The 57,671-nt window shown below is 45.0% G+C and carries 55 protein-coding genes, 1 tRNA gene, 1 other RNA gene, 1 pseudogene and 1 riboswitch (1 of these 59 running past the window's edge); of the genes and pseudogenes, 46 read left to right on the top strand and 12 right to left on the bottom strand.

All coding sequences use genetic code 11. From position 1 onward, the window contains the following. The 19 genes and pseudogenes from guaB to BLS69_RS31445 form a co-directional block, all read left to right on the top strand. Positions 1-1,445, top strand: the 3' portion of a protein-coding gene (guaB, locus tag BLS69_RS31525) for an IMP dehydrogenase (RefSeq protein ID WP_062838151.1). Its footprint begins 13 nt before the window's first position; only the last 1,445 of its 1,458 coding nucleotides appear in the window; its start codon lies beyond the left edge, outside the window; it ends in the stop codon at positions 1,443-1,445. Positions 1,446-1,862: 417 nt separating this feature from the next. Beyond that, positions 1,863-3,251, top strand: a complete 1,389-nt coding sequence (locus tag BLS69_RS31520; RefSeq protein ID WP_091039256.1) for a D-alanyl-D-alanine carboxypeptidase family protein — start codon at positions 1,863-1,865, stop codon at positions 3,249-3,251. Positions 3,252-3,469: 218 nt separating this feature from the next. After that, positions 3,470-4,060: a pyridoxal 5'-phosphate synthase glutaminase subunit PdxT gene (gene pdxT / locus BLS69_RS31515; RefSeq protein WP_091039250.1), complete on the top strand. Its 591-nt coding sequence runs from the start codon at positions 3,470-3,472 to the stop codon at positions 4,058-4,060. A 274-nt stretch (positions 4,061-4,334) separates the two neighbouring features. After that, entirely contained in the window at positions 4,335-5,618 is a 1,284-nt protein-coding gene (gene serS / locus BLS69_RS31510; RefSeq protein WP_091039248.1) for a serine--tRNA ligase, read from the top strand. A gap of 194 nt (positions 5,619-5,812) precedes the next feature. After that, positions 5,813-5,901 (top strand) — tRNA-Ser (locus BLS69_RS31505). Between the two features lie 134 nt (positions 5,902-6,035). Then, positions 6,036-7,088, top strand: coding sequence for a tyrosine-type recombinase/integrase (locus BLS69_RS31500; protein WP_091039246.1), 1,053 nt, complete (start codon positions 6,036-6,038; stop codon positions 7,086-7,088). A gap of 157 nt (positions 7,089-7,245) precedes the next feature. Continuing rightward, positions 7,246-7,386 carry a hypothetical protein gene (locus BLS69_RS32390; RefSeq protein ID WP_176873198.1) on the top strand — a complete coding sequence of 47 codons (141 nt, stop codon included), beginning with the start codon at positions 7,246-7,248 and terminating at the stop codon, positions 7,384-7,386. Positions 7,387-7,404: 18 nt separating this feature from the next. Then, complete coding sequence (locus tag BLS69_RS32385) at positions 7,405-7,548, top strand: hypothetical protein (RefSeq protein WP_176873195.1); 144 nt, start codon at positions 7,405-7,407, stop codon at positions 7,546-7,548. A 47-nt stretch (positions 7,549-7,595) separates the two neighbouring features. After that, positions 7,596-7,877, top strand: a complete 282-nt coding sequence (locus tag BLS69_RS31495) for a hypothetical protein (protein ID WP_091039244.1) — start codon at positions 7,596-7,598, stop codon at positions 7,875-7,877. Positions 7,878-8,202: 325 nt separating this feature from the next. Next, positions 8,203-8,391, top strand: coding sequence for a helix-turn-helix transcriptional regulator (locus BLS69_RS31490; protein WP_091039242.1), 189 nt, complete (start codon positions 8,203-8,205; stop codon positions 8,389-8,391). After that, positions 8,388-9,272: a hypothetical protein gene (locus BLS69_RS31485; protein WP_091039240.1), complete on the top strand. Its 885-nt coding sequence runs from the start codon at positions 8,388-8,390 to the stop codon at positions 9,270-9,272. Before BLS69_RS31490 ends, BLS69_RS31485 begins: the two co-directional genes overlap by 4 nt. A 984-nt stretch (positions 9,273-10,256) precedes the next feature. Beyond that, a complete protein-coding gene (locus tag BLS69_RS31480; protein ID WP_091039238.1) occupies positions 10,257-11,492 on the top strand; it encodes an ABC-three component system protein in 1,236 nt (411 codons plus the stop codon). Then, the gene (locus BLS69_RS31475; protein ID WP_091039236.1) at positions 11,485-11,988 is read left to right on the top strand and encodes an ABC-three component system middle component 4; all 504 of its coding nucleotides are present in this window, start codon (positions 11,485-11,487) and stop codon (positions 11,986-11,988) included. Before BLS69_RS31480 ends, BLS69_RS31475 begins: the two co-directional genes overlap by 8 nt. Positions 11,989-11,992: 4 nt before the next feature. Continuing rightward, positions 11,993-12,721, top strand: coding sequence for an AAA family ATPase (locus BLS69_RS31470; protein ID WP_091039233.1), 729 nt, complete (start codon positions 11,993-11,995; stop codon positions 12,719-12,721). Positions 12,722-12,765: 44 nt separating this feature from the next. Continuing rightward, positions 12,766-13,971: a hypothetical protein gene (locus BLS69_RS31465; RefSeq protein WP_143023649.1), complete on the top strand. Its 1,206-nt coding sequence runs from the start codon at positions 12,766-12,768 to the stop codon at positions 13,969-13,971. 471 nt (positions 13,972-14,442) lie between these two features. Then, positions 14,443-14,783: pseudogene (locus BLS69_RS31455) on the top strand (hypothetical protein). Between the two features lie 25 nt (positions 14,784-14,808). Continuing rightward, positions 14,809-14,985, top strand: a complete 177-nt coding sequence (locus tag BLS69_RS32380) for a hypothetical protein (protein ID WP_017691325.1) — start codon at positions 14,809-14,811, stop codon at positions 14,983-14,985. Positions 14,986-15,006: 21 nt separating this feature from the next. Then, a complete protein-coding gene (locus BLS69_RS31450; RefSeq protein ID WP_036607296.1) occupies positions 15,007-15,159 on the top strand; it encodes a small acid-soluble spore protein P in 153 nt (50 codons plus the stop codon). Between the two features lie 234 nt (positions 15,160-15,393). Continuing rightward, a complete protein-coding gene (locus BLS69_RS31445) occupies positions 15,394-16,488 on the top strand; it encodes a hypothetical protein (RefSeq protein WP_091039231.1) in 1,095 nt (364 codons plus the stop codon). Between the two features lie 264 nt (positions 16,489-16,752). Here the strand turns inward: BLS69_RS31445 and BLS69_RS31440 are convergent, their stop codons facing one another. Together BLS69_RS31440 and tadA are read right to left on the bottom strand one after the other, a co-directional pair. After that, positions 16,753-17,322, bottom strand: coding sequence for a GNAT family N-acetyltransferase (locus BLS69_RS31440; RefSeq protein WP_091039229.1), 570 nt, complete (start codon positions 17,320-17,322; stop codon positions 16,753-16,755). Positions 17,323-17,365: 43 nt separating this feature from the next. Next, on the bottom strand, positions 17,366-17,872 hold the full coding sequence (tadA, locus tag BLS69_RS31435; protein ID WP_091039227.1) for a tRNA adenosine(34) deaminase TadA: 507 nt from the start codon (positions 17,870-17,872) through the stop codon (positions 17,366-17,368). A 332-nt stretch (positions 17,873-18,204) separates the two neighbouring features. On the opposite strand from tadA, the gene BLS69_RS31430 reads away from it, so the two are divergent. After that, positions 18,205-20,544, top strand: a complete 2,340-nt coding sequence (locus BLS69_RS31430) for an ATP-binding protein (RefSeq protein WP_091039255.1) — start codon at positions 18,205-18,207, stop codon at positions 20,542-20,544. 18 nt (positions 20,545-20,562) lie between these two features. Continuing rightward, positions 20,563-21,264 carry a 23S rRNA pseudouridine(2604) synthase RluF gene (gene rluF / locus BLS69_RS31425; protein ID WP_091039225.1) on the top strand — a complete coding sequence of 234 codons (702 nt, stop codon included), beginning with the start codon at positions 20,563-20,565 and terminating at the stop codon, positions 21,262-21,264. Between the two features lie 213 nt (positions 21,265-21,477). On the opposite strand, the gene motB is transcribed toward rluF, so the two are convergent. Both motB and motA read right to left on the bottom strand, forming a co-directional pair. Next, on the bottom strand, positions 21,478-22,296 hold the full coding sequence (gene motB, locus BLS69_RS31420; RefSeq protein WP_091039223.1) for a flagellar motor protein MotB: 819 nt from the start codon (positions 22,294-22,296) through the stop codon (positions 21,478-21,480). Continuing rightward, complete coding sequence (gene motA / locus BLS69_RS31415) at positions 22,283-23,083, bottom strand: flagellar motor stator protein MotA (protein WP_017691317.1); 801 nt, start codon at positions 23,081-23,083, stop codon at positions 22,283-22,285. Before motA ends, motB begins: the two co-directional genes overlap by 14 nt. A 233-nt stretch (positions 23,084-23,316) precedes the next feature. Here motA and BLS69_RS31410 point away from each other — a divergent pair, with 233 nt between their 5' ends. The 3 genes from BLS69_RS31410 (at position 23,317) to rbsK (ending at position 25,185) form a co-directional block, all read left to right on the top strand. Then, positions 23,317-23,610 carry a hypothetical protein gene (locus tag BLS69_RS31410; protein WP_074092938.1) on the top strand — a complete coding sequence of 98 codons (294 nt, stop codon included), beginning with the start codon at positions 23,317-23,319 and terminating at the stop codon, positions 23,608-23,610. 250 nt (positions 23,611-23,860) lie between these two features. After that, a complete protein-coding gene (locus BLS69_RS31400; RefSeq protein ID WP_062838136.1) occupies positions 23,861-24,157 on the top strand; it encodes a 4a-hydroxytetrahydrobiopterin dehydratase in 297 nt (98 codons plus the stop codon). 44 nt (positions 24,158-24,201) lie between these two features. Next, positions 24,202-25,185 (top strand): ribokinase, encoded by a 984-nt coding sequence (rbsK, locus tag BLS69_RS31395; RefSeq protein ID WP_091039218.1) that lies wholly within the window; start codon positions 24,202-24,204, stop codon positions 25,183-25,185. 74 nt (positions 25,186-25,259) lie between these two features. On the opposite strand, the gene BLS69_RS31390 is transcribed toward rbsK, so the two are convergent. The 5 genes from BLS69_RS31390 to BLS69_RS31370 form a co-directional block, all read right to left on the bottom strand. Then, positions 25,260-25,616: a c-type cytochrome gene (locus BLS69_RS31390; RefSeq protein WP_036607288.1), complete on the bottom strand. Its 357-nt coding sequence runs from the start codon at positions 25,614-25,616 to the stop codon at positions 25,260-25,262. Between the two features lie 150 nt (positions 25,617-25,766). Then, the gene (locus BLS69_RS31385; protein WP_091039216.1) at positions 25,767-26,261 is read right to left on the bottom strand and encodes a GNAT family N-acetyltransferase; all 495 of its coding nucleotides are present in this window, start codon (positions 26,259-26,261) and stop codon (positions 25,767-25,769) included. A 355-nt stretch (positions 26,262-26,616) separates the two neighbouring features. Continuing rightward, the gene (locus BLS69_RS31380; protein WP_091039214.1) at positions 26,617-27,087 is read right to left on the bottom strand and encodes a C40 family peptidase; all 471 of its coding nucleotides are present in this window, start codon (positions 27,085-27,087) and stop codon (positions 26,617-26,619) included. Between the two features lie 3 nt (positions 27,088-27,090). Beyond that, a riboswitch (cyclic di-AMP (ydaO/yuaA leader) is annotated at positions 27,091-27,228 on the bottom strand. Between the two features lie 245 nt (positions 27,229-27,473). Then, entirely contained in the window at positions 27,474-28,325 is an 852-nt protein-coding gene (locus BLS69_RS31375; protein ID WP_143023648.1) for a hypothetical protein, read from the bottom strand. Between the two features lie 10 nt (positions 28,326-28,335). Further along, positions 28,336-30,327: a M1 family metallopeptidase gene (locus tag BLS69_RS31370; protein ID WP_091039211.1), complete on the bottom strand. Its 1,992-nt coding sequence runs from the start codon at positions 30,325-30,327 to the stop codon at positions 28,336-28,338. 101 nt (positions 30,328-30,428) lie between these two features. On the opposite strand from BLS69_RS31370, the gene BLS69_RS31365 reads away from it, so the two are divergent. Next, complete coding sequence (locus BLS69_RS31365; protein WP_091039209.1) at positions 30,429-30,932, top strand: YwhD family protein; 504 nt, start codon at positions 30,429-30,431, stop codon at positions 30,930-30,932. 198 nt (positions 30,933-31,130) lie between these two features. Here the strand turns inward: BLS69_RS31365 and BLS69_RS31360 are convergent, their stop codons facing one another. Then, on the bottom strand, positions 31,131-33,209 hold the full coding sequence (locus BLS69_RS31360) for a transglycosylase domain-containing protein (RefSeq protein WP_091039207.1): 2,079 nt from the start codon (positions 33,207-33,209) through the stop codon (positions 31,131-31,133). Positions 33,210-33,621: 412 nt separating this feature from the next. Between BLS69_RS31360 and speE the strand changes: the two genes are divergently transcribed. After that, entirely contained in the window at positions 33,622-34,449 is an 828-nt protein-coding gene (gene speE / locus BLS69_RS31355) for a polyamine aminopropyltransferase (protein ID WP_017691306.1), read from the top strand. 15 nt (positions 34,450-34,464) lie between these two features. After that, complete coding sequence (gene speB, locus BLS69_RS31350) at positions 34,465-35,334, top strand: agmatinase (RefSeq protein ID WP_017691305.1); 870 nt, start codon at positions 34,465-34,467, stop codon at positions 35,332-35,334. 429 nt (positions 35,335-35,763) lie between these two features. On the opposite strand, the gene BLS69_RS32830 is transcribed toward speB, so the two are convergent. Next, a complete protein-coding gene (locus tag BLS69_RS32830) occupies positions 35,764-35,895 on the bottom strand; it encodes a hypothetical protein (RefSeq protein WP_256332466.1) in 132 nt (43 codons plus the stop codon). Between the two features lie 628 nt (positions 35,896-36,523). Between BLS69_RS32830 and BLS69_RS31340 the strand changes: the two genes are divergently transcribed. The 5 genes from BLS69_RS31340 (at position 36,524) to argS (ending at position 42,046) form a co-directional block, all read left to right on the top strand. Further along, the gene (locus tag BLS69_RS31340) at positions 36,524-37,711 is read left to right on the top strand and encodes a WD40/YVTN/BNR-like repeat-containing protein (protein ID WP_091039205.1); all 1,188 of its coding nucleotides are present in this window, start codon (positions 36,524-36,526) and stop codon (positions 37,709-37,711) included. A 218-nt stretch (positions 37,712-37,929) separates the two neighbouring features. Next, complete coding sequence (locus BLS69_RS31335) at positions 37,930-39,411, top strand: alpha-N-arabinofuranosidase (protein WP_091039203.1); 1,482 nt, start codon at positions 37,930-37,932, stop codon at positions 39,409-39,411. Continuing rightward, positions 39,411-39,680, top strand: a complete 270-nt coding sequence (locus BLS69_RS31330; protein WP_256332465.1) for a DUF6171 family protein — start codon at positions 39,411-39,413, stop codon at positions 39,678-39,680. Before BLS69_RS31335 ends, BLS69_RS31330 begins: the two co-directional genes overlap by 1 nt. 264 nt (positions 39,681-39,944) lie before the next feature. Beyond that, a complete protein-coding gene (locus tag BLS69_RS31325) occupies positions 39,945-40,370 on the top strand; it encodes a YwiB family protein (RefSeq protein WP_017691299.1) in 426 nt (141 codons plus the stop codon). Further along, a complete protein-coding gene (gene argS, locus BLS69_RS31320) occupies positions 40,367-42,046 on the top strand; it encodes an arginine--tRNA ligase (protein ID WP_091039200.1) in 1,680 nt (559 codons plus the stop codon). Before BLS69_RS31325 ends, argS begins: the two co-directional genes overlap by 4 nt. A 285-nt stretch (positions 42,047-42,331) precedes the next feature. On the opposite strand, the gene BLS69_RS31315 is transcribed toward argS, so the two are convergent. Next, positions 42,332-43,486, bottom strand: coding sequence for a S8 family peptidase (locus BLS69_RS31315; RefSeq protein ID WP_091039198.1), 1,155 nt, complete (start codon positions 43,484-43,486; stop codon positions 42,332-42,334). Positions 43,487-43,948: 462 nt separating this feature from the next. Here BLS69_RS31315 and rpoE point away from each other — a divergent pair, with 462 nt between their 5' ends. From rpoE to BLS69_RS31240, 14 genes are all read left to right on the top strand, one after another. Then, positions 43,949-44,518 (top strand): DNA-directed RNA polymerase subunit delta, encoded by a 570-nt coding sequence (rpoE, locus tag BLS69_RS31305; RefSeq protein WP_091039194.1) that lies wholly within the window; start codon positions 43,949-43,951, stop codon positions 44,516-44,518. Between the two features lie 453 nt (positions 44,519-44,971). After that, on the top strand, positions 44,972-46,576 hold the full coding sequence (locus BLS69_RS31300; RefSeq protein ID WP_076217010.1) for a CTP synthase: 1,605 nt from the start codon (positions 44,972-44,974) through the stop codon (positions 46,574-46,576). Positions 46,577-46,806: 230 nt separating this feature from the next. After that, positions 46,807-47,193, top strand: coding sequence for a response regulator (locus BLS69_RS31295; RefSeq protein ID WP_017691292.1), 387 nt, complete (start codon positions 46,807-46,809; stop codon positions 47,191-47,193). A gap of 260 nt (positions 47,194-47,453) precedes the next feature. Next, the gene (gene fba, locus BLS69_RS31290) at positions 47,454-48,308 is read left to right on the top strand and encodes a class II fructose-1,6-bisphosphate aldolase (RefSeq protein ID WP_091039193.1); all 855 of its coding nucleotides are present in this window, start codon (positions 47,454-47,456) and stop codon (positions 48,306-48,308) included. Between the two features lie 147 nt (positions 48,309-48,455). Further along, positions 48,456-49,709, top strand: coding sequence for a UDP-N-acetylglucosamine 1-carboxyvinyltransferase (locus tag BLS69_RS31285; protein WP_091039191.1), 1,254 nt, complete (start codon positions 48,456-48,458; stop codon positions 49,707-49,709). A 465-nt stretch (positions 49,710-50,174) separates the two neighbouring features. After that, the gene (gene rho, locus BLS69_RS31280) at positions 50,175-51,500 is read left to right on the top strand and encodes a transcription termination factor Rho (RefSeq protein ID WP_036607258.1); all 1,326 of its coding nucleotides are present in this window, start codon (positions 50,175-50,177) and stop codon (positions 51,498-51,500) included. 97 nt (positions 51,501-51,597) lie between these two features. Beyond that, a complete protein-coding gene (locus BLS69_RS31275) occupies positions 51,598-52,872 on the top strand; it encodes a radical SAM family protein (RefSeq protein ID WP_091039190.1) in 1,275 nt (424 codons plus the stop codon). 102 nt (positions 52,873-52,974) lie between these two features. Next, on the top strand, positions 52,975-53,172 hold the full coding sequence (rpmE, locus tag BLS69_RS31270) for a 50S ribosomal protein L31 (RefSeq protein ID WP_036607255.1): 198 nt from the start codon (positions 52,975-52,977) through the stop codon (positions 53,170-53,172). Between the two features lie 159 nt (positions 53,173-53,331). After that, an RNA gene (ffs, locus tag BLS69_RS31265) (signal recognition particle sRNA large type) lies at positions 53,332-53,599 on the top strand. A 174-nt stretch (positions 53,600-53,773) separates the two neighbouring features. Next, positions 53,774-55,519 (top strand): DNA polymerase III subunit gamma/tau, encoded by a 1,746-nt coding sequence (gene dnaX / locus BLS69_RS31260; RefSeq protein WP_091039188.1) that lies wholly within the window; start codon positions 53,774-53,776, stop codon positions 55,517-55,519. A 41-nt stretch (positions 55,520-55,560) separates the two neighbouring features. Continuing rightward, positions 55,561-55,872 (top strand): YbaB/EbfC family nucleoid-associated protein, encoded by a 312-nt coding sequence (locus tag BLS69_RS31255; protein ID WP_036607248.1) that lies wholly within the window; start codon positions 55,561-55,563, stop codon positions 55,870-55,872. Between the two features lie 35 nt (positions 55,873-55,907). After that, entirely contained in the window at positions 55,908-56,507 is a 600-nt protein-coding gene (gene recR / locus BLS69_RS31250) for a recombination mediator RecR (protein WP_091039186.1), read from the top strand. 231 nt (positions 56,508-56,738) lie between these two features. After that, entirely contained in the window at positions 56,739-56,966 is a 228-nt protein-coding gene (locus tag BLS69_RS31245; protein ID WP_091039252.1) for a DUF2508 family protein, read from the top strand. A 32-nt stretch (positions 56,967-56,998) separates the two neighbouring features. Beyond that, positions 56,999-57,268 carry a pro-sigmaK processing inhibitor BofA family protein gene (locus tag BLS69_RS31240; RefSeq protein WP_074092952.1) on the top strand — a complete coding sequence of 90 codons (270 nt, stop codon included), beginning with the start codon at positions 56,999-57,001 and terminating at the stop codon, positions 57,266-57,268. Positions 57,269-57,671: the final 403 nt, after the last annotated feature.

Below are 57,671 nucleotides of genomic sequence, written 5' to 3'. Positions count from 1 at the left end.
AATTTGGTAAGGAAGGCCTCACCTTTGATGATGTATTGCTAGTGCCACGGAAATCCGAGACACTGCCTAAAGAAGTAGATGTATCTATTCGTTTGAGCGATAGTGTAAAACTAAACATTCCTTTGATCAGTGCGGGTATGGATACGGTAACTGAAGCGACATTGGCTATTGCCATTGCACGTGAAGGCGGTATCGGTATTATCCATAAAAATATGTCGGTTGAACAACAGGCAGAAGAAGTAGATCGTGTTAAGCGTTCGGAGAGTGGTGTTATTACAAACCCGTTCTCTCTGACGGCAGATCATCTGGTATCTGATGCGGAAGCAGTAATGGCGAAATATCGGATCTCCGGTGTACCTATTATTGAAGGAGATCAGAAGCTGGTTGGTATTTTGACTAACCGCGATTTGCGTTTTATCCATGATTACGGCATCAAAATTAGCGAAGTCATGACTCGTGAGAATCTGGTTACCGCTCCTGTAGGTACTACACTGCAAGAAGCTGAAGGTATTCTTCAGAAGCACAAGATTGAGAAACTTCCATTAGTTGATGAGACAAACACTTTGAAAGGTCTTATCACGATTAAAGATATTGAGAAAGCCATTCAATTCCCTCATGCAGCCAAAGACGCTCAAGGCCGTTTGTTGGTTGGTGCAGCGATTGGTATTTCCAAAGATACATTTGAACGTGCAGATGCTTTGGTACAAGCTGGTGTTGACCTGATTACGGTAGACTCGGCTCACGGGCACCATATCAATATCATTGAAGCAGTACGTCAGCTTCGTGAACGTTTCCCTAGCCTGACCATCGTTGCAGGTAACGTCGCTACTGGCGCAGCCACTCGTGACCTGATCGAAGCAGGGGCTTCGGTAGTCAAAGTGGGTATTGGTCCAGGTTCGATTTGTACAACACGTGTTATCGCTGGTATTGGTGTACCTCAAGTAACTGCAGTCTATGATTGTGCAACGGTGGCACGCGAATACGGAGTTCCGATTATCGCGGACGGCGGAATTAAATATTCTGGTGAAATTACGAAGGCACTGGCTGCAGGCGCACACGCGGTGATGCTGGGAAGTTTGTTTGCCGGCACAGCGGAAAGCCCGGGAGAAACTGAAATCTTCCAAGGACGTAGCTACAAAGTATACCGCGGTATGGGTTCAATGGCTGCAATGAAACAAGGTAGTAAAGATCGTTACTTCCAAGATGATGACAAGAAACTGGTTCCGGAAGGAATCGAAGGTCGTGTCGCTTACAAAGGACCATTGTCTGATACGATCCACCAACTGATTGGTGGTCTGCGTTCGGGTATGGGATACTGTGGTACAAGTAACTTGGAGCAACTTCGTAACGATACAGGCTTTATCCGAATTACAGGTGCGGGACTGCGCGAAAGTCATCCCCATGATGTACAGATTACCAAAGAAGCACCTAACTACTCGTTGTAATCTGAAGAGAGTTAATCATTTCCAGGACAGGCTCGGTGATTTTCACCGGGTCTGTCTTTTTTTGCAGATACCCCTGTGATAGAATAGAACAAGCGGTGACGATCCATGGGTGGATTAAGGCGTTGCGGCGGCTATTTGACGTGAATCTATGAATATGGTTTTGAAAAGCAAATGCAGTGCCAGAAAAGGCTGCCAGTTAAACAGAAGCGCGGACGTCCTTTTACATAAGCATTTGGATAATGCGGACTAAGTGACAATCGATAACGAACTTTGGGAGCAATAATATTGCTCGTTCGATACAGCGCATATAGTACACATCTCATACATCAACCACGTAGGTTAGGGAACAAGAAAATCGCAGTATAAGCTGCACTGAAGCAATTCACAATGCTTTGGATCGAAGGGAGTATTCATCAATTGAAAGCCAAACACATGAATAAAAAGAAACGCCAAATGCTCAAAAAGAGCGTAGCCTCGGTAATGCTAATTAACATGCTTTGTATGTCTGCAGTAATGCCGGTCATGACTGCTGCGGATAACTCTGGTCAGGTTCTGACTGCTGCGGCAACAACAACGAAGACGGAGAAAGCCGTGCAGGTGCCTGGGGTAGACTCACTTGGGCTTGAAGTTAGATCTGCAGTGCTTATGGAAGCCTCAACGGGACAGATTCTACTAAATGTTGATGCGGATAAAGCGATGCCACCTGCAAGTATGACCAAAATGATGACAGAGTACATTGTCGCCGAACAAGTCAAACAAGGTAAATTCGGTTGGGACGATATTGTAACTGTTAAAAAGAATGCTGCACAAAGTATCGGGTCGCGAATTTTCCTCGCGGAAGGTGACCAGCACACAGTTAAGGATCTCTATATTGCTATGGCTGTTGGCTCTGCCAATGATGCTACGGTTGCTTTGGCTGAACATGTTGCCGGTTCGGAAGAAGCTTTCGTGAAAATGATGAATGATGAAGCGAAGCGTATGGGAATGAAGGATACGTTCTTCATCAACTCTTCCGGTCTCGATCGAGCAGATATGCCTGCCGACTTCCGTCCAGCTGAAGACAAGGAAACAGTGATGTCCGCAATGGATGCTGCGATTCTTTGCAGATATATCATCATGGATCACCCAGACTACAAAGATTTTACAACCATTCAATCTTATAAGTTCCGTCCAAATGATAAAGCTCCAATTATCAATTACAACTGGATGCTGGAAGCGAATAAAAATATAACCAATTTCAAAAGCTATGCCTATGAAGGTCTGGACGGAATGAAAACAGGCCATACCACGAACGCAGGTAATAACTTTACAGGTACAGCTGAACGTAACGGTATGCGTCTCATCAGTGTTGTTATGGGCACAGATTCGGAATCTGCACGTTTCAGAGAAACCAAAAAGGTACTGGACTTTGGATTTAACAACTTTGAAGTAAAACAGGCTGTCGCAGGCAAGACCAAAGTGACGGGCTGGGAAGCGGTACCTTTGAAAAAAGGTAAAGAAACAACTGTTCCTGTCGTAACAGATAATGCCGTAAGTTTTGTTGTTCCTAAAGGTACTCAGAACCTGGATGTGACGTTCAAAGCCAACGTAACTGAGGCTGACAAGCTGGTAGCACCAATCAAGGCAGGTACAAAGGTTGGTACAGTAACGTACACGTATAAAGCAGATGGAATTGAGCCACAGGAAAAAACAGTGAACTTGATCACTGCGGAAGAGGCGGAAAAAGGCGGATGGTTCCGTTTGTTCTTCCGTGCCGTGAAGGATTTCTTCGTGGATCTCTTTGACGGGATCAAAAATCTGTTTTAACCCTTAGCAAACTTCATGAAAAGAGTATGATCATGATTTTGATGTATATGTGATCATATCATTGACAAAATACATGTTATTCCGACTGGATGGATTGTATATTTACAATTTTTCCGGTAAAATATCAAGTTAGAATTCACGTATGATAAAGTACAAAAGTACAATGTTCGTTTACCAATATGCAAGATCGTGGCTGGTAAGAGAAGGGGAATGAGCGTATGAAGATCGGCGTTTTAGCACTTCAAGGAGCTGTCACAGAGCATATTCGAAGTATTGAACGTGCTGGAGCAGAAGGTGTGGCTATCAAACAGGTTCAGCAATTGGAGGACTTGGATGGTCTTATCCTTCCTGGCGGGGAAAGCACAACGATCGGTAAACTGATGCGCAAGTATGGGTTTATGGATGCCATTCGCGCGTTTGCTGCTGAAGGCAAACCTGTGTTTGGTACCTGTGCTGGCTTGATCGTTATGGCTAAACACATTGCAGGGCAAGAGGAAGCTCATTTGGAGCTAATGGATATGACTGTATCCCGAAATGCATTTGGACGGCAGAGAGAAAGTTTTGAGACGGATTTGCCAGTCAAAGGCATTGAGGAAACGGTAAGGGCTGTGTTTATACGGGCGCCCTTGATCGAGAGTGTCGGAGACCAGGTCGAAGTTCTCTCCACATACAAGGATGAGATTGTTACCGCTCGTCAGGGGCATTTGCTGGCTTGCTCCTACCATCCGGAGTTGACGGATGACTATCGTCTGCATACTTATTTTGTAGACATGGCCAGATCCTACAAACACACGGTAGACTCTAAATAATGCATGATGTACAACCTATGATCTCCCGGTCATCGGATCACTTCCCCAGAAGCCGTGTAAGGCCGCTGGATGGCAGTTGCATCTGAACGGATGCCTGATGTTGCCTGTATCTGCTTCATAGCGGGAATCGCAGCGGAGGGTAACACCGGGGATATAGGTTGTTTTTTGGGTTACAGGTTCCGATAAGTATATAGTAAGGTATATACAGTAGAGTTTTGAGAATGGATTTTAACATAAGGCTTCACGTTGTGAGGTTATTTAGGAGGGGTATATCGTGCTTGATGTGAAAATATTGCGGAATGAGTATGCGCGTGTAGAAGAAGCATTGAATAAACGTGGCAAATCGCTGGATCTTATCGCTGGATTTACCGAGATGGATGCCAAGCGTCGGGAATTGCTTCAAGAGAGTGAAACACTGAAGAGCCGTCGGAATACGGTCTCTGCGGAAGTTGCTAGACTGAAGAAGAATCGTGAGAATGCTGATGATCTGATTGTGGAGATGCGCGAAGTCTCTGATCGAATCAAAGCCATGGACGAAGAAGTTCGGGAACTGGAAGTGAAGATCAATGATCTCACAATGGCGATTCCGAACATTCCTAACGAAAGTGTACCGATTGGAGCTTCTGAAGACGACAATGTTGAGATTCGTCGTTGGGAAGAGCCGAAGTCATTTACTTTTGCACCAAAAGCACACTGGGAAATTGCGCAGGATCTCGATATTCTTGATTTTGAAGCGGCTGCCAAAGTAACAGGTTCCCGTTTTACCTTTTATAAAGGTCTGGGTGCGCGTCTGGAACGTGCATTGATCAACTTCATGATGGATCTGCACAGCGATCAACATGGATATGAAGAGATTCTGCCTCCATACATCGTGAATCGGGACAGCTTGTTTGGAACAGGTCAACTGCCTAAGTTCGAAGAAGATCTGTTTAAGTTGAAAGATACTGAATATTATCTAATCCCTACTGCTGAAGTTCCGGTAACGAACTACCATCGCGAAGAGATTCTGAATGTAGATCAATTGCCTAAGCACTTTGTGGCATACAGCTCTTGTTTCCGCTCTGAAGCCGGTTCGGCTGGACGGGATACACGCGGCTTGATTCGTCAGCATCAATTCAACAAAGTAGAGCTGCTCAAGCTCTCTACTCCAGAGACTTCGTATGAAGAGTTGGAGCAAATGACTCAAAATGCGGAGCGTGTGCTTCAATTGTTGGGCTTACCGTATCGCGTTCTGACATTGTGCACGGCAGATATGGGCTTCACTTCAGCTAAAACGTATGATATTGAAGTATGGTTGCCTGAGAGTAATACCTATCGTGAGATTTCTTCTTGCTCCAACTGTGAGGACTTCCAGGCACGTCGTGCCAATATCCGTTTCCGCAGAGAGCCAAAAGCTAAACCGGAATTTGTGCACACATTGAACGGGTCAGGATTGGCCGTTGGACGGACGGTAGCCGCTATCCTGGAGAACTATCAACAGGAAGATGGTACGGTTGTTATTCCTGAAGCATTGCGTCCTTATATGGGCGGCGCCAGTGTGATTGCACATCGTTCTTAAGAGTTAGTTAACCATCCTCATCAAGAGGAATACAAATTCAATCCGTCATTTTGGAATGGCGGATTGGAGTGTTTTGTAAAGCCGAGGCAGTTGTCTGACACGGGATTATCAATTTTGATATAAAAAAGGTTGCATTATAATGTCGAGATGTGGTATGATACTTTTCGTGGCAAGTTTATAAAACTTAATTCCCTGGAGAGGTACCGAAGCGGTCATAACGGGGCGGTCTTGAAAACCGTTAGAGTGCAAGCTCACGTGGGTTCGAATCCCACCCTCTCCGCCATAACTTTTAAATTGCACACCGCATAAGGTTTTGCGGTGATTATGATTGAAACGCACTAGACTGTTGAACAGCGGTCTGGTGCGTTTTTTTGTGTTCGTGACCGTTAGTGACAAGTCTAACGGGAGGTAATCAATATGAGTTCAAGCAATGGAAAAACATCGCATAAGCGCGGGCAAAGGAAGAATAATTTAGACATTCCCCAGCGGTTATTAGACCGCCTTACCCCTTCGGTCTTGGAAACGCCCCGGTCCACGCTTCAAGAAGCCGAGAAATCTCGCCCTGAGACGTTGACACTGGACAAGCTATTCAACCGTTACTACGCCGCACGACAAGCGGCAGGGGCGGCAGAACGCACCTTAGAAGACTACAGAAAGCATATGAACTGGTTTCGGCGTTTCTTAGCCGACGAGTACAGCGGTCTTGATAACTTTGTACCTAACCGTGATGTCATCCGTGTATGGATTTCGTCTATGTTGACGGTACAGAAGTTGAAGCCCTCAACAATAAATATTAGATTGCGTACAGTTAAGGCAATGTTCAATTGGGCTATAAGTGAAAGAATCATAAAAGAAACTCCATTTGAAAATGTTGAGTTATTGAAGGTACCTGAGGAAGATTTCCAAGTAATTTCAAAGGCACAGGAAAGGAAGCTCTTCAATTGCTGTGAGTTAACTACCTTCTTGGGACTACGTGATGCATTATTGATGTCTTTTCTGCTTGATACTGGGGTACGTATTGGGGAGTGCATGAGAATTTTTGTAGAAGAAGTTGATTTACAGAATCGCTCTGCTTCCGTACGTGCAGAATCAGCTAAAACTAGAAAAGCGCGGACAGTTTACTTTGGAATAAGAACCCAAGAACTATTGGTTATTTACCTTGGTTGGCATGAGATGAACGGACAAGCTCCAAACTTATTTCTAAATGAATATGGTCAGCCATTAGATAAGAATTGGGCAACCAGATGTATTAGCTACATCGGGAAGAAGGCAAAGATTACGGGGGTTCGTATAAGCCCTCACACGTTCCGACATACATTTGCTACTCGTTATATAAAGGCAACAGGAGACCCCTTTTCACTACGACGATTGCTCGGACATTCATCAATGGAAATGGTCAACCGTTATGTTAATCAGGATGTTGCTGATGTTCGTGAGCAATACGAGAAGTTTATGAATAGAGAGGGCTAAAATGGTACAGAGAATATGGTTGATGAGGCGATGAGGTCCACATAGACAATAGGCTTTGATTAGTATACATTTTTGACGTATAGTAATTGTGGGAACCAATTTTAAATTATATTTGTCTTATAACTACCCCCAAATAAGTTTGATTGGGGGTGTTTTTGTGTTCATAAATAGTATTTTTGTCATTCAAGACTTGAATTTTGGAGAGGAAGCTAAAGAATTTTTGAAATCCTACTGGTTTGTAATCGGAATGCTGTTTGGTGCCGTACTATATCTAATTGAGCAAAAGTATAAGAAATAATGTTGAGGAGGTGTAGGCTTGAAGCAAGAGAACAAAGTCATTGGAATTGAGGAATATAGAAGAATGAAAATTTTAAGGAATTATCCTAAACCAAAACCTATTAAGAGACTTACGGAAGAACAAATGAAGTCTTCAAATGAGAAGAGAAGACGAGAAGATTAGTAAAGTTGGTGGAACAACGAATATAAGCATTATTAGGAGTGAGAGTTATGAGTTCAATAAAGCCGTTAGAGCAAATTATTGAGGATGAAAAAGCTTTGAGGTTACTGGAGACGGTTGGTGAGTTCTTTCAGTATGCTGAAAGTTATCGCACAATATTAGACAATCTAACAATCATGCTCAGAGATATAATTTTAGAGCCTTACAGATATGAGGGACCATTCAATGCTGGCATAGAGTTAGTTCGCGGTTTAGATAGGCTCGCACTAGGAAGGGATACAAAAGAAGAGTTCGTTGAGTTTGTTGAAAATTGGAAGAAAAAGCATAACTAATATTTATTTTTCCCGCCGCCGTGTTTTTTTTGAACTTTAGTAAGAAATAGAAAACTATACTTCTTCTTAAAATCTAATATTTGATTGTGGAGACGACTTTCCAAAACGGAGGTCGTCTTTTTTTGTTTTGGAGACTTTGGCAGTATCAGCATTCTACATGTTTGGTTCCCGCTTCCTTCTCCATCATGCATTATGAATTTAATTTTTATTTGAGTGTATGGGGATTTTTGAAGGGGTCCACTTAAATATATAGATGTGTCCGAATAAGGCATATTAGGACTGAATCAAAGCTCTAATTAGTAGATTCATTAAAGGAGAAGTGTAAATGAAAAGTTTAGTAAATTCAAATGTGGTGTGTGACAAGTACAGCATTTCTAAGCGTACGCTATGCAGATGGAAACTTGAGGGATTACCATCAGTCAAATTAACATACAATATGGTCAGGTATCAGCTTGATGAAGTGGCTAAATGGATTGAAGCAAATAAGGTCAAGACAGAAGTGGGAGCAGAATGAACGCAATTGATAATGAAATGGTAACCTACAGAGACGTAGATACTGGATACATGATAGCTGATAAAGTGAATTTGAACACACATACCATTATCAACAATGCTCAGCGGGAAGCGTATAAGGAAAAATTAGAATATCAACAAAGGCTTGAAAGATACAAATATAGGACAGATAATCCGTTTACAATGGTGAATATGGAGGGAGCGAGAGATTTGCTAGCAACGGAGAGGTTGAGTAATAAAGAGTTGGGTTATTTCTTGGTGCTCCAATCATATATAGGTTATGATAACATGCTGAAAATGTCGTTAGGTGCAAGAATACCTATGACAGAGAAGGAACTAGCGGAAGTACTAAGGATTAGAGATAAGAGAACATATTCCAACATACTCAGAAAGTTTATGGAACTAGACTTAATACAGAGTAAAAAAGTTTCTTTATTTAAGAAAGAATATGAAGCGCTTTACATCAGTAATGTATATTGTCTTAGAGGAACAAGCAAAGAGAACAAGCTAGTCAAGGTTTTCATTAAAGCTATGCAGGAACTTTACAGTCAGAAGGATATAAAGCCCGCTGATATTGGCTTCTTATATCGCATACTCCCATATATGCACTTTCAAAGTAATCATCTTGTAAGACATCCTTACGAAAAGGATTTTTCCAGTGCAGAGGCACTATCTCTAAGGGATGTAGTAGAAATTACCGGTATGGACGAAAAGAATGTCAAGGAACATCTTAGGATTAAACTGTCTGGGGTGCATGTTTTTGGCTCATTCAAGGCTGGCAAGAACAGTGTTTACAAAGTCAATCCATCATTATTCTATCGAGGTACTGCACCAGAACTAGTTAAATCAGACTTTACTTTGACGGAACAGAGCTGCAATTAATGGCTCTGTTTCTGTATTTTCATCTGTATACAAAATTTTAAAAAGGCAAATACAATCTCAACCGAGGGGTATTTTTGCAGAGATATTGAACAATTGAGGGGTATTTTTGCGAAATTCAAAGTGGTCCCAGCCTTAGAGCCATAAGGGTTTCAGCGATTTCCCGAAAGTAGTATCTCTCTTATCTTAGAAGATATAAGACCTTTAGGCAAAGGTGCTAGGTTGGTTATTACCCAAAACAATCTTTTTACCGCGAGGCGAAGCAAGCAATCGTCAATCTTATTCGATATGTCCTTCTTGACGATTCAAATTATAGGCATTAGCAAAGAATATATAGCTGAGATAATGATATAACCTATATATGATTGAAGTACCCGGCCATCTTAGTTGAATGTTTAGGGTACTTGCCGCCTGAATTGGAATGATATATATGGGGCATATATAGAATTTCATTTACATTGGCAGAGGAATGGACAATATGACTTATTAATATCAAAACTATACTCTGCTTGCCAATGGATAAAATATATCTTATGCAAGTCGTCGTCTAATCTAAGCGCTCACGTAATCACTCCTATGGGTGGCGGGCGCTAAGATTCAGATAGAAGGATGTTATGAGCTTGTCAAAATATTGCCAACCAAAATGTTGCTTAGCAGTATATTGCTTAGCAGAATGTTGCCGTTGGAACCGATGGATACATAATCATGACTTATACTTCATCCAACTAAAGTACGCTTGGTAAACCAGAAGAGTTTTTGTGTGTGACCCTGCGTAGTCTAATTTTCCTCGTTCTGATTCCGTTCCGGCGAATATCCCCCTCCCACACTTCAGATAAGGTATATTATCAGTAGTAATCGGCATGTTTCTTTCTGAAGATTGTAAATATTACGACAGGTTATGTGTGTTATAATATGGTATAAATGTATTAGTGGTAGCTTGGTTCATATAAAGCTAACAACAGTCAACAGTTACCTTCGGAGGGGTCTATGTTACCGATTAAATACGTACACCAGAATAATAATAAAAACGTGGTTGTGTTTGTGCATGGTTTTACTGGAGATAGTGACACCTGGAAAACTAACTCTTCATCGTTTCCAGAAATGTTGTTGGCCGACAAGGTTATACAAGAAAATTTTGATTTGATGTACTTTAATTATCATTCAGAGTTGGTCGACTTTTATGCCGCAAGAAGTTCTGCAAAGTCATTATTTAGAATGTTTAGTAAGGGTAAGAGCGCTACTGCTAAGAATATAAGCATAACTCAATTGGGCGACCATTTGAAATCTGTAGTAGAGTTTTACTGCTCCCCCTATCAAAATATTATTATTGTTGCACATAGTATGGGAGGGCTTGTATCAAAATCATTTTTGCTTAGTAATACACATGAATCACGTAAAGTAAAAATGTTTCTTTCATTAGCAGTTCCTCATAATGGAGTAGACTGGGCCACTTTCAGTCAATTATTGTTTAAAGAGCATAAACAGCTGATTGATTTGCAGCCCTTAAGTAGTACGCTAAATAGTATTAATCAACAATGGATTAAAAGTCAGTCTGAGTTACCTAAGACTATTTATTTCTACGGACAATTTGATGAAGTTGTGAAGCAAGAAAGTGCAATTGCATATGAAATTACTGAATCTAACAAAGTTGCCTGTAACGACGACCATTTTTCGATTTCGAAACCAGATTCGACAGACAGTCTGATATTTGTTGCAGTAAAAAGACAATTATTAGATTTTATTTCGAATGCGGAGAAGGAATCAAATATGTTAGTTAAGCCTTTTAAGGATGAGGGACAGCTTGATAATGAATTATTTGTTTTGAAATTAATGGTAGCGGATGTACATAAAACATTAATATACAATGCTAAATCTACATTTTTTAACGCTGAATACATGCGGAAACTTTTAGTACATCAATCAATTGGTTTAGAGGAACTTAGTGCATTGTACTCGCAAATTGAATATTTATATTCACTTGAGTTTGGGAAATTGCTTAGCGGAGATTTAAAGGACAGTAATGAGCTTGTTACCAATATTCATCAAAGTATCCTTGAGAAAGACAGAGAGTTCTTGAAAACTACATTACCGCTAATTAACGCTTATCATAAAACTGGCATGTTACACCAGTTGACAAATGACCTTGACAAAGATTTATGGTGGGCGCAAAACAATTCTATCAAAGATATTAAAGCTTTCAGGGAGGCAAAGGCAGATGAATAAACTCCCATTTATTATACCAGAGAGAGATTTGAACTTACGTGTTGCAGTCGTTGTAATGATTCTTGACCGTTTATCTTATACGAAGAGAAAAAAGCTTATTCTTAATTTGGATAAAATAGCTATTTACGAATTTTTAGTCACACAGCCGTTTGTCCTTCATGAGTTAGTTGAGAAAGATTCAAAGTTACCTCGTTTCCATCTACAAGAGAATGAAAAGGGTTCAGTTAGAACCAAGTATATAAACAAAAAGAGTTTAATAGACTATTCATCTATTAAAGAGTTACTTCAAATATTATTAGTTCATCAATTTGTGAAGATTGAAAGAGACAAGAATGAATTTTTTTATGTAATTACAGAAAAAGGTACAGAGTTCATTAGTGCAGTTGAATCAGATTACTTGTATAGAGTGAGAGAATTATGCGATGTTATAAGCAAACTTACATCCATTCCTTCTTCGAATTTAAAAAGATTAATTAATCCTATTCTAGGAGTGTAGATATATGAATACATACACTGATTCTCCTAAACTCGTTATAAATAAATTAATTTTGAAAGGTCATGAAAAAGATTATGTAGTTACTTTTTCGTTAGGTATCAATATTATTTATGGTGATTCTGATTCTGGTAAATCTAGTATATTAAATTTGATTGATTACTTGCTTGGGGCAAAGAAGATTTATATGTATGAGGAAATAGAAAAACATGGAAGATATGCATTGCTTGAAGTAGAACTAAACGGCAAGACTTACACTATAAAGAGAGACATATTTAAACCAGAGGATTTAATTGAAGTGTTCTCAACAGGCATTGAAAACATTAGCGATTTATTTCCGGCTCTATACAGTCCCAATTATAAGAAAGAGGGGCCAGCGGGATACTTCTCAGATTTTCTTCTTAATGCATTGAACATTCCTTTGGTAAAAATCAAGCAATCGCCCACGAAGGCAGATTCAGATTTAACTCGTTTAAGTTTCAGAGATATATTTAAGTATTGTTACCTTGACCAAGATGATGTCGGCAGTCGAAATATACTCGACAGTAACAGCCCAGTGGTTTTCACTAAGAATAAAGAAGTGTTCAAATTTATTTACAATCTATTAGACAGTCAAATTACTGACTTACAAGGGCAAATAAGTGAAAAAACGTCGGAGAAAAATAAATTAATAGAAAAACATGACGTAATAGCCTCTTTTTTAGAGACACTCAAATTGATTCACTTGATTTACTGAATGAAGAACTAACTATGGTTAGAGACGAATTGGAATTAATCGAGATGGAACTTGCCTCAATTACTCAGCGTATGCGTTCCGATAGTTCATATTTTGATGATTTAAGAAAACTCATTGTTCATTTAGAAAGTGAAAATACAAAGTATAAGACAAATAAATCACTTAAGCTAGGGCAAATGGAACAACATATCCGCTTAAAAAAGGACTACAAGCAAGATATAGAGAAGTTAAGTTCATCGCTAGCGGTAATAAAAAAATTACCTGATAAGCATGAAGAGGTTGATTGTCCAGTCTGTAATAGTAGAATTGGATATGCTAAATTAGCTTTAAATTTTGAATCTAATCCAGTTGAAACTGTTAAAGCAGAAGTTAATAGCCTAAAAAATAGATTGAAAGAAATTGATACACTGATTGAAGAAGAGCGAAACAATATTATTCACCTTGAAAGCGAGGAACAACGCCTTTTAGAGAATCTTGAAAAAGCGAGAGAAATGCTGGATATTAATACTGAGAATTTTGTTGCTCCATTTATTACTCAAAGGGATGAATTTGTAGCTGAGAAAGCTAGGGTTTTGGAACGGATTAATAAAATAGAGCAACTAATAAAAATGAGAAAGCAGTTAAATGAACTAATATCTAATTCTGAAATATTGCAGAATCAAATTGCTATATTATTAGAGAAGTTGGACGCACTAAAAGCATCCGCGCCTTCTATTGACGATGTTCTAACAAACCTAGCAGATTACTTACGTGATTTCTTAATAAATATACCTATAAAAAATCCACATGGTATATCTATAAACAGTAAATCATTTTTGCCAGTGGTTAGAGAACGTAATTATGCTGAATTAACTTCTGGTGGTTTAAGGACGCTTGTTTCTGTAGGATATTATTTTAGCCTTCTACAACATAGTCTAAGCAATGCTACAAATTATCCATCATTTATAATGATAGATACTATTGGTAAATATTTAGGCAAAACTAAGCGAGATAATGATTTAGAAGTCAGTAACGCAGATGATGCATTAGAAGGTTTGGATGACCCTACAAAATATATTAACTTGTATAAGCATATAGCCAAGATATCTGAAAGTATGCTTAAGAAACAGAAAAGTCACCAGATTATTATTGTAGATAATGACTTACCAGCAGATGCAAAAGGTGAGCTTATGATTCAGCAATACGTTGTTAAACATTTCAACTCAAGCGGCACAGATGGTGCAAGTATTGGTTTCATTGATAATGCTTAGAAATCAGTATGTAGTATGTCTCTATACTTGAAAAATAATGCATATTTCGTAAAAAGACGAGGAGATATTGATTTATACTATATAAACCAATAAAATCAAGCTATCTGACGGTCACATATTCAATGAAGCTTTTTAACTCAGACCGCTGTAGCGATTCAATAATAAAGTGCCATAAACTCAATCATGCTAAGGCTTGGTGGCTTATCACAACTAGGGGCGGTCTTGAAAACCGTTAGGGGGCAACTCCACGTGGGTTCGAATCCCACCCTCTCCGCCATACTACACTTATAACAAGGACTCGAGCGATCTCGCTCGGGTCCTTTTTTGCATTGTGAGTTTGTTAAACGTAATGAGCATACAGGTTGGTGACCGATGTATACGTTGCACAGTACAACGTTATATTTTGATTAAGGTTAATATGTATAAAAACATCTTCATCGCCGCACTTTATATAGGAGTGGAGGTGGTAAGATGAACCGCGAGTTAAACATCGATCAGACAGAGCTTGTAGGGCTTGGCAAGAACGTTTGCCTCAAGTCCTGAATGTTGGAGACCAGGCTCAGGTAATGGCCGATGAAGCCGATCAGCAGGCGATTCGGATACACATTGCTACAGCAGGGCACGAGATGTACTCTTTTGATTTCAAATGTGCATATGTCGATTCGCGTGAAGTCAGCGTACAGCTGATTGATGTGGAACGGGATGGACGAACGACAGATGAGCGTACAGAACCGATTCAGGAACTGGCTCACGATTATACACGGCACATTCATGAATGCGCCCAGTCGTTACAATCCCAAACGAGACAATAGCCTGATTCTGAAGGAGTGAACTCAATTGACTAAAGCCAAAGCGGGAGTAGACAAAAACCTGCAAAATGTAGTCGATGATCTGGAGCAGCCTGCCGTAAACAGTCATCATGCCCAGCAAATTCAGCAAGATATTAATGATCGCCGTCATCAGGATGCACTGAATCATGACAAAACGGAAGACAGGGACCCATCCCATTCCTAACAATGATGAGGGGGCAATAATATGAGCAAACCAAAAACAATTCCCGTACCGGAAGCGCAAGCATCCGAACAGCATCGTCATTCATCCAAACGCTCTTCCATGCAGGAGCCATTATCCGGTTCCAAAAAAGTAAAAAATCAAAATCATGTGGATCATTTGAACCCCCAAGGTTAATAGAAGAAACAGATTCACGCAAAAGTCCCTTGTTACCTAACAGGGGGCTTTTGCGTATTCATACATATATAAAGACAGGCACACGCATATTCCCAAAGCTGACATAGGTCTTTGTAGCCATTTTAAAGAGGAAAGATCACATTTTTCCCAAATTAGGTTTCGGTATCTGGCGATATGGTATATCATTGATATTGAATTACTTTTTTTGGGGTTATCACGAGAGGAGAGAAACAAATGACTAAACGTATGGGGGCGCTTCTTCTTACGTTGCTGTTGACCGTATCTATGGCATTGACAGCATGTAGCAGCAAGCAGGAGCCAAAAGAGGCATTGAAGACGGCTGCGGCCAATGCTTCCAAATTAACTTCGTATGAGATGAGTTCTAACTTTACAATTAATGAATTGAGCTATAAACCTGGGGATGCGTCACAAACTGATCCTACTATGACTCAGTTTATGAGCATGCTGAAGGATGCTCAGTTGAATGTAACAGGTGTATACCAAAGTGAGCCAATGCAGACAGAGATGACTCTAGGCATCGAGCTTAAAGGCGATATGGGTATGACCTTTACCATTCCAATGGTGATGACAGCTGAGAAACTCTATGTGAAAGTGCCGAATATTCCGTTCTTCCCAATTCCGGAGAACGTTGTTGGCAAATTCCTGGAACTTGATCTGAAAGAACTGGCTGAGCAAGAGGGTACGGAATGGAACCCGGATGCTATGGACGCAGCCAAAACGCAAAAGCTGAGCAACGAAGTCATGGACGCAGTGCTGAGCGAGTACGATCAAGCTAAATTCTTCAAAAATCTAGACACCAAAGATGCACAACTTCCTGAAGGCGTAGATGCGAAGCAGGTTGTACAATTCTCGGTGAATAATGACAATGTTAAAGAAGCAGTTACTGTACTGGTAACAAAAGCTATGCCTAAAGTATTGGATATTCTGTCCAAAGAGGAATATCGTGAAATGCTGCAAATGGATCAGGCTGATATCGACAAAGCTAAAGAAGATCTGAAGATCACTGAAGCAGATCAGGCTGAAATGGCTAAAGACTTGGATAAATTGAAAGATGTTCTGACAATCAACCAATTCAACATTGATTTCGCATTGGACAAAAACGACTTCCCTGTATATCAAAAGATGGTCGCTGATGTGCTGATCAAGCCAGAAGGTACAAAAGACGAAGTGAAATTGGCATTTACCGGTTCCAATACGTACACCAAGATTAACGAAAAAGCAGCATTCAAAATCAACATCCCTACTGGCAATGACGTAATTACTATGCAAGAGTTCGAAGAACTGATGAACGCTTCATACGGATACTAAGCTCGTCGAGTTCAAATCAAACCGTTTGTTATTCAAGTGAGGGATAATTTCCTTCCGCTTGGATACAGGCGGTTTTTTTGTTACACAGCGTATGAGGGGGATTCGCAAAATAATTGATCTTTGATTTTAAATCGTGGCTGGTGATACATACAAATAAAACCGCACTCTCTCCTACATAACTAGGGTAGTGCGGTTTGGAATATTAAATTTGTATATTGTTGAATTGGAAATACAGACAGCTTTGTGGTGGAAATTCTAAATCAATTAATTCGCAAGTTCGTCCAAGTCTTCAGCAAGTACAGCATAGATCTGATGATCCTGATATTTGCCGTTGATCTTGAGGTATCTGCGAGCAGTACCTTCAAACTGGAATCCGTTCTTCTCCAGTACGCGCTGTGAACCTTTGTTGGAGGGCAATACTGCAGCCTGAACCCGATTTAACTTCAGCGCACGGAAGCCATAAGCTACGGCCAGTTTAACCGCTGCTGTCATTCGTCCGCCGCCCTGATAATCTGGATGGATAAAGTAACCCATATCTGCATAATTGGCAACGCCTAATACGACATTGTTGATACTTACTTGTCCAATCAACAGGCTGTCTTTAATGGTATAGATTCCAAATTGATATCCTGTACCTTCTTCTGCTGCCTTGACTCGATCCTCAATCCGCCGAGTCTGAGCATCCAGTGTATAGAATTCATCGTCTCGCACGGGTTCTACAGACTGGTAGGGGACGCGTGTGACCTGAATCAGGTCCAGATAGGACTGTGTATCCTGGGGTGTGAGCAACCGAAGGCTTATGCCATTGGCTGTATCATAGAGTGTTAGTGCCATTACAGCACACTTCCTTTCTAATTGGGATGTTTGTAGTCGGTGACTACTTTAACTTTTGGCGCAGACTTCTGAAAAATTGAGTTAGCATCGTGGAGCATTCAGGCTGAAGGATATCCGGAATCACCTCGGTGCGATGGTTAAAACGAGGCTCCTGTAGCAGGTTCATCAGTGTACCTGCACAGCCTGCCTTGGGATCAGCCGTACCATAGATTACGCGGGGGACCCTGGATTGTACAATTGCACCTGCACACATCGGACAAGGTTCCAGTGTGACGTACAGAGAACAATCCAACAAACGCCAAGCTCCAATGGTCTCGCTGGCCTGACGAATAGCTACCATCTCTGCATGGGCGGTAGAATCCAGCGTAGTTTCACGCAGATTGTATCCTCGACCAATGATTTGGTTATTTTGTACGATTACAGCTCCAATCGGAACTTCCCCAAGAGCTTCGGCTTTGTAAGCCTCAGCAATGGCCTCTCGCATCCAGTGCTCATGCTGAGCTTCCTCAGATAAATGCGCAAGATCGGTCTGGAGAAAATGTTCAGTCATTACTATATAACTCCTTCCAAAATCGTTTATTCAGCGAACAAGCATTCGGGTTGTTAACATGTTGTGTATAGAATTGTGGATAACCGTATAGTTGCTCACATAGTTATAAACAAACTATCCACAAGCCTGTGGGTATGTGGATAAATATAGTGATTAATTTCATTGTAGAGTTCGAAAATGCAAAAAACAACGAATTTCGAGCTTTTCAGTCATTCGGTAACTTTTGGACACAGGTCAATTATCCTTTTCAAAAAGACATACAAGCGTTATGATGGAGATAGGTTTTGCCATATATCGCCAGAGGGTACAAGCCGAGAGGTGAACAAAAAAACTTGTCTATTAAAACGAAATTATCCATGATTATGTCGTGCTCAGTGCTCGTTATTTTAGTGTTGAATATCGCACTGAGTTATTATACTACAGAAGAGAATCTGAGGCAGGACAGTGAAACCAAGATGGTGCTCACTGCAAAGCAGATTGCAATTGCTGTCGAACAGAATCAATACAGTTCGGATTATGTAAAACGGCAGATTGGAAACAATCTGTGGCTTGCTGCTGTCATGGCAGCGGAAGAATTGGACCCGGATATTAATAATATCACAAATGAAGAACTTGTACGCTTGAGCCAAAAGGTCGGCGTTTCGCATATTTCGTTAATGGAGCAGACGGATGATGACATCGTTGTTAGCCGCTCTTCGGATCCGAGAGAAATTGGGCTGTCCACCAAATCCATGACCTATTGGTATCAGGCCTTTAAGCAGTTGTTTGAAAAACAACAGGTGACGATTCCCCAAGGGCAGAAGTTGGAACATTTCTGGTCAGATGGATTCGAATATTCTACATCCAGTCCTTCGGATATTGATATCTGGGGTTACTACCATGATGGAAAGAGAAACTACATAATCAATCCTTTCTATAATAATACGGAAGTTGATGACTATGTGAAAATCTCTAGTCCGGATGAGATTTTAAATAAAATTCGTGAGGTCAATCCCTCCATTCTGGAGATTACAGGCATCAATCCGTTGACTTTTGGCAGCCCGAACATGGGTGATGACGGAAGAGATTCGAACTTTAGCAAATTGAATAACAGACCGATTCGTTTTGGTACATACCAGTATGGTTCTACGGATGAGGATCATCGTGCTGTGGTGCGCGCCATTCGAACAGGGCAAAATGTATCTTTTGTCAGTGAAACCCACGAACAGAAGGTACTGAAGAGTTTTATTCCCATTTTCACACCTAACCAGTCTTCCTATGTGATCAGTATTGTCATGGACTATAAGCAAATATCCTCCATGGTATCTGAGCAGTTGGTGAGCCATGCCTCCATATCGTTGGTTTTGCTGGAGATCGTAATCTTTGGCAGTTATCTGCTCGCAGGGTATATTACACGTCCGATCCAATCCATATTGGGAAAAGTGAATGATGTAGCGGATGGACACTTTGATTTCCGTCTGAAGGTCCGGAGGAAGGATGAACTAGGCCAACTGGCCAATCGTATTAATGCCATGATTCGTAATCTGGGACATTATACGAGCCGTCTGAAACAAATGTATGAAGAGAATCGGGCGGTGAAAGAACATCTGGAGTCCATTATCAATCAGACAGCGGATGCCATTCACATTACGGATCTTGAAGGAAAAGTGCTGCGGGTTAATCGCGCATTTGAACAATTATATGGCTTTCGAAGTCGTGAGGTGGAAGGTCGTAATCTGAAGATCATCCCGCCAGAGGCAGAAGAAGAAATGAAACGTCAGCATGCCCAACTCGTTGAGGGGATGTCCATTACGTCCAACGAAACCACCTGGATGAAGAAAGACGGGACCCGAGTAGAGGTCAGTGTCAGTACGGCTCCGGTACGAGACGAGGCTGGAGAGATTACCGCGCTCATTAGTGTCTCCAGGGACATTACAAGCCGTAATCGGATGGAAGAGCTGCTCAGACGTTCTGAGAAGCTAACAACTGTAGGCCAGCTTGCAGCAGGTGTGGCACATGAGATTCGTAATCCACTGACTACGTTGCGCGGGTTCCTACAGTTACAGCAAGAGAGCAACAAGCTGAATCATCGTCATCTGGATCTGATGTTATCGGAGCTGGATCGCATCAACCTTATTGTTGGTGAATTTCTGATTTTGGCCAAACCGCAGGCGGTTCATTTTCAGAATCGGGATATTCGTTTTATTCTCGGCGATGTCATCTCGTTACTGGATAGTCAGGCGCATCTGCATGGTGTAGAATTCGTACTGCGTGCCTCATCCGATTCGGCTATGGTACACTGTGAAGAGAACCAGTTGAAGCAGGTATTCATCAATTTGCTGAAAAATGGTATGGAGGCCATGCCAAATGGAGGAAGCATTCATATCAAGCTCAAGCATGACGAGCAGTCGAAACGCGTCAGAATTGAGATCAGGGATGAAGGCATTGGTATCCCGGAAGAGATGATGCCCAAGCTTGGGGAGCCTTTCTTTACGAATAAAGAGTCTGGGACAGGGCTTGGTCTGATGGTCAGTCAGCGAATTATTCAATCACATAAGGGCATGATGGATATTAAAAGCGTCATGAACAAGGGAACAACGGTTATCATTGAACTGCCTGCATCCGAGCAACAACCGGAGGTTATTGAGGCAGATCAGGTAACGGATGAACCAATTACAGATGAAGAGAACTAGATGAGGTGAGATTACCTTTTGCGTATTAATAAATTTATTAGTGAAACAGGTTATTGCTCCCGGCGTGAAGCCGACAAGTTGGTGGATAGTGGTCAGGTAACCATTAATGGAGTTAAGGCTGAGCTGGGCAGTCAGGCAGAAGAAGGCGACGATGTACGAATTAATGGCAAGCCGATCAAGGAAAAGAGAAAACACGTATATATCGCGCTGAATAAACCGATTGGAATCACAAGTACAACTGAGCAGCATATTCAGGGCAATATCGTTGATTTTGTCGGGCACGATGAACGTATTTTCCCTATTGGACGTCTGGATAAGGACTCGGAAGGTTTGATCCTGATGACCAATGATGGAGATATCGTTAACCGGATACTTAGAGCAGAAGGACGCCATGAGAAAGAGTATATCGTTACTGTTGATCGATCTGTAACCCCGAGTTTCCTTAGAGGTATGAGCACTGGGGTGAAGATATTGGGTGAAATGACCCTGCCTTGTACCGTGACCCGGATGACGGATCGAGTATTCCGTATCATCCTGACTGAAGGAAAGAACCGTCAGATTCGGCGGATGTGTAGTGCCTTTGGCTACGAGGTTCGTAAGTTGAAGCGTATTCGGATCATGAACATTCATCTTGGAGAAATGGCGACAGGTTCTTGGAGAGAGCTTACCGCTGCTGAAAAAGCGGAGCTGGGCGGTCTGTTGGACTATTCACTGGAATAGTTGATTCGACTTTGACTAATTAACTGATTGAAGCCCTGCTTTCCGAAAAGGAGAGCAGGGCTTTTTGGTATAAGGTCAATGACGACAGGTGAATCTTCGCAAATAGTGTGAAAAAATGTAGAGATAAACCAAGCATAAGCTTTATATAAACCCAAAAGACCGTTCTCCTTGTACCTGGAGAACGGTCTTTGGTTAATGAATCGCTGCAGGCCTCTAGTTTCCTCCGCCAACGGATTTTACATTTGTATTGTTACTTTGATACTTCCGAATGATAGATACCTCTACACGGCGATTCTGTGCCCGTCCGGTATTGGTGTCATTACTGGCAATCGGGTGATACTCTCCATAACCACTTGGTGTGAATTTGGAAGGGTCCAATTGCGAGTTCAGCAACAGGATTTTCAGGAAGTTGAGCGCACGATCTGCACTCAAATCCCAGTTATCCTTATATTGGTTGTTCGAAATGGGAATATTATCGGTATGACCGGATACAACCACTTCATATTCAGGGAACTCCTGCAGCATGCTTGAGATTGCTTTGGCCAAGGATCGTGATTCAGGCTTTACATCTGCTCGGCCTGAGGAGAACAGGGCGTTATCACTGATGGTGATCTTCAATTCAGACTGATTCAGCTTGGTGTTCAGCTGGTCCGAAAGTCCGTTCTTCGAGATATACTGGTCAAGTCGTTTCTTGAGCTTCTCCAGATCTTCCTGCTCTTTTTGAGCCATCTGTGCATCCGTTATCTGAGCTGGTGTTTTCTTGGTGATTTCTGTAGGTTCCTGTTTGTTCTTACCCAGATCGGCACCTGGCGTATCCGGATTCATGGACGTATGATCCAGAACACCGGAGCCTCCATTCAATGCACTGCTTAGTGCGGAAGCCATCTGCTCGAACTTGGCTGCATCGAGTGAACTCATGGAGAACAACGTGATAAACAGGGCAAGCAACAAGGTCATCAAGTCAGAATATGGAAGCAACCAGCTCTCGTCTATATGTTCTTCATGTGGTTCGTGCTTTTTAGCCTTTTTCACCTGATGATCCCTCCTTCTCTTCCAGTTGTTTACGTTCGGAAGGTGTCAGGAATACGGATAACTTTTGGTTGATGGCAATGGTGGATACACCAGACTGTATGGATAACAATCCTTCAACCATCATCAGCTTGATCTCCATTTCTTGCTTGGACATCCGCTTCAGCTTGTTAGACATCGGGTGCCATAACACGTAACCACTAAATATACCAAGGAGTGTTGCGATAAATGCTGCCGCAATCGCATGGGAGAGTTTCTCCATGTCACTGAGATCGGCAAGTGCTGCGATGAGACCTACAACGGCCCCGAGAACCCCGAGCGTTGGTGCGTACATCCCCGCCTGGGCGAAGATCAAGGCACCGCCGCGGTGGCGCTCCTCTGTAGCATGAATATCTTCCATTAGTACATCACTTACAAATTCCTGATCGTTGCCGTCGATAATCATACGCATACCGCCACGAAGGAACTGATCGTCAATCTCTTCTACTTTTGATTCCAGTGCAAGCAAACCTTCACGACGGGTAGTGGAAGCCCAATCCATAAACGTGCCGATCAGAGACACTCGATCAATAAGTACTTGATTTTTGAAAATAATTCCGAAAAGCTTAGGGATTTTCTTAACTTCAGACATTGGAAATGCGATAAAGATAGTTCCTGCTGTACCAACAAAGATAATAACGTAAGCTGCCGGATTGTTAACCAGGTTGATTAAGGGCGCACCCTTCAGGAACATACCGAGTACAAGGGAGACCAGTCCAAAAACTAGTCCAATAATCGTTGAAATGTTCATCATACACCTCATCCATGAGATAAAATTGAATCCTTTCAAGCGGCTGTATTCGGGCTTCCGGACGAATTTTTGGCCGCAATCCGTTCAATGTTAGGCATTCCTTACGGTTGCTAAAACAGTTAAAACGGTCATATATGTATTTATCGACCAGAAGGCCTTTTTTTTTAAGGGCTATTTTCAGGTATAATAAGATCAAATCCGCTCCTTAGGGGCCGAATAGGAGTGAAAAGCCAATGGGCGTAAAGCATGGACGGGATTATGAAGGAATTTTGACAGATCTGACAACGGCAATCGGACGCATACCGGATCGGTATGTTTTCTTTGAAATGGACGCGGAAGAGTGGGAGAGACTGGCTGCATCTGACCAACTTGAAGTGGATGAGGCGTTGGCGGAGGATTTGTTCTATGCGCTGGGCGAGGAGTCTGTTATTCCGGTTGGAAGTGGCGTGGTCATCCATGATAAGGAACAGCACCGCATTCATATTTTGATCGGGGAAGAAGAGTTGACGTTTGTACCTTTAATTTAGTATGTTTACACGCATTTTCAGGGGGAAGAATGGAACTGGAATTGTCCTCAAAGCCTTATGGTTAGTGGTTCTATGCCATGTAGTTGATTGGATTTTGAAGCTTGTCCGTGGTAAGATGTTAGTCGTGAAATGGGCCAACCGCATGGCGGTGAGCCTGGCCTTTGAGGTTGCTGTTGATAGCGCCGAAGGTGTCGGTGGTTATACGGACTCACGTCTGTAATGTACCATCCTATGGGGAGGAAGATAACGCATGGTTTTTTCGCAAGAGGAAGTCGAAGCTCATCTGGGAAGGCTGGAAGGCTGGGAACTGGAAGAGGGACGGTGGATTGTACGTAAATTCGTGTTTTCCAACTACATGAAAGGGATTGCATTTGTGGATGAGGTCGCTGCGATCTCGGAAGCATTCAATCATCATCCTTTTATTACGATTGATTATACAACGGTTACGCTGCGTCTCACGTCATGGGATGCGGGTGGTATCACATCTGTAGATATCAAGGAAGCAGGGCAATATAACGAAGCTTATGACAAAATGAGGTCGGAATAACGAGGTCAGTTATTATCGCGCGGCCAGAAGTGAGTGAACCATACATGTCAGACTATAATCAGAAACAACCTCTTATTGCTGTCGTAGGCAGTCTCAATATGGATCTCGTGGTGAAGACAGACACGATTCCGGAAGAGGGAGAGACGGTGAGCGGTGAGGAGCTGCATTATCTCGCTGGTGGCAAAGGGGCCAACCAGGCTGTTGCCGCTGCGCGTCTGGGTGGACAGACTACGATGATTGGTGCGGTGGGATCGGACGGTTTTGGCGAACGTCTGCTGCACAGTCTGACGAAAAGTGGTGCAGATGCCTCGCAGGTTCGCATATTGGAAGACACGGTTACAGGGACGGCCTCCATTTGGCTCTCTCGGGGAGACAACCGGATTATCGTTATTCCTGGTGCGAATGGGCAAGTGGTGCCTGAGATGCTGGAAGAGGCGGATACGGTAAAAAGCCTGACTGCAGCCGCAGCGGTGCTGCTGCAGCTGGAGATCCCGCTGCCAGCGGTTACCCGCGCCGCCCAACTGGCGGCTGAAGGCAGCGCATTGGTGGTGCTCAACCCGGCTCCCGCGGTGCCGGGTCTGCCCCAGGAGCTCCTGCGGTGCGTCGACGTTGTCACGCCGAACCGCAGTGAGCTTGCCGTGCTTACCGGCCGGGATCATCTCCGGCCGGAAGACCTGGATGCGGCGGTCGCAGAGCTCGCCGCATCCCTCGGGGCCGCTGTCGTCACGACGCTCGGCCCCGAGGGGGCTGTGTACGCGGCGGCGCCTGGCGGCCGCGTACAAGCAGGGCGTGCCGGCGCTTGCCGTGCGCCCGGCTACGCCGTAAGCGCCGTCGATACGACCGGCGCTGGCGATTGCTTCAACGGCGCGCTGGCAGTAGCCCTCGCGCGCGGTGAGACTTTGGACGCGGCCGTAGGCTTTGCCATGGGTGCGGCCGCGTTATCCGTGACAAAGCTCGGCGCCCAGTCCGGGATGCCGTCCGCACGTGAAGTTGAGGCCTTTCTGGCTGAGCACGCGGCAGAGGCCTGATAATTGGTATAACAAAGAGGCTCTTATTCTCCCAAAAGGGGATTAAGGGCCTCTTCATTATGTGCGTGCAGAGATTATTTCTTCTCTGACAGCCACATGGCGATATTTGCAATCTCTTCATCCTGCAGTTTGCCCTTGAAGGAAGGCATACCACCTTTACCTTTGACAATCGTAGAATAGATCTTCTCCAGATCATCCTGGCTGCCGATATTGGCCAGAGCAGGTCCTACGCCACCTTGAAGCTGATCCCCGTGACAGGAGATACAATTGGCTTTGACCAGTGCTTCAGCCTGTCCGGCATCCAATGTTACTTCCGGCATGGTTGGCTTGGCTTCTTCAGCCACTTCTTCTTTCCCTGGAAGCGTAAACATTAAAACAATAGCTAAAGCGCATGCTGCAAAAAATACTCCGCTCATGATCCATTTGTGCATCCCTTATGTCCCCTCCAGAATGAAAGATCATCTAACCTGAAACTATCCATATCATTATAACGGAACCTGTACTGACATCATAGCATTTTGTGGGAATTTTTTGAACTAATCACATAACAAGGGGCAAATTTAGTTGTTTTGCAATGGATTCTAACCGCGAGGCCCTTCATAAACCATACAGTGAAAGGGCTTCAAGCCGCTTGGGGTCTGTCGTTCGTATGTATCTTGGGTGACAAATCCACTCTTCAGATAGACTTGAATGGCACGAGCATTCCAAGTGAGTACTTCCAGATCAATCTCGTTCGTGGGATTTCGGCGAATGGCTTCCTGTACAATGGCAGTGACAAAAGCTGTCCCTTGACCCTGACCACACAGCTCTGGATGCATGCCAAGGCCAATCCGGGTTACCCCTTCAAGTGGGAAGTATTGAGCAAACCCACATATACGATCGTTCTGATCCAGGACGATCGCATATTGCTCCTGCCGCAGCTGTGCATCTCCGAATTCCACTTCCAGAGCTTTCATCTGGTCCCAGGGGAGCCAGCTGTAGATATTGTAAGGCGGGTCATACTGCCAACTGCAGATAAGCTCCGCATGTTCTTCTCGCATGGGTACAACGTGAAACGTCACAGGGGTTTCCTTCATACACCTGCATGCTCCTTTCCTTGAAACAGAACTCTTTGTCCACTCTACAAAAGAGATGTTCATTTAGCAAGTCTTCCTTCTCAAGAAAAAAAATGAAACAAAAGTTCCGGTAATTCCGTTTATATTATAACGGGATGGGTAAAAACATCATAAGGGCACGGACGAACGAACGCAAAATGAACCTGTTGATGTCGCAGGATATGCCCTGAGTATAACTTGCAACATGAATAAGGATTGAAGCACAAAAAAACCGCCGGATACATTCCTGCGGAGAATGTACCGGGCGGTTCTGTTATGCTTCTTGCTTCGTTCCAGTATGGTTAATGGTTACAGCATCATGTTGCTCAGCTTGTCCCTAGTCAAGGGCCAGTGATTCATATGCGTCCGTGCTCATAATCCGTTTCGCGCCAACATAACGATTGGCCCAATAGCTTTCACTCAATGCACTGATCGTAACGCCTTTGGAAGAAGAGGAGTGTGCGAACTTTCCATCCCCTACAAAGATTCCTACATGTGATACGCCTTTACCTGTTGTATTAAAGAACACCAGATCGCCAGCTCTCATTTCCATGCGTGATACGGAATCGCCCATGTCGAATTGGGAACTGGATTGGCGTGCCAAATCAATACCCAACTTGTCGAATACATACCGTGTAAATCCGGAGCAGTCAAAGCCGTTAAGCGTTGTTCCCCCACTTTTGTATGTAGTTCCCATTGCTGAATCAATTACTGTGTCCATCTTTGAATCTGCGAATGCGCTACCTGCACCAAGCGATAAAGCGAATGTGATGCTAAGTACAGCTGCGGTTAATTTCTTCTTGAACAAGAGATATTCCCCTTCCAACGCCTGCGAGGTTAGCTTAAGGATTCGGTTGAAGGTCCCCTATGATCCCTCTGTAGCAAGATCAATTCACCCATAACTGGTTCCCCCGCTTCCCAGGTGCCAGGAATTTGGCTATGCTAGTTATGCACCTGCGAAATCAAGAAATGACGATTTAATTTTAAGTAGTTACAAATATGAATGTAAAGATTACAAAGTTGTTACTAAAAACTCACTGCGATTATTGTAACAGAGGAGTACGGCTTTGGCAACGTTTAGCAACAAATTTAGCAAAAAAAACCTCGACCTTTGACGGGGAAAGGTTGAGGTTTGCCTATTTATAAGTACATATTAGGCCGTGAGTTTAACATACGATGGTAACAATTTTTAAACTATCTGCTCTCACCTTTGGATATTTTGGACTGCCATAATCGGAAATGGCTGCATATTTTCCACAGACTTAATAGACATCTAGCAAGTGGATACGTCTGTTGTAGTATAAGTCCGGTAAGTCCCGTTAATAACCATGAGGCTGAAGTGAATGAACCAAAGACGAGCAGGTGTACTCCGCCCAGCAGGAGTGCAATGCCGATTACAGCGATGAGATGACGCAGTGCAATCCAGAGTGCTTTGAGAATACCGTGAGCCCCGCCTTCTCCTTCTGGTGCCGACACACCGAACTGCATGTAGAGTATGGCATGGTGGATGATCCAACCATATACAATCCAGGCAGCAACATAAGGTATACCAGGCAAAAGTAATTGAAGGGAATGAAATCCGTCCATGAGAATCGAGTAGAGCTTCGGTATGAGCCAGTAGGCGGGCAGAAGTATCAATAAAGTACGTATGGTGTGGAGCAGCAGCATCGGTTTCCACAGATTTTTGATTCCGCGGACAAAGGGGATGCGCTCTTCTGTAGAATTAAAGTGCTGAAGTGAGTAGAGCAGTCCTGCCTGAATGAGGGGGCTGATCAACATGCGAACCAGTAGCATGCCCCCTAGAATCCATAGATAACGATGAACCTCCGGATGGGTAGACAGGTTGAGTTGACTTTCCATTTTGAACAAAAGTGTACTCAGTTCCCCGGCATCAGAATCTGGATAGCGCAGGAGTAGGGGGATGACCGCCGATTGTACCATTCGATAGAAGAAATATCCCCAAATGAGTTGATATAGAAATAAGAGTGCGGCAATGAACATATGCTGACGGACGAGAAACCAGCCTTCACGTATTTTTGCTTTCACCGTTTCCACCTCACCATGACAGACCTCCGAATATGGCTTCTATTAGTTTGGTTACACTCATGCTCCAGCGGGATTTCGCTTGCTCATCTAGTCCGGATTTCAGGAAATTGTTCATATGGCGGTTCTCCAGCACGATCGAGTACAGGGGATCGGTCATGGCCCAGGATACGGGGGATGTGTGAGTTAATTTATAGGTGATGCGATCTTCTTTGCCATTCCATTGCTTGGTGAGGATATGTCCGTCTTCAAAAGCAATGCGAACAGGAACGGCGTTGTAATCACTCCCTTTTTTTGCGATCGTCACGGATGACTCGTACAATGTTTGACCGTCTTTCTGTACGGGCGTAACACGAATCTTCTCTACAGCAAAGTCAGCCATCCCGTTACCATAGACATATTGATCAAAATAATCAGACCAGGAAGTGCGGGTCACTTGTTCCACAACGTTCTGAAAATCAGCCGAAGTGGGATGTTTGAAGCGGTACTTCTTCACATAGGTAGAGAGAATGCGTTCCATCGTTTTCGCCCCGACTTGATGTTCGATCCCAAGCAATACAAGCTTGCCACGTGTATAGACATTGGCTGCATACTCATTCTGTGAATCAAACTTCCAAGATTCTTGTGTTAAGGATGACGGAGACGTAACCAGTCCCGATTGTACCGGCAGATTCGGAATCAATCCGTATTCCTGCTCCATCAGTTTGTCTTCTGCATAAGAGGTGAACCCCTCATCCAGCCAGGCTTCCTCGAATTCGTTGCTGGCAACCATGCCGTAGAAGTACTGGTGTCCGATCTCGTGGACTACGGTACGTTCCAGGTCATAACCTGGGGTAGTATCATCGGCTCCAAAGGCCGTAACTAGCGTAGGGTATTCCATACCTCCAGCACCGTTCCCCGTTTTGGGTGGAACTACGATGGATAAGGTTGCGTAAGGATATGGGCCAAACCATTTGCTATAATTGGCTAGTGCGGCCTTCGCGGCGTAGAAATAACGTTCTTTCAGATCCTGATGAGCAGGGTCCAAATATAACTTGATTCGTACACCAGGCACATTGGGTGCAGAGAAGGGTTCCTCGGCGTAGACAAAATCCGGTGAAGCTGCCCAGGCGAAATCATGCACATCATCGGCATAGAATTGATAGACCTTTTCTCCGTTCTTCACCACGGCTTGTTGCGTCGGAAATCCGGTAGCAGCAACTTTGTATGTTTCAGGCACCCGAATACGTACACTATATATACCGAAGTCGGCGTAAAACTCTGAATTGCCATGGTATTGGTGCAGATTCCAGCCTTCCGTTGTTCGTCCACGCCTGCCCACAGGTTCATAGGCACTTAATTTGGGAAACCATTGACCAGCCATGACAAAATCATCAGCAGTTCCCATCCGGGCAAAAATCTTTGGCAGATTCACTTCGAATCGGGTGTGGAGTGTAATACTTTCCCCGCCTTTGACCGGTTTGGGTAAACGTACTTTAATGAGGGTGGTGTCCTTGATATTTCCGTCATCTGGTTGCACATACTGCATCCGGTGCAGCAGAGAGAGCCCGTCCTCCGTTTTCATTTCGGTAATGTTCATGGAGCCATAACCATTGGTAGGCATAACATCACCCCGAAGCTTTCCACCGGATTCCTTCATAAAGGTGGTGTCAGCAGAAGAGAAGGCGTTGGGGTACATATGAAAGTAAAGCTCGCTGACGGTTTTTTTGCCTGGATGAGTCCAGGTGATCGTCTGAGTCCCTTCCAATACGTTTCCTTCGACCAGCTTCACATCCATGTGATATTCCACAACACGGTTGCTGTACACTTCGGCTGTAGGGGTCTGTACACTTTCTGGAGGTGCTGGGGTTGGAGCTATTGCCTTGGGCTTGCCCGATTCGGGGGCGAGTACTGGCAATTCTGAATGAGTTGAGCGATTATAACCCAGAGTGATCCATATCCCTCCGGCAAGTACACACAGGGCCAGGGATGCAGTGAGCCAGCTCTTGGCGCGTCGTGGAATCATCGTTAAATACCTCCCGTTGACAAGCATCTACAGCATGTATATGTTTGCAATGGGACAATTATTAGTTAAAATATTTGTATCAACCCTTGGAGGCTATAAACATGGACCAAAACGAGCAAAACGGCAAAAAACAGATTGCCTTGAATATCGTTAGTGCAAAAAGCAAGCATAAAGGCTTCGGTGCAGGCTCCATTGATCTGAATAACCTTTCCCCGGTCATTATTGATAATGGCGAAGCCAAAATCGATATCGGTGCGATGCATGCGAAAAGTAAAGTGGAACGCAATATCAAGTTCTCTACCAATCGTGAAGATGTGCCCAACGGACGCCAGGTATGGCTGGTGTGGGTAGCTGTCGATCGCACGGAGGAAGGCCAACTGTATGGTGGAGCAACGGCATGTGAGATGTGGATTGATACGGAAGCAAGACGTGGATGGAAACTGCTGGCGGAACATGTGAATCGCATGGATTATGCCTTGAAGCGTCGCTTCATGCTGGATGAGCTTGGACCTGAAGCTCGAGCTGCACTTAAGACACTGCTGATCTCACACAACGAAGACTGGTGGAATGCTTCTCCAGATGTATTGAAGGAAGCACTCGCCTAAGTCAGATCTTTCAACAAAGTATAAAAGCAAAAAAGCAAAAGGCCCCTTGACCGGAAAGTTCGGTTGGGGGTCTTTTGCTTGTGCATTAATCGTATTCATTGATCTGAATAATTATGAGTTTTCATCCGAAGTGAATTTCCAATTGTTCAATATAACCAGAGGTTATAGGTGACGCAACTAAGTCATCGCGCATTTGCGTCATTCTACCCACCAACGTTTGAAATCTCCCCACCAGGAATGTTTCTCTTCCTGTATGCCTTGCTGATTCTGTACCTGACGGGTCTTCTCATCTTCTCCAGAATCCGAATCATCCGTCGTGCCATGGCATACCTCTGTCGGTTCAGTACCATCAATAAAAACTTCCAGCCGTTTCTCTTCACAACCGTTGCCTGCCAGCTTGCCGGATTCCGGGTCAATATAGACACTGACGACATGATCAGGCACGGTGAAAATTTTGGGTGGTACGCTCGCAAGTGCCTGCTCTGTGAACTGGGCAAAGATCGGAGCCGCCCGGCGGCCATCCGAAGTTGAGATGGCTTTGCCTTGGTCGTACCCAACCCATACCGCGGTGGAGAGCTCCGGTGTGAATCCAACGAGCCAGGCATCCGTATTGGTCGTTCCCGTCTTTCCGGCAACCGGACGTTTGATCGCGGCAGATACCCGGTTACCCGTTCCCCCATTTTCGAAGACGCTTTCCATCAAACGAGTCAGGACATAAGCTGCCGCAGGTTCCACCACGGTCTCAGCTTTCGTCTGTGGCGATTCATAGAGTACACGTCCTGCGGCATCTGTTACTTGCAGAATGGCGACAGGTGGCGTCCGTTGTCCACCAGCAGCAATGACGGAAAAGGCCGACGCCATCTCCAGCGGGCTGACAGGTGACGTTCCCAGTGCAAGAGAAGGTACGGCGCTCAGGTTGCTTGTAATGCCAAGGTTTTTTGCCATACTCACAACCTGCTCAGGACCGATCTGCATAATGGTGTTCACCGCATAGATATTGTCTGAAGCGGCGATCGCCTGTCTTAGATCAATCTCACCCAGATACTTGTCTCCAAAGTTGCCGGGTTTATAGGTTTTGCGGTCATTGTCATAGTGAAAAAGGGTAGGTTCACTGTTAAATATGGATGCACTGGTGAGCTGCTTGGATTCCAGGGCTGCCAGATACATAATGGGTTTAAACGCCGAACCTGGCTGGCGCGTTGTCGCCAGTACATGGTTAATCTGATTGGTGCGATAATTCTTGCCGCCTACCATGGCTTTGATGTAGCCTGTACGAGGGTCGATGGACACGAGGGCCGTCTCCAGCTCGCTTTTGGCATCCATACCCTTCGCTATGGCGTCTTCAGCTGCTTTTTGTACACGCAGATCCAGGGTGGTGTAGATATTCAATCCCCCGTGATCCAGCATCGCTTCACTGATTCCCAGCTCTTTGATGGCCAGATTTCGGATATAGTCACGGAAATACGGGGCACTTTCCACCGTTTTACGCTCACTTTCCGGTTTAAAAGAAAGCATTTTTTCATAGGCCTTATCCGCTTCGGCCTGGGTGATCTTACCGATATCAGCCATGGCATTCAGCACAATCTTCTGTCGGTCTTTGGCATTCTTCATATGGTTATAGGGTGAATAGTAGGTAGGTCCTTTCGGAATTCCTGCCAGCATGGCACTCTCTGCAAGATCTAGCTGTTTGGCTGATTTGCCAAAATACATTCGCGAAGCCGCTTCGATTCCGTACGCACCATGCCCATAATAGATTTCGTTCAGATACATCTGCAAAATTTCATCCTTGCTGTATTTCATCTCCAATTGCGCCGTGTACATGGCTTCCTTGGCTTTGCGAGTCCATGTTTTCTCATGAGATAGATATAGGTTACGCGCCAGCTGTTGAGTCAATGTACTCGCACCCTGCGACATCTGCATATGTTCGAGGTTAACGAGCACAGCCCGTCCCATCCCTTGCACGTCGAACCCGTAGTGATTATAGAATTTGCGGTCCTCTACAGCGAGAGTGGCATTGACCAGATCTGGAGCGATATCCTCCAGTTGAACGGGTACAGAGTCTTTGCCACCTGCGGAGAAGGTAGCGATGATTTCACCCTGACTGTCCAGTAATCTGGAATTCCGGTCAGAGTCTGCTAGGGGCAGGCTGGTTGCGTATAGATAGACCAATCCTGCAGCGGTAGCAAGTATGGCGAGCACGGCGAGCAGAGACAGGTTTTTAAACAATTTTCGTACACGGAACCCGCGTTTGCGGGTCTTTTGATTTGGCTTGGTCATGGAACGGGCTCCTCTCTTTTCTTCCAGTATGGGACTTGATTGGCAGGGATATTCAATCGGGTGCATAAGCAAACAAAATGTAGCATTTTCGCCTTGAAAACCGTTTTGCAGTATAAACGTCAATCGCGTATAATGCAAAAGGGTAATGAAAAGGTAAGATTCGGCACAAGATACTAAAGCGCGTAAGGACGAACAGACGAATGGTCATTGATTCATTGATTAGTCAGACGCTCTGCACGCTCTGGTCAATTTAATCTATATAATGAAGTGAACCGCGGACCTTTCCCGCAGGCCAGCAATTATAACGCGATATGGCGCCGAACGCTGGACGTGCTTGGGCGAACCGATTATAGTGCACAGCACTTGGTCGGGTATGGCTGATCATTAACTTTACGGAAAGAAGGTAGAGATTATGGAGTTGTGGTTTACGGAGAAACAGACCCCGGTATTCGGGATCACCGCGAAGATTAAGCAGACCTATGTTACAGAGAAAACGGATTTTCAAGATTTGGCCATGGTAGAGACCGAAGAATTCGGTAACATGTTGCTTCTTGATGGCATGGTGATGACGACTGTAAAAGACGAATTCGTATATCACGAAATGGCGGCACACCCTGCGCTGAACACTCACCCGAATCCGAAAAAAGTTCTGGTTGTCGGTGGCGGCGATGGCGGAGTCATTCGTGAAGTCATTAAACATGCTGCTGTAGAAAAAGCAGTTCTCGTCGAAATTGACGGTAAAGTTATTGAATACTCCAAAAAATATTTGCCTGAAATCGCCGGCAAGTTGGACGAGCCTAATGTTGAAGTGCTCGTAAACGATGGCTACATGCATATTATTGAACATAAAAATGAATACGATGTGATTATCGTAGACTCCACGGAGCCTGTAGGCCCGGCTGCTCCATTGTTTGAGCGTGGTTTCTACCAAGGCATCTACGAAGCACTCAAAGAAGACGGAATCTTCGTTGCCCAAACGGACAACCCTTGGTTCAAGGCAGATCTGATCCAGAAGGTGAACAAAGACGTCAAAGAAATCTTCCCGATCGTACATGTGTACGGCTGTAATATTCCAACCTATCCAAGTGGTTTGTGGACATTCACCATGGGTAGCAAGAAACATGACCCGCTCGAAGTGGATGAGACTCAAATCCCGGAGATGGATACCAAGTATTACTCTCCGCGTCTGCACAAAGCAGCATTTGTACTTCCTAAATTCGTGGAAGATTTAACGAAATAAAAGGGGAAATCATTAATGAAACTGGATCAAGCTTATTCAGGAAACGTATTTATTTGCAGCTCTGAGGATTATGAGAACTCCAAAGCGGTTATCTATGGCATGCCGATGGATTACACCGTCAGCTTCCGTCCGGGTTCCCGTTTCGGCCCATCTCATATCCGTCAAGCATCGGTTGGGCTTGAAGAGTACAGCCCATATCTCGACAAAAGTATTGTAGACATGACATACTTTGACGCTGGAGACCTGCTCTTGCCTTTCGGTAACGCGGGACGCAGCCTTGAGGTAATCCATGAATACATCGGCAGTCTGCTCGCTGACGACAAATTCCCAGTTGGTCTCGGTGGAGAGCATCTGGTTACTTGGCCAGTCATCCAACAGATGTACAAGAAATACCCGGATCTTATCCTGATTCATATTGATGCACACGCTGACCTTCGTGAAAACTATGAAGGCGAGCCATTGTCCCACTCCACACCAGTGCGTAAAGCAGCTGAGTTGATGGGTGGCCAAAACATCTATCAGTTCGGTATCCGTTCCGGCTCCCGTGAGGAGTTCCAGTACGGTCGCGAGAACATCAACTTCTATCCATTTGAAGTGGCAGCTCCGATGAAAGAAGCTCTTCCCAAGATGGGCAACCGTCCGGTGTATGTGACCATCGACATCGATGTGCTTGATCCGTCAGCAGCACCAGGAACAGGTACAGCAGAAGCGGGTGGCATTACGTCCAAGGAACTGCTGGAAGCCATTCATATGATCGCAGGATCTGATGTAAATGTAGTTGGTTGTGACTTGGTTGAAGTTGCACCAATCTATGATCCAACACAACAGACACAGATTGTAGCTGCGAAGCTGATCCGTGAAATGCTGCTTGGATTCGTGAAATAATCACAGAATAATCGATAAGTATAACGCTCTCTGTCTGCGCGGGTTCAACTTTGCGCAGGGGAGGGCGTTTTTTATTACTAACGTTTATCCCTGTGTCCTCAACTATTCCAGCTTAAGGAACGGACTGGATGATAGAGCCAAAATTATGCTGCCAAACAAATAACGAAGTTAAATTTAGTTGAGCTAAATTAACTTAATTTAACTTTTATGCAGAGCTGTGCTATACTGACTACATAAGTATTCAGTAGTATATTAATTGATATATTACATTCGTGAAGTATATGGTGATCGGGTTCGGTCATATACTAAAAAAGAGTCTTCACCGCGTCAACGGTAAAGACTCTTAGGACCCGAAAGGCTGTGGATTGCCACGGCGCGCATGAACTAAATAATGCTATTCAAGCGAAACCCACCGTCAGGCGTCCAACCTTATGAGGTGGGTTTTCGCTTGCTACGAAACTTTTTGCGCAACCAACGGTAAAGCTTTCGCCCACTCAGTACAATACTGAGGGTCGCAGCAATCCATCGGATTACATCAAGCAACGCCACAAGTTTGACCATCGACGTCACCCCCTTTCGGGAAGCTGCGCCGTGGTCTGGAAAACATCCACCGATATTCAAAAGTCCATAACATGAATTATAGCACGTATGTTCCCCTGTCTCTACCATTTATTTCATGTGTTTGTATGGACTCTCCTCTTACGCAGATATCGTGCCTTGGTATGACTCTATCTTAATATTTGTGTATAATATGGAAATAGAGGAAGGGAAAGGTGAATGTGAATGCGTGTGATTCGGACTCAATTGAGTATGTATCCCAGATGGCTAACTGCAGTTTTTATATTGTTTGTCATCAATTTTGTATTAGCAGTGACGATATTTCTCAACTTCACTTTGATGGTGGCTGATCTGGCCATGCTTTTTGCTGCATATAGTATTCGAGAATATAAATACAACAAAATATATTTTAGTTTATGCCTTTTCTTAAGTATCAGTTTTGTTATCCTTGCTGTTGTGACGTATCCCATTTAACTTAGAGTACACAATGTTTGGTGATGAACCACCCTTGCCTACATGATCCAATCATGGGTAAAGGTGGTTTTTATCTTGCGGAATTGTCATCGGGGTTAATCAGATTGTTACGTTAGAACCATCATATTTGGGTAAAACCATAGAAGGAGGTGTTACGATGACAACCAAGAGTACAATGACATGGAAACGGATTGGTGCACTCGCATTATCGTTAACGCTGGCTTGGGGGATGGGTCCGGTACATACGCTATCAGGTGCTAACGCCGCATCCTCACAGGCATGTGGAAAGGGAGATTATGGACTATCTGCTACATTGAAAAAGGGCAGCGGTGTGGAAGAACAACATCTGCAATTTACGGACATTGATTTTCTTAATGATACGACTGGACGAGCTGGGGGTGAGGGCTTCCTGATCGGCACCTCGAATGCAGGATGTACGTGGCAGTCCATATATACCGGGCAGTGGCAATTCACACAGCTTGATTTTCCGAATAATGTGAACGGATATGCGCTGGCGCGAGTCAAGGATTCACCTGCTACCTATCTGATCCGTACCAAAGATGGGGGATCGCACTGGACGCGGCTTGATACGCCGGGCATTCAATTCAAGCGAATCGATTTTCGCAATAAAGATGTAGGTTATGGTTACACCTATAATGGTGCATATCAGACGAAGGATGGCGGGGTAACCTGGAGTAAAATGAATACACCTGCCAACACGCGTGCAGCTGCCTTTGCAACAGAGAAACAAGGGTATGCCGTCGTGGTTGTACCTGGATCGGGATACCATCTGAAGCAAACGAGTGATGGCGGCAAAAACTGGACCACCTCTCTTCGAGTTGTCTCAGACACATGGGGCGGAGCAGATCTGTATGCACATGGCCAGCAAGTATGGGCCCTTCTGTATGGTGATGCAGGCATGTCCCAACAATCCTACTCCCTCTATGCGAGCGGTAATCAAGGCAAGAACTGGACTCAAGTATTTGCGCAATCCACAGCAGGGGGAGGTCCTGCACCAGGTACAAATAGTACAGGCAAAGGAAACGGACCAGCCAACCCGGGTGGACATCCCGGCAACATGGCGTTGATTGGCAATCAGACGGCGTATCTGTCTGCAGGTTCACCCGCAGCTGGCAAAGTGGGTATTGGACGTTCTTATGATACAGGTTCCACGTGGAAAAATATTGACCTGAAAGATCCGGGATACAGTTCCCGTATCTCGTTCCCATCGGCCAAGACGGGTTGGCTCGTAGTAACAAGTGATAACTCTCCTGCGATCTATCAGACTACAGATGGTGGAACGACGTGGACACAAAAAATGTTGTTGCCTTCAGAGCAGGATTAAATAGCCTGTTATTCTGAAATAACAATGGAGCAAATCCAAATTAGAAATGAATAAAAATCAATTTGGTATGCCTCTGCATGAATTTCTATAACAAACAAGCCTCTTCCTAATCAATTACACAGGAAGAGGCTTGTTTGTCTAGAAATAAAAACGGTTGAAACCTACTCTAAAACGAGTTATTGTAAGCGATAACAATATAATTTATGGGGGTTGAAATCATGGTTGATGTTATTTTAAAGGCGGATTCAGATCAAGGATTAATAAATCGCAATATATATGGTCACTTTTCCGAACACTTGGGACGTTGTATTTATGAGGGGCTGTGGGTAGGGGAAGATTCACCTATTCCGAATACGGATGGGATTCGAAATGATGTATTAACGGCCTTGCAGAAGCTTAATATTCCAGTACTTCGCTGGCCAGGCGGTTGTTTTGCCGATGAATATCACTGGAAAGATGGTGTAGGTCCGAAGAGTGAGCGTGCTCGTATGATCAATACACACTGGGGCGGTGTGGAAGAAAACAATCACTTTGGTACACATGAATTCTTGAGATTATGTGAGTTACTCGGCACGGAGCCATATATAAGTGGCAACCTGGGTAGCGGTACAGTGCAGGAGATGCAGGAATGGGTGGAGTACATCACGTTTGACGGCGAATCCCCGATGGCGAACTGGCGTAAGAGTAACGGTAGGGAAGAACCGTGGAAACTGAAATATTTTGGCGTGGGAAATGAGAATTGGGGATGCGGCGGAAATATGCGTCCTGAATATTATGCGGATGAGTATCGCCGGTATGCTACATATGTACGTAACTATTCCGGGAACGAGATTTATAAAATTGCTTGTGGACCCAACGAAGGCAACTATGAATGGATGGAAGTCCTGATGCGGGAGGCTGCTCGCTTTATGGATGGAATCAGTCTTCATTATTACACTATCCCTACAGGAGAGTGGAATGATAAAGGCGCAGCTACAGGATTTGGTGAGGCTGAATGGTTCACCACCTTGAAAAAGACGCTCCATATGGATGAATTACTGGTGAAGCACTCCGAGATTATGGACAAATATGATCCAGAGGGCAGAGTCGGCATTATTGTGGATGAATGGGGTACGTGGTATAACGTTGAGCCGGGAACCAATCCAGGGTTCCTGTATCAACAAAATACGATGCGGGACGCTGTGCTTGCAGGTGTTAACCTGAATATTTTCAACCAACATAATAAACGGGTACACATGGCAAATCTTGCGCAGATCGTCAATGTACTTCAATCGCTTGTGCTCACGGAAGGGGATAAAATGCTCCTAACCCCTACGTATCATGTATTTGATATGTATCAGGTTCATATGGATGCGCAGCGACTGGATTTGAATTATGAAAGCCCTGGGTATACCTTCGGAGAAGAAACCATTCCTCAGCTCAGCTTGTCAGCCTCCCGCAACAAGGATGGGGTCATTCATGTGACAGCTTGTAATCTGAGTCATACCGATGAGTTGGAAGTTGTATGTCAACTGGACGCAGCTCAAGCGGCTAAAGTAACCGGGCAGATTCTGCACCATACTGATTTTGGTGCATTCAATACCTTTGAACAGCCGGATCATGTTCAGCCTGTGGCGTGGGAAGGACTCACACTGGAGAATAACACCTTGCGTTTTGTTCTTCCTCCAGCATCGGTTGGGGTCATCGCTGTTGAGGGTTAATGATGAAAAGGCAGGAACCTTGCAAGGGCTGTAATGATCAGTACGATGTGAAGATTAGCGATACCAAAATGGCCAGACTTGTGGAGATTGCCTCGCGTTCGCGTCCGACGGTACAGGATGAGGAATATGAACGTCGGCTATCCATCTGCTCTGCTTGTCCGGGATTGCAATATGGTACAACTTGTCGGCATTGTGGTTGTCTCGTACAGGTGCGAGCGAAGCTGAGTGAGTCGACATGTCCTTTTCCTTATGAATCGCAATGGGCCTGATCGGATGAACGAATCTTATTATAATGAAGCAAAAGGGAGTTGCACTTTACAGGTGCGGCTCTTCTTTTTGGCTTGATGAGGAAAAAACTCTGAATTTGGATTTGAATTGAGCGAGGGAACTGGATATAGTTATACAGTAGAGTGTAGGATAGCGAGCTATCCGGGAATATGAGCGCGTATAGCGACACAACAATACGGGAAGGGCTGTTCTCACCAGCCGTGCCTGATTTTGCGTCGCCTCGAATATAATGGAGGTTAACATTCATGTCGAACATGCGACCGGTACACATCCGGCTGCACAGCCGTTATGAAGGTGAAGATGTGCTGCAGGAAATGCAGGGTGAAGCTGTGTTAAAAGGGTCCGTTCTTTATGTTCGTTATGAAGAACCGCAGGTTGGACCTGAGGGAGGTACAACCCGTACAACATTGAAGCTGGGCGGACAATCCATCAAGATTATACGTCATGGTGAGGTGGAATCGGAGCAGACTTTTGAGTTGAATCGGAAGCTTCCTGGTTTCTACCGATCACCATACATGTCGTTTGCCCTGTCCACGCATACACAGAAGCTGGAACTTTCCATTCAGGGATTGAGCGCACGCGCAGCGTGGAGCTACGACTTTTACCGCTTTGATGAAGAATCCGGACATTTCGCGATTAGTTTGCATATACAGGAGGAACCAATTTCATGACACGTAATCCACTAGATACGATTAACGAACGGGTAAGTACGGCCATCGGCAACGCCATTGTGACGGCCGGAATTGTTACGCAGGACGAATTGCCAGCCATCACATTGGAAGTGCCGCGTGAGAAGTCACACGGGGACTTGGCGACCAATGCTGCCATGCAGCTGACCAAGATTGCCAAGCGCAATCCGCGTCAGATTGCTGAAGAGATCATTGCCAATCTGAATCTGGCTGAAGCCGGAATCGAGAAGGCTGAGATTGCGGGCCCAGGATTCATTAACTTCAAATTGGACAAGAGTTACCTTTATCCAGTACTTGCGCTTGTGCAGGAGCAGGGTAAAGATTACGGAAGAATTAACATCGGAGAAGGACGCAAAGTCGAGATGGAGTTTGTCAGTGCCAACCCGACAGGCAGCCTGCATCTGGGCCATGCCCGTGGAGCAGCTGTAGGTGATGCACTATGTAACATCCTTGATTACGCAGGATATGATGTAACCCGTGAATACTACATTAATGATGCAGGTAATCAGGTGTTTAATCTGGCTCGTTCCATTGAAGCTCGTTATCTGCAAGAGCTGGGTCAGGATGCTGAGATGCCTGAAGACGGTTATCACGGTGAAGATATTAAAGGATTCGCCAAGCAGCTTGTTGCTGAAAAGGGTGACGAATTGCTGTCCATGCATCCGGGTGACCGTGCGGCTTATTTCCGTGACTTTGGCCTGGAGAAGGAACTGGACAAGATCAAACGTGACTTGAATCGCTTCCGTGTTAACTTTGACATCTGGTTCAGCGAAACTTCCCTGTATGACAACGGAGAAGTGCTACGAGTACTTGATGAATTGCGTGACCGCAATGAGATCTATGAGCAAGATGGAGCAACTTGGTTGAAAACGATGCAGTATGGTGACGACAAAGAACGTGTGTTGATCAAGAATGATGGCACGTATACTTACCTTACGCCAGATATTGCTTATCACCGCGACAAATATGCTCGTGGATACGACACGATGATCAACATCTGGGGTGCCGATCACCATGGATATATTCCACGGATGAAAGCCGCGATGCAAGCACTGGGTAATGATCCTGAGAAACTGGTGGTCTTGATTGCACAGATGGTGAGCTTGTTCCAGAACGGTGAAAAAGTGAAGATGTCCAAGCGTACAGGTAAAGCTGTAACGATGGAAGACCTGATGGATGAAGTCGGCATTGATGCCATCCGTTACTTCTTCACAATGCGCAGCATGGACTCCCATCTGGACTTTGACATGGACCTTGCTATTTCGACATCCAATGAGAATCCGGTATTCTACGTACAATACGCGCATGCACGTGTATGCAGCGTATACCGTCAGGCTGAAGAACAAGGTATTGAACTGCTGCCACTGGCACAGATTGACCTGTCCAAGCTGACAACAGAGCACGAGTATGACCTTCTCCGCAAAATGGGAGAGCTGCCTGAAGAAATCTCGGCAGCAGCAACAGGATATGCGCCACATCGTATCATCCGTTATGTATACGAGCTGGCATCCCTGTTCCACAGCTACTACCGTGCAGAACGTGTTATTACGGAAGACGCGCAGCAAACTCAAGCACGTCTGGCACTGATCGGTGCTGTGCGTACCGTTATCGCAACGGCACTTCGTCTGGTAGGCGTAACAGCTCCTGACAAAATGTAAATTCCAGGCTCGCGGCCTGTCGCCGCTCTGCCTAATGCAAAAAGTCTCCATGTCCACGTTGAGTATCTTCAACGTGGTACATGGAGACTTTTTTTGTTGTGTACCCGGAGCTGAAGAAAACGAAATGCCTGGTCCAAGGTACACCAGCCTGCCCTTACATCACAGCGGGCGTAACCTAGTGTCTCAGCCGCTACGTAATACTCCCTCATGCGTACTGCCTGGGTCGGGCTATTGCGTTTCGCCACGAGCCTCAATCATGTTCTGCTGTCCGCTTGCAGAGCTGGCTCACTCCCCGCCCTCCTGCATTAGCTTTAGGGCATCAATCTCACCACCGCGCACCTTGCTTTTTGCGGTGGTGGTCTTGCGGGCGCGCAGCGGGATCGTAGCACGTTTGACGAGTGTCTTGATTTCGCTGGGGGATAACCCCGGATGTTTTGAAAGCAGCAAGGCGATAGCGCCACTCACATGGGACGTCGCCATGGATGTGCCGCTCATCTCGTGATGCTTGCCTTGTACCCAAGAGGAGACGATTTTATCACCGGGTGCATAGACATCCACATATGCGCCTCGATTGCTGAAGGACGCAATACGTCTGTTTTTGTCGGTTGCCCCAACGGATATGGTCTGCGGATACCTTGCCGGATAATCAATACTGCGGCGTTTGCCGTCATTTCCTGACGAAGCAACAATGACGATTCCGGCATGGTACGCACGGTTGACAACGTCAAGAAGCGCCTTGCTGCGTGTTTTCATGCCAAAGCTCATATTGATGATATCGACCTTGTTACGTACACACCAGTCGATGCCAAGTACAATGTCGGACACATAAGCCGATCCGTTGTGGTCAAATGCTTTCACCGGATAGATCAGGGAGCGTGGAGCAACACCAATCATGCCTGCGGTGCTGTTGGCTGCGGCGATGGTCCCTGCAATGTGGGTACCGTGTCCGTTATCATCATGAGGAAGCAGGCTACGGTTTAACAGATTGATTCCGCGTGCCAGGGAATAACGAAGATCAGGATGGTGATAATCAGCACCTGTATCAATCACACCGATTTTAATCCGGTGTCCGGTAGACACAGACCATACTTTGGGCGCCCGAATCTGCTTCACTCCCCAAGGTATGCCTTGAGCATTGCTCGGTTTGCTGTGGAGTGCGGTGGCATGAAGGGAGATAGGTACGTCTGCTTCAATCGTAATTTCATCCCTATAGCGGTATAGGTCCTCCGGGCGTTGGACTGGAGCGATAATGGAACGAGCCAGTCGCGAGGAACGGACAGCCCCAAGGTCGGTGAATTCATTCCGCATTCGAGACAATTCTACGAGACAGGCCTCGTACTGCTGCGGTTTGGCAAATCGGATCAAGTATCGCCCTCCCTGTTCTGGTTCAGGGCGTCGCATTCCGTCAATCAATTGATGCAATAAACCAGTATAGTCCATAATGGGCAGCCCCCTTCGGGATGAACATGCTGAGGTATTCTATGAATGCGCTCATCCCGCCGCATGGGGAACTTGCCCTTTTTTTACAAAAACACATTCTCTTCGTGTCAAAACGGGCGCAGGGACATATGATGGATGGAGAGCTAGAGGGCTCTTGCGGGGAACCTGGTGAGGAGTAATCCTCCAAGGGTATACAGTCAGAAGGCGGAGGGGACTCCGTCTTTTTTATTATGGAGTTGTCTCTTTGGCAAAAGAGGATATTCTTGTGGGTTCGATGTCACTTCACGTTGAATATATGGACATATTGTTGCTGCTCTCCGCATTTGCGTCGCATCCGTACATAAAAACTTGCTTTTTAACGCTAAATAGGTTTTACTTAGGTTTGTTAATGGATATGTTATACGTAACAGTCCAGTTCGTAGGGGTTAAAAAGTGAATTTTGTGTGAGAGGAAGTGTCTGCAGTGAGTACCTCGCTCAATTTGAAAATTGATAAAGAAAAGGTAAAAGAGATCCCTTTGGTGGACCTTGCCTTTATGGTGCTGAAAGCGGCTAATACGCCGTATTACTATCGTGACTTGATGAATGAGGTAGCGAAGCAGCGCGGAATGACTGATGAAGAAATCAACGAGTTTATCGCCCAGCTATATACCGAGATTAATATCGATGGCCGTTTTGCTTGCGTCGGTACAAGTCTGTGGGGCTTGAAGCGCTGGTATCCGGTAGCTGGAACAGAAGATTCCATGACGGGTGCGAAGCGTCCGCGTATCATCAACGATGAAGACGATGATCTGGAAGATGAAGACTTCGGTGAAGAAGAAGACAGCTATAACAGCGACGAAGACTTCGACAGCCCGGATAAAGACGAAGATGAAGACGAAGAAGATGAAGACGAAGACGACATCTTTGACGAAGAAGACAGCGAAGAAGAAGTGCTGGTTGAAGATGACGATCTGGAAGATGAAGACCTCGAAGAAGACGAAGAAGAGTCCGAAAACGAGGATGAATTTGACGACGATTCTGATAATCGGTAGTCATTTTTGACGTCTATAATTTACCCGTTTCCCCGGAATAGTCAGCCTTGACAGCAGACGGGGTAACGGGTAAACTATTGCATGGGCTTATGAATGAGCGACAATATATTTATGTTTTTTATAGAAGGTGCCCCGTCCTGCGGGAGTACTTTTTTTTGTATTTTTAGAGGCATAATTTTGCAAAATGATTTCTTTTCCGTATGCTCCCGGCCAACATTTCGTGGCCCGTTTTTGTATATCAAAAACACCAAATGGAATGAAGGCTACCGGAATATTTGCACCATTTTTTGCTGTAGAACAACGTGTATTTAAACCGTCTTCGCAGAAAGAGCAGTTCGCAGATGCAGGGAATTTCTGCCATTGCTCTTTTTAACGATGATTACCTGGGAAACAGGTTACGATAACACCATATATCGCCTGAATTTCTGTACTTATATTAGGAGGGTAATAACAGTGACAAAGTATATTTTCGTGACGGGCGGAGTTGTGTCCTCCCTGGGCAAAGGGATTACGGCTGCTTCTCTGGGCAGATTGCTGAAAAACAGAGGGCTTAAGGTAACGATCCAGAAATTTGATCCATATATTAACATCGACCCGGGAACAATGAGTCCTTATCAGCACGGCGAGGTTTTTGTAACGGATGATGGCGCGGAAACGGATCTGGACCTTGGCCACTATGAACGTTTTATTGATATCAATCTCTCCAAAAACAGCAACGTCACGACTGGTAAAGTATACTCTTCCGTCATCAGCAAAGAGCGGCGCGGGGAATATCTGGGCGGAACGGTACAAGTTATTCCACACATTACGAACGAGATCAAAGAGCGTGTATTCCGCGCTGGACGTGAAGCGGGTTCGGATGTGGTTATTACGGAAATTGGTGGAACAGTGGGCGACATTGAGAGTTTGCCTTTCCTGGAAGCTATCCGTCAGATCAAGAGTGATGTAGGTCGCGACAATGTGATGTACATCCACGTAACACTTATTCCTTATATCAAAGCAGCTGGTGAAGTGAAAACAAAACCAACGCAACATAGTGTTAAGGAATTACGCAGCATTGGTATTCAACCGAATGTGATTGTATGCCGTACGGAGTATGAATTGTCTAAAGACATGAAAGCCAAGATCGCTCTCTTCTGCGACATTGATGAGAATGCCGTGGTTGAATGTCGTGATGCAGACACCTTGTATCAGGTACCTCTGAACCTGCGTGAAGAAGGCTTGGATGAGATCGTGGTAAATCACCTGAAACTGACTACTCCTGCACCGGATATGAGCGAGTGGGAAGGGCTGGTTGACCGGATCAACAAGTTGGAGCATACAGTTGAGATCGCTATTGTTGGTAAATATGTAGCGTTGCATGATGCATACCTGAGTGTTGTGGAGTCGTTGTCTCATGCAGGATTTGCATCCAATGCTGATGTGAAAATCCGCTGGGTTCCTTCTGAAGATATTACGGATGAGAATGTAGGCGACCTGTTACATGGTATTGGCGGTATCCTTGTTCCTGGTGGATTCGGAGATCGTGGTATTGAAGGTAAAGTATCGGCAATCCGTTATGCTCGTGAGAAACAAATTCCGTTCTTCGGTATTTGCCTGGGTATGCAGGTTTCCGTTATTGAATATGCACGTTCCATCGTTGGTTTGAATGGTGCGAACAGCTCCGAGATTAATCCGGCTACCGAATTCCCTGTGATCGATCTGTTGCCTGAGCAAAAAGATATCGAGAATCTGGGTGGCACGATGCGTCTGGGTCTGTATCCTTGTAAGCTTCAGGAAGGTTCTTTGGCGATGGCTTGTTATGATGACGAGCTGGTGTATGAGAGACACCGTCACCGGTATGAGTTCAACAATGAATACCGTGAAACGATCGAAAAAGCAGGACTGGTTATCTCGGGTACATCCCCGGATGGACGTCTGGTTGAGATCGTGGAACTTCCAGGACACCCATGGTTCCTGGCGGTACAATTCCATCCGGAATTCACTTCCCGTCCGAACCGTCCGCAACCATTGTTCCGTGAGTTTGTAAAGGCTTCTCTGGAGAATGCGCAGAAGTAATACATGGTTTTAGTGTTAACGTAATAGATATTGGGGATGTTCCTGGCAACCATAGCGGATGCCAGAACATCCCTTTTTTTTTGTGTAAAAAGCAGATGGAAATGCTCTTTGTCATTTTGTGAAGGTAGCAGGATTTTAATGGAAGAGGTAGAATACTTATCATGACGACTATGGGATAGTTATCCAGATTCGATGATGTGCATGCTTTCCTAATTCTAGGAGGTTACAGAGTGGAAGATAAAAAAGTTTTGATTGTTGATGACCAGAATGGTATTCGAATCCTGTTAATGGAAGTGTTCAGCAGTGAGGGGTATAACACGTTTCAAGCACCCAACGGCAAGGTTGCTCTGGAGATTGTGAATAATGACAAGCCTGACCTGGTATTGCTCGATATGAAGATTCCTGGGATGGACGGTCTGGAAATCCTGAAGCATATTAAAGAAATTGATCCGGGTATCAAGGTGATCATGATGACCGCTTATGGTGAACTGGACATGATTAAGGAAGCCACGGATCTCGGAGCGCTCATGCACTTTACGAAACCGTTTGATATCGACGAGATGCGAGTGGCTGTGAATATGCAACTTCGTAATGGTACTGCCAATAAATGCAGCTGAATCCTGTTGATACAGGATTTTTTTGCGTGTAGAGAACATAGATAGTACTTGGTGGGAAAATGGGGTATTTCACTCCTTCATCCGGGGAATATTGGAAATGGGCAAGTTATAAAGCGGTGTCTATGAAAACTGTGCTGCAAAGCACAGCATTTTTGCAAATGCTTGTTTAGTATTTGACATGGGATGTGGTATAATAAGCCCGTATGTGATTTCGGCTAAAAACCATAGACACAACCCAAACCCCTAGGAGGATTGAAACCATGCCATTAGTATCTATGACAGACATGTTGAACAAAGCACTTGAAGGAAAATATGCAGTTGGTCAATACAACATCAATAACCTTGAGTGGACTCAAGCGATTCTTGGTGCTGCTGAAGAAGAAAAATCCCCAGTAATCCTGGGCGTATCCGAAGGCGCAGCGCGTCACATGGGCGGCTTCTACACTGTAGTTAAAATGGTAGAAGGACTCATTCACGACATGAAAATCTCCGTACCAGTTGCTATTCACCTGGACCACGGTTCAAGCTTCGACAAATGTAAAGAAGCGATCGATGCTGGATTTACATCCGTTATGATCGACGGTTCCCACCACTCTATCGATGAAAACATCGAAATGACTAAAAAAGTTGTAGAATATGCACACGCTAAAGGCGTTTCTGTAGAAGCTGAAGTAGGTACTGTAGGCGGACAAGAAGACGACGTTATCGGCGGAATCATGTACGCTGACCTGAACGAGTGTATCCGTATCGTTAAAGAAACAGGTATCGACACATTGGCACCTGCTCTTGGTTCTGTACACGGTCCTTACCATGGCGAGCCTAATCTGGGCTTCAAAGAAATGGAAGAAGTTCGTGACGCGGTACAAGTTCCACTCGTATTGCACGGTGGTACAGGTATTCCTAAACACGACATCGACAAAGCCATTTCCTTGGGTACATCCAAAATCAACGTAAACACAGAGAACCAAATTGCTTTCTCCAAAGTGGTTCGTGAAGTGCTTGCAGCTAAACCAGATGCTTACGATCCACGTACGTTCATCGTACCAGGCCGTGATGCAATCAAAGAAACCGTTAAAGGTAAAATTCGCGAGTTTGGTTCCAACAACAAAGCGTAACTTATCTTTACCAGTTCCATACTGTGAAATGGAAAAACACCGCCTAGCCGGTGTCTTTCCATTTTCACACCTTATTTCTACATCGGAAGCCATCAGCACGTATTGCCGTTCATCGGCTGCAAAACACGTAGGGGGACATTAAGCTTTATGGAAAAATTGATGATTAGTGGCGGACGTCCGTTACAGGGAACTGTAACTATAAGCGGCGCCAAGAACAGCGCCATTGCGCTTATTCCTGCAGCATTGCTTGCCGAGTCAGAAGTCGTGTTGGACAACCTGCCGCTTTTGAGTGACGTGGCGGTTTATGCAGAAATTTTGGAGGAACTCGGAGCACGTGTGACTTGGGAAGGCAGTCAGATGAAGATTGACCCTTCTGACATCAAATCCATTCCTATGCCGAATGGTCCCGTGAAGAAGCTTCGCGCTTCGTATTATATGATGGGTGCATTGCTAGGGCGTTTCAAAGAAGCGACCATAGGTTTACCAGGGGGCTGTAATTTTGAGCCTCGTCCAATTGATCAACATATCAAAGGTTTTGAAGCGCTTGGCGCAACCGTAACAAACGAACATGGCTCCATTCATTTGCATGCCAAAGAGCTGCGCGGAGCAAAAATCTATCTTGATGTAAGCAGTGTCGGCGCAACCATTAATATCATGCTGGCGGCTACTCGTGCCAAAGGCTCTACAATTATCGAAAACGCGGCTAAAGAGCCTGAGATTATAGATGTAGCAACACTTCTGAATTCCATGGGTGCCAGCATTAAGGGTGCAGGTACCGAAACGATCCGTATTGAAGGGGTCTCGGAGCTTAAAGGCTGCCGTCATTCCATTATTCCGGACCGTATCCAAGCAGGTACGTATATGATCGCTGCAGCGGCGACGCGCGGAAATGTTCTGATTGACAATGTGATTCCCAAACATCTGGAGGCTTTAACGGCAAAGCTGCTGGAGATGGGTGTTGGCATTGAAGAGTTAGATGAAAGTATACGTGTCATTGGTAAACCAAGTTATAACCACGTGGATGTGAAGGCACTTGTATATCCTGGTTTCCCAACGGATCTACAGTCACCCATGACCAGTGTTTTAACACAGGCAACCGGTGTGAGTGTCCTGAGCGACTTTGTATACAGTAATCGATTCAAGCATGTGCCTGAGTTGGTGCGGATGGGTGCAAAGATTCGAGTAGAAGGACGGTCAGCGATTATTGAAGGCAGTGCATTAAACGCGGCCAAAGTAAAAGCATCCGATCTTCGCGCTGGAGCAGCGCTGGTGATTGCAGGTCTCACCGTCAGTGAAGGTGTGACTGAAGTGACGGGGGTCGAATATATCGACCGCGGTTATGATCATCTGGTGACTAATCTGCGTCTGCTCGGTGCAGATGTATGGCGGGAAACTGATTAATAGGAAGCGTTATGCATGATTCAGTCATACACATGTTTATTTTAACTGAACTGCATATCTTTTCGATGATTAGGTAAACCTGTTTTAATAGAGTTCTCAGTCTCTCCGGCATAAGACGAAATGTTTCTGTTTCCTTTACCGGAGGGTCTTTTTTTGAATTAAACTTCATATGGCTGTAAGAACATCATTTCTCATCCCCAACCCCCGGTTTTGTTTGAACTGCGCTCCATAGCCGGTCTATCCGGATTGATCGCCTCAATGCATCGTTCACTCAATAGCGGATCTGGCCGAATGTTGGCCATCCCACCCGGAAACTTACACTCAAAGACAAGTATTTGCATTATAACGGTTACATTCCGTACAATGGACAGAAGGGATTGTGGCAGACGCCGCTCTCTATAGCCGGAACATCTAGCGAAACTATCCATTTCACACGGACTTATTAATTGAATAGGTGGTTATTATATGGATCTACAAATTTCCGATTTGGAAGAAATGAAACTAACGGACCTCTACAAACTGGCCAAAAAATATCAGATACCTTACTATGGTACGTTAAAAAAGAAAGAATTAATCTTTGCTATACTACGTGCACAAGCTGAACAAAGCGGCCTGATGTTCATGCAAGGCGTACTCGAGATTTTACCTGAAGGTTACGGATTTCTTCGGCCGATTAACTACTTGCCCAGTACGGAGGACATTTACATCTCAGCTTCTCAGATTCGCAAGTTTGACCTAAGAACAGGTGACCTCGTATCAGGTAAATGTAGAACGCCTAAGGAAAACGAGAGATACTTCGGTTTGTTGCAAGTCAACGCTGTAAATGGTGAGAATCCATCGGCGGCTGCAGAGCGACTTCACTTCCCGGCACTAACCCCACTGTATCCGCAGAAAAAACTGGTTCTCGAAACATCCCCCAACCATTTGTCCACACGAATTATGGATGTGCTCGCCCCGGTAGGATTGGGACAGCGCGGATTGATCGTAGCACCTCCCAAAGCGGGTAAAACGCTTCTCCTCAAAGAAATTGCCAACAGCATCTCAACTAACAATCCTGAAATTGAACTGTTTGTCCTGTTGATTGACGAACGTCCAGAGGAAGTAACGGATATGTCGCGTTCGGTAAAAGGGGAAGTTGTGGCTTCGACATTTGATGAACTGCCTGAGAATCATATCAAGGTGGCGGAATTGGTGCTTGAACGTGCGCTTCGTTTGGTTGAGGCTAAAAAGGATGTCGTTATCCTGCTGGATAGCATTACACGTCTTGCCCGTGCATATAACCTGGTTATTCCACCATCCGGTCGTACGCTTAGTGGTGGTATTGACCCAGCTGCATTCCATCGTCCGAAACGTTTCTTCGGTTCTGCCCGGAATGTGGAAGAAGGCGGAAGCCTGACCATCTTGGCAACGGCATTAATTGATACTGGATCACGTATGGATGACGTCATTTATGAAGAATTTAAGGGTACAGGTAATATGGAGCTTCATCTGGACCGTCGTCTGGCAGAGCGCCGCATATTCCCGGCGATCGACATTCGTCGTTCCGGTACACGTCGTGAAGAAGTGTTGCTCAGCAAGGAAGAGTTGGATACAATCTGGGCGATTCGTAAAAACATGAATGACTCCCATGACTTTGTCGAAGGATTCCTGAAAAAACTTCGTAACAGCAAGACAAATGCAGAGTTTTTGGCGGCATTTGATTCGGCTGGTAATAGCCCGACAAGCAATTCCGGGACAACAACAACCCGTCGCTCACCTAGACAGACAGCTACGTCAGGTACATCGACGTAAGTGTCGTTGGACTAATCAATTTCTTTTTGCAGCATTGCTGTAAATGTTACAATACACTCGTCGTTAGGTTTAACCCATTAGATGTGAGGAGAACATCATGTATTTAGTATACGCAGATGAAAAAGGTAATGTATTTGATCATCCTTCCCTGTACGGGCTTGCCCGCAGTGGAGATATGATCGTTGAGATTATGGAAGACGAACTCATCCCTTTGCCAGAGGGTGCAACGTTGGTTGGACTCCCGAGCACCCGGCCCATTGGTATGGACCCGGATACCGGCGAGATGTTGCCAATGCCAACGGACACACAGGCTGTAGGTGCATTGCTTCCACAGGGATTCACTCGTTTGTGTCTCCCTGGTTATGTGAAGACGGATAAAGAGTATAAATTGCCGTTATTCGGCTATTCCGCAGTAGTTTGGAAAGATGGCGGTTTCTATGTCACGGCTGCAAAGTCGGATAGTCCTGACCAATGGAACCCGCTGAACTGTGATCGGGATGATGTGCGTTCCGGGGTTAAACGGTTGACAGAGCAATATCCCGAGAACCGTCTTTATACCCATCTGTCCAATTGTGCGCTCGGATATGAATGTCTAACTTCGTCGAACACGTTCCTGAATCGTTGGGAAGGTGGAGTGCCGGTATCCTATTCTTGCAATGCGGGCTGCTTCGGGTGTATCTCCGAGCAACCGGATGATAGCGGCTTTGTTTCCCCGCAGACACGTATGAACTTCCGACCACGTGTGGATGAGATTGTTGAGGTTATGCTGGAACACCTGAAGACGCCAGAGTCCATTATTAGCTTTGGACAAGGTTGTGAAGGGGAGCCTTCCACGCAGGCCAAGCTGATTATTGAAGCAATTCGCGAAGTGCGTTCCGTAACCGACATGGGGTATATCAACATTAATACCAATGCCGGTCTGAACGATCACATTAGAGGTATTGTAGATGCTGGATTGGATCTGATGCGCGTAAGTACAATTAGCGCACTGGATGACCACTATAACGCCTACTATAAACCGCGTGGTTATACCTTAGCCAATGTTGAGAAATCAATGAAATACGCAGCGCAGCAGGGTGTATACACGTCCATTAACTATCTGATCTTCCCAGGCGTAACAGATCGTGAAGAAGAGATTGAGGCGATGATTGAGTTTGCGAGAAGAACCGATCTACGCTTGATTCAGATGCGTAATCTCAATATTGATCCAGAGAGCTATCTGGAATTAATTCCTCCTGCTCAAGGTGATATCCTGGGCATGAAGCAGATGATTGAGATTTTTGAAGACGAATTGCCTGATGTTGTGATCGGATCGTACACCCATGTTCCACCCGCTGGAATGGCACGTCCAAAACGGTTGATTACCTCTTAACAATAATGGATTGCAACAGGCACAAGGCCGTGTTATAATCTCAGGGTTGTGCCATTTACTCTGGGTCCGCTTGAGGCTCAGGGCGGAAAGAGGTGAAAGGTAATGAAAGAAGCAATTCATCCTAATTACACGATTGGTCAAGTATCTTGCGCTTGCGGGAATACTTTTGAGACAGGTTCGGTTAAAGACGGACTTCGTGTAGAGATTTGCTCCGCGTGCCACCCGTTCTTCACAGGTAAACAGAAGTTTATCGATGCTGGCGGCCGTGTTGATCGTTTCAAAAAGAAATACGGAATCTAATTGGACAATTCTTGGAGTTGTCTGCTAATTGCATCCAACACACCCCTGCTGATCTGGCAGGGGTTTTTATATGTTATTTTTATATGTTATATGTAAGCATAATCGCATTCACGTTCCTCTGGTTGCAATTTGGATAACCTTACGTTATACTATTTCTTACCGTGCTAGATGGGGAGGTAGCGGTGCCCTGTAACTCGCAATCCGCTATAGCGAGGTTGAATTCCTGCTAGAGGTTTTGCCGATGTGAGGTTTGGTCCCTAAACGTGGTGTTGACGGTTGGGTCCTCCGCAATGAGTACTCATGAACCTGGTCAGGTCCGGAAGGAAGCAGCCATAAGTGAGATCACTCTTGTGCCGGAGGGTTGCCTAGCCCGAGCTATTGTTCAGGGGTGCCACTTGGATCGCAAATATCGATAGCAGGTGCACGGCTTACCATTTAAATGTAGAGACCTTTGCAGTTGTATGTATGCAGAGGTCTTTTTGATATGTCTTAATAAACCACGCATGAATGAGTCAGATAAAGTTTGGATTCACCCTAGAATATAGTATAATAGGGGAACGACAAAGGACTCGAATGCGAAGTGGAAGGAAGGTAACGCATCATGGAGCATATCGCGTTATACCGGGCTTGGCGTCCCCAGTCGTTTCAAGATATGGTGGGGCAACAGCATATTATTCAGACCTTGCAGAACGCGATTCGTGAACAGCGGACTTCCCATGCCTACTTATTTAGCGGGCCCAGAGGAACGGGAAAGACAAGTGCCGCCAAGATTTTGGCCAAAGCTGTGAACTGCGAACGTGGGCCTGCGCCTGAACCTTGTAACGAGTGTGAAGCTTGCCGCAGAATTACGACTGGCGCTGTGATGGATGTGCAGGAGATTGATGCTGCATCCAATCGGGGCGTTGAAGAAATTCGTGATCTTCGGGAAAAGGTTAAATATGCACCAACCGAAGTCCGGCAGAAAGTCTATATTATTGATGAAGTGCACATGCTGACAACGGAGGCATTCAATGCTTTGCTCAAAACATTGGAAGAGCCACCGCCACATGTGATGTTTATTTTGGCAACAACGGAACCACACCGCCTTCCGGCTACCATTATATCGCGCTGTCAGCGATTTGATTTTCGCCGGGTATCCCTGGAAGAGCAGACAGCAAGACTTACACTGATCTGTGAACAGGAAGGCATGGAAGCTGACCAGGATGCGCTCCAATACATTGCCCGTTTATCGGACGGTGGAATGAGGGATGCACTTAGTGTGCTGGATCAGATCTCTTCATTTACGGATGGACGAGTAACGTACCAGCAGGTTATGGACATGACGGGTGGAATTGCTTCAGAGCAATTTGCCAAACTCGCTGCTTCGCTGCTTAAGGGTGATGTTGGTCATATTTTGCAGATGATTGAAGGTTTCATGCATGAAGGAAAGAGTGCAGACAAGTGCATGGAGAATTTACTGTATTATTTCCGTGATTTGCTTATGATTAAGATGGTACCTGATGCAGATAAACTGACGGACCGGGTACTTAATCCGGAGTCTTTCCGTGATATGGCGGAGTCATTCACCAGGGAACAACTGTTCCACATGATCGACACCCTTAATCGGTACCAGAGTGAAATGAAATATGCAGTACAACCACAGACATTATTCGAAGTTGCATTGCTTAAACTGTGTAGTATTCCAGCTCAAGGTGAGGCTTCTGTTCAGGTGGGAGCTTCAGCTCATGCAGCACCTGCCGATGGGGGAGAGATCAACCGCTTGAAGCAGCAGCTTGCTGAGTTGGAGAAGAAGTTGGATCGTGCACTGAAAAGTGGTTTGTCTGGTGGAGAAGGTGCATCGAGTGCTCCATCTCGTCCGGCAACAAGGGCCCCTGTATCGAGAGGCAACTCGCCTGCGAAGCTTCCTGCACAGTTGGATCAGTATGTTGCGCGCAAGGGAGCCCCTGAGTTCGCGGAGATCAGCAAAAAATGGAGTCAGATCCTGCAACGAGTGAAGGAAGAGCGGGTTACCGTTCACGCCTGGTTTGTGGATGGTGAGCCGGTATCATTGCTTGAGGACAATGTGTTGGTTGCTTTTAAAAACAACATTCACCGTGAAACAACGGAAAAGCAGGCCAACCGTGAAGTCATTGAGCGGGTGTTGTCCGAACAGCTTGGGCGTCCTGCGCGATTGGTGACGATGATGCTCAAAGATTGGACCGGAGCAATGGAGGGAGCTTCTGAAGCGCCAAAGGAGGACTTTAAGCTTGAACCTGAGCATGAAGACGGCGGTTCAGGCAACAAACAGCCTTGGATTGATGAAGCCATCCAGCTCTTTGGTGAGGACCTTGTAGTGATCAAAGAATAATGCGCATAGCGCGATAACCATAACAAAGGAGATGAACAATTATGAACAACATGAACCAAATGATGAAACAAGTGAAGAAAATGCAGGAGCAAATGCTGAAAGCACAAGAGGAACTGGCGGACAAAACAGTCCAAGGTACTTCTGGTGGCGGTGTAGTGACGGCTGAAGTTAACGGACACAAGAAATTGCTTGCTATCACGATCAAACCTGAGGCGGTAGATCCGGAAGATGTTGAAATGTTGCAGGATCTCGTTATGACAGCTGTTAATGATGCAATGGCCAAAGCCGATGAGATTGCCAACAAGGATATGGGCAAGTTCACAGGCGGCATGAATATTCCGGGATTATTTTAATTAAAAATTGATCCTGTCAAAGGAGACACAATCGATTGTATTATCCCGAACCAATAGCCAAGCTGATTGATGCCTTCACCCGGTTGCCGGGTGTGGGTCCCAAGACGGCAGCGCGTTTAGCTTTTCATGTGCTTAACATGAAGGAAGAAGACGTTATCGATTTTGCCAAAGCGCTCGTAAGTGTGAAGCGTAATCTTCATTACTGTTCTGTATGTTGTAATATCACTGATACGGACCCGTGTCGCATCTGTCAGGATAAGTCCAGGGATGTCTCTGTAATCTGTGTAGTTCAGGATTCGAAAGATCTGGTGGCCATGGAGCGCACCAAGGAATTTGATGGATACTATCATGTGTTACAGGGCGCGATTTCACCTATGGAGGGAATTGGCCCAGACGATATTCGGTTGAAGGAACTCCTGGTTCGACTAAGTGATGAACGTATAAAAGAGATCATCTTAGCGACAAACCCCAATATTGAGGGTGAGGCTACAGCGATGTACATCTCCCGGTTGGTGCGTCCGTTTGAGATCAGTGTGACCCGGATTGCGCATGGATTGCCTGTAGGTGGCGATCTTGAGTATGCGGATGAAGTGACCCTTTCCAAAGCATTGGAAGGGCGCAGGGAGATGCGTTAGTGTGATCAATTTGTATTACGTAGCGGACTTCCTTGGAAACTTCGGATGCTAAATAAGTTTCGATGTGTAAAGAGAGCCTTAGGGCTCTCTTTTTTTGTGAAGAAAATGAATGCCCAAGTTCTAAGTTTGTCCTTTCCCTGATAAGTATGAGAATAGCTGTGTTGATCAGGAGGGGGAGAGTTTATGTTTTTGTGGCGAAATACACGGAACTCGGTAGAGAAACACAACAGAATGTTGAAGGAACTTGAGGCGGATCAGATCTATGCAGATATTCAGTTGGCTAAGCAGGAATGGGAACGGGCTATGAGACAGTTTGAAGATGCACAGGGACAGGATGAGATTGATTATGCCATTTATGTATTGGAGGCAGCTGAGCGGAAGTACCAGATCCACTTGAGAAGAGCAAAGCGAGCCAGAGCGAATGATGATGTTACATCACAGCGAGGGATTAGTATGTAGTCGCGTTTACATTAAATACGGAGGTGTAACATATGAAGAGTATCATACTGGGAAGTGTATTGGTTATATCATTACTGGGGCTTATCGTTGTTTTATTCAGAAAGCGGATAGGCTTATCGTTTTTTACGTCATTCGGAATTCATCTGGTGCTGGCTGCAGTAGGGATATATATCGTGAATTATTCCGGCTGGATTACAGGAACCTACATCCCGCTGAACCCTGCAACGATAGGGACTGTAACTGTTTTGGGATTGCCAGGTGTGGGGTTATTATTAGGGTTAAAAATTTCTTTGTTCGGATAGTTGACTCGCAGGATATTTATATGGTACATTATATCTCGTTGCTTTGCTTGCTTGGTTGGATGCTTTAGATGAAATGAAGGAGTTCATTACGAACTTTGAAAAAGAATTTCAAAAAAACACTTGACCAAAACAAACGAAGTATGATATATTATAAAAGTCGCCGCTGAGAGAAAATGGTGACGAAAAAACGAGTTTGATCTTTGAAAACTGAACAACGAGTGAGTAAACATTCTGCTTGCAGAATGAACGCGAAAGTTGGAAACAAGCCTTGGCTTGGATCCACTGGAGCACAAATGAGATTTTTAATCTCGTCAGATTCAAAATGAGCTTATCGCTCTTTTCAATACTTTATTGGAGAGTTTGATCCTGGCTCAGGACGAACGCTGGCGGCATGCCTAATACA

This window comes from Paenibacillus sp. CF095, from assembly GCF_900101225.1.
GTDB lineage: Bacteria > Bacillota > Bacilli > Paenibacillales > Paenibacillaceae > Paenibacillus.
This window is presented reverse-complemented; position numbering and strand designations above follow the sequence as displayed.

Coding starts and splice junctions, on each gene's coding strand:
- pdxT (WP_091039250.1), top strand. CDS start 3,470: ATGAAGATCGGCGTTTTAGCACTTCAAGGAGCTGTCACAGAGCATATT.
- BLS69_RS31500 (WP_091039246.1), top strand. CDS start 6,036: ATGAGTTCAAGCAATGGAAAAACATCGCATAAGCGCGGGCAAAGGAAG.
- BLS69_RS31495 (WP_091039244.1), top strand. CDS start 7,596: ATGAGTTCAATAAAGCCGTTAGAGCAAATTATTGAGGATGAAAAAGCT.
- BLS69_RS31490 (WP_091039242.1), top strand. CDS start 8,203: ATGAAAAGTTTAGTAAATTCAAATGTGGTGTGTGACAAGTACAGCATT.
- BLS69_RS31485 (WP_091039240.1), top strand. CDS start 8,388: ATGAACGCAATTGATAATGAAATGGTAACCTACAGAGACGTAGATACT.
- BLS69_RS31480 (WP_091039238.1), top strand. CDS start 10,257: ATGTTACCGATTAAATACGTACACCAGAATAATAATAAAAACGTGGTT.
- BLS69_RS31475 (WP_091039236.1), top strand. CDS start 11,485: ATGAATAAACTCCCATTTATTATACCAGAGAGAGATTTGAACTTACGT.
- BLS69_RS31470 (WP_091039233.1), top strand. CDS start 11,993: ATGAATACATACACTGATTCTCCTAAACTCGTTATAAATAAATTAATT.
- BLS69_RS31465 (WP_143023649.1), top strand. CDS start 12,766: ATGGAACTTGCCTCAATTACTCAGCGTATGCGTTCCGATAGTTCATAT.
- BLS69_RS31450 (WP_036607296.1), top strand. CDS start 15,007: ATGAGCAAACCAAAAACAATTCCCGTACCGGAAGCGCAAGCATCCGAA.
- BLS69_RS31445 (WP_091039231.1), top strand. CDS start 15,394: ATGACTAAACGTATGGGGGCGCTTCTTCTTACGTTGCTGTTGACCGTA.
- BLS69_RS31440 (WP_091039229.1), bottom strand. CDS start 17,322: ATGGCACTAACACTCTATGATACAGCCAATGGCATAAGCCTTCGGTTG.
- tadA (WP_091039227.1), bottom strand. CDS start 17,872: ATGACTGAACATTTTCTCCAGACCGATCTTGCGCATTTATCTGAGGAA.
- motA (WP_017691317.1), bottom strand. CDS start 23,083: ATGAACATTTCAACGATTATTGGACTAGTTTTTGGACTGGTCTCCCTT.
- BLS69_RS31410 (WP_074092938.1), top strand. CDS start 23,317: ATGGGCGTAAAGCATGGACGGGATTATGAAGGAATTTTGACAGATCTG.
- BLS69_RS31400 (WP_062838136.1), top strand. CDS start 23,861: ATGGTTTTTTCGCAAGAGGAAGTCGAAGCTCATCTGGGAAGGCTGGAA.
- rbsK (WP_091039218.1), top strand. CDS start 24,202: ATGTCAGACTATAATCAGAAACAACCTCTTATTGCTGTCGTAGGCAGT.
- BLS69_RS31390 (WP_036607288.1), bottom strand. CDS start 25,616: ATGCACAAATGGATCATGAGCGGAGTATTTTTTGCAGCATGCGCTTTA.
- BLS69_RS31385 (WP_091039216.1), bottom strand. CDS start 26,261: ATGAAGGAAACCCCTGTGACGTTTCACGTTGTACCCATGCGAGAAGAA.
- BLS69_RS31370 (WP_091039211.1), bottom strand. CDS start 30,327: ATGATTCCACGACGCGCCAAGAGCTGGCTCACTGCATCCCTGGCCCTG.
- BLS69_RS31365 (WP_091039209.1), top strand. CDS start 30,429: ATGGACCAAAACGAGCAAAACGGCAAAAAACAGATTGCCTTGAATATC.
- BLS69_RS31360 (WP_091039207.1), bottom strand. CDS start 33,209: ATGACCAAGCCAAATCAAAAGACCCGCAAACGCGGGTTCCGTGTACGA.
- speE (WP_017691306.1), top strand. CDS start 33,622: ATGGAGTTGTGGTTTACGGAGAAACAGACCCCGGTATTCGGGATCACC.
- speB (WP_017691305.1), top strand. CDS start 34,465: ATGAAACTGGATCAAGCTTATTCAGGAAACGTATTTATTTGCAGCTCT.
- BLS69_RS32830 (WP_256332466.1), bottom strand. CDS start 35,895: ATGGTCAAACTTGTGGCGTTGCTTGATGTAATCCGATGGATTGCTGCG.
- BLS69_RS31340 (WP_091039205.1), top strand. CDS start 36,524: ATGACAACCAAGAGTACAATGACATGGAAACGGATTGGTGCACTCGCA.
- BLS69_RS31335 (WP_091039203.1), top strand. CDS start 37,930: ATGGTTGATGTTATTTTAAAGGCGGATTCAGATCAAGGATTAATAAAT.
- BLS69_RS31330 (WP_256332465.1), top strand. CDS start 39,411: ATGATGAAAAGGCAGGAACCTTGCAAGGGCTGTAATGATCAGTACGAT.
- BLS69_RS31325 (WP_017691299.1), top strand. CDS start 39,945: ATGTCGAACATGCGACCGGTACACATCCGGCTGCACAGCCGTTATGAA.
- argS (WP_091039200.1), top strand. CDS start 40,367: ATGACACGTAATCCACTAGATACGATTAACGAACGGGTAAGTACGGCC.
- BLS69_RS31315 (WP_091039198.1), bottom strand. CDS start 43,486: ATGGACTATACTGGTTTATTGCATCAATTGATTGACGGAATGCGACGC.
- fba (WP_091039193.1), top strand. CDS start 47,454: ATGCCATTAGTATCTATGACAGACATGTTGAACAAAGCACTTGAAGGA.
- BLS69_RS31285 (WP_091039191.1), top strand. CDS start 48,456: ATGGAAAAATTGATGATTAGTGGCGGACGTCCGTTACAGGGAACTGTA.
- rho (WP_036607258.1), top strand. CDS start 50,175: ATGGATCTACAAATTTCCGATTTGGAAGAAATGAAACTAACGGACCTC.
- BLS69_RS31275 (WP_091039190.1), top strand. CDS start 51,598: ATGTATTTAGTATACGCAGATGAAAAAGGTAATGTATTTGATCATCCT.
- rpmE (WP_036607255.1), top strand. CDS start 52,975: ATGAAAGAAGCAATTCATCCTAATTACACGATTGGTCAAGTATCTTGC.
- dnaX (WP_091039188.1), top strand. CDS start 53,774: ATGGAGCATATCGCGTTATACCGGGCTTGGCGTCCCCAGTCGTTTCAA.
- BLS69_RS31255 (WP_036607248.1), top strand. CDS start 55,561: ATGAACAACATGAACCAAATGATGAAACAAGTGAAGAAAATGCAGGAG.
- BLS69_RS31245 (WP_091039252.1), top strand. CDS start 56,739: ATGTTGAAGGAACTTGAGGCGGATCAGATCTATGCAGATATTCAGTTG.
- BLS69_RS31240 (WP_074092952.1), top strand. CDS start 56,999: ATGAAGAGTATCATACTGGGAAGTGTATTGGTTATATCATTACTGGGG.